The following is a 57,671-nucleotide window of genomic DNA, read 5'->3' as shown; positions in this document are numbered from 1 at the left end:
ACAGGCCCGGCTCGGAGGTTTCTACCTTCACGATCACCAGGTTGGCCCCGCCGGGTGCCGTAGTAATCGCCTTCACATTGGTAATCGTGACTGACGCTGCTCCCTTCGCATACTGGGGCATTTCATAGCGCTCGGCCCGCGCTTTGGGGCTATCGAACAGGGATAGCAGTCCTGCTGCGGAACCAGCGGCCAGCATTTTCATCGCATTGCGGCGGCTGTTGTCCCGGGAGTTTTCGTTCTTCGTCATATGTACAGGTTTAGTATTTATTTTAATGCAAATGCAATGTAATTCCCGCCTATTTTCTGCCCGCGGCCGCCGCCGGCAGCGATCACCACGTACTGCCTGCCATTAATCTGGTACGAAATCGGTGTGGCGAAACCGCCAGCGGGCAACTGGTACTCCCAAACCGTTTTGCCGGTTTTCCGGTCGAATGCACGGATCTTTTCATCCTTGGTTCCGGCAATGAAAACAAGCCCGCCTGCGGTCACCAGCGGCCCTCCGTAACTGTCGGTACCCGTAATAGGGATGCCTTTTTTAGTTAATTCGGGATATTCGCCCAGCGGTACACGCCAGAGGTATTCACCGGTGTTGAGGTCAATGGCATTCAATGTGCCCCACGGTGGCTTGATACCCGGATAACCGTTCTGATCCGTAAAGCGACGCCAGGTTTTGCTCACGTAGGCAGGCACGTACGGGAAGCCGCCTTTGGAAGCAGGCTTTGCCTGATCAGCCAGTTTGACCGGTGCTTTACTTTCTCCTTCTTTGTTCAAAAGAAAGTTGATAAGCGCATCGTGCTCTTTATCAGACAAATGCCCGAACGAAGGCATTCTTCCGCTTCCTGTTTTCAGAATGCTCTTGATGGCGGAGGCATTCAGTTTTTTACCGATGTCGATCAGCGGAGGTAATTCAGGGCCGCTGCCCTTCCGGTCCTGGCCGTGACATGCCGCGCAATTGGCGATGTACAGTGCATTTCCAGGCGAGCGGGGTGCTTCGTTTTTCTTTTGGCTGGCTTCTGCCATGATCAGCTCCCAGGGTTCTTCATTCACATTCTGGTAAAATATGCCTTCGGGGTCTACGGCATTACCTCCCCATTCCGCGCCTCCGCTGTACCCGAAAAGCAAGGTTCCCGCCGTGTTGGGGGGCGTGAATTTGTGATCCGTTCTGATCTTTTCGTAGCGCTCCTTCACATACGCATGCGCCTCGGGTGAAATATCTGTGATATCGGTTTCTGTGTAGACCTGCCGGGAAAGCGGGGCGGGTTTCAATGGGAATTTCTGGGTCGGATACGGATATTCGCCTGGGAGACCGTTCACCGGCACTTTCCGCTCCTCAACAGGGAATATCGACTCGCCGCTGTCACGGTCGAGCACGAACACCAGGCCGTCTTTCGTGGATTGGACCACCACGTCTGTCTTCTTTCCATTGTGGAGAATAGTTGTAAGATTCGGCGGACTCGGATGGTCGCGGTCCCAGAGATCGTGGTGGATCGTCTGGTAATGCCATTTCCGCTTGCCGGTCTGGGCGTCGAGCGCCATAATACAGTTCGCAAACAGGTTACTGCCCTTCCGGTCGCCGCCGTAGAAATCCGATGCCGGGGAACCCGTACCGAAATAAACCACGCCCCGCGTTTCGTCCAGGCTCATGCCACTCCAGTTATTGGCGGCACCGATCTTTTTGTAGGCATCTTTTGGCCAGGTCTCATAGCCAAATTCACCTGGTTGCGGGATCGTATGAAAAACCCATTTGAGGTTCCCCGTCACTACATCGAATGCCCGGACGTGCCCCGGTGCTGCGTCCCCCGATTCGGATACCGCTGATCCGAGTATGAAGGTGTTTTTGAATACAATTCCAGGACTCGTCGCATTGACGGATAATTTGCTGACGTCGTGGTCCAAGTTAGTCTGCAAACCGGTGTGAATATCTACCCGCCCTTCCTGGCCAAAACTCTTCACGATTTTGCCGGTAACCGCATTCACGGCGTACAGGCTGGATCCTACCGTGTACAGTATACGCTTGTCGCTTCCACTCTCCCAATACACCACCCCCCGGTTAGAGTTGAGGCGATCGTCCTTGAATGGCTCGAATTTCCAGATTTGCTCTCCGGTGCCTGCTTTCAATGCAAAAAGCTTTAATTCGGGCGTGGTACCATACAAAACACCGTTCACAACAATGGGTTGGCATTGAATGGCGCGGTTGCGCTGCCGGCCGGGATTGGCCGGGTCCGGCTTTTCGGATGCATCGTACATCCAGGCTACTTCCAGGTCTTTGACATTGTCGAGGTTGATCTGATTCAATGCCGAATACCGGTTACCTGCTTTATTACCCCCGTAATTGGGCCAGTCAGTGTCCCGCCCGCTTTGTTCGCCGGTCAACCCGGTACCGAGCATCATCGCCACGCACAGCGCGCCCGCGGACAAGCCGATGCTTCTTTTCAGCAGCACCGACCGCAAAAACCGCTCGCTTTTCATCAATCTATCGTTTCGGTTTTGGTTTCTCTTTATTGGATCGACAGTTCATCCAATGTAAAGGCTCTGTCCTGCGAGGCAGTCTGCTCCCGGATGGCCTTCACATCCGCAGGGCGCACCGGCGGTGAATTGGTAAACTCGTGCCGCACATAGCTCAGTACCGAAGCGATCCATTGGTCGTCATTATCCTTCATGGATGGCATTTCCGTCGGGTAGGTGTCGCCATCAATTGGCCCGGAGAGGCCGTGCAGCAGGATGCGGACCGCGGCATTGGTATTGTTCCGGTTCAGCCGGCGCGAACCGGTCAGCTGTGGGGCCGTTTTACTCATAAGCCCTTTACCGTCTGCCCCATGGCAGGTTGCACACAGGGATTTGTAGATCACCGACCCATTCATGACCAGTTCACGGTCGGCCGCATCCAGACGTCCTAGCCGCATCCCGAACTTCTTGGCATCTTCATTTTTATCGATGCTTCTCGGCGCCCGGGCAATTACTTCCGTGCCCGAAGAGGCAGAAACGATTTGTGCGGCCAGTGCTTTTGCTTCGCCTGATGGGCTGAATGCCAGCGAAAATACCAGCTGCATGCGTACATCCGGCGAAGGATCGGTTTTCATTGCAGCAAGGGATGCCACCAGGCTCTGATCATTTTTCAGGTAAGGTTCCGTCATGCGCACCGCTGCTTTACGCACTTCCGCGTCGCTGTCTTTCAATGCACTCAGTAGCACTTCCTCGTTCAATCCACCAAGTCCTTCCAATGTCCACAATGCGTGCAAACGCGCCAGGGCCGGCGAAGCGGGAATGGCTTCGTTCTGCTGACCGGTTGCAATGGCTTTCAATATAGGAATCACCGATTTATCGTTGCGTACGATCAGCTCCTTTTGCGCATTGTCGCGCCACCAGCCATTGGGATGTGCCAGGTAGCCAACCAGTTTTTTCGAAGGTTCGTCGAGCATTTTGGGTGCCGCACCGCGTTCCATCCCGTCGTAAACCAGGCGATAGATCCGTCCGTGCTGGATATTTTTGTCCAAACCCAGCCGTTGAATCTGCGGACGCAGGTAGCTTTTCGGCCCCGTCCAGTTTCCTTCCTGGATGATCCCCCGGTTCATATCCACAATGTACAGGCAGCCGTCAGGTCCCGTATACATATTGACGGCACGGAAGTTCATATCAGTCGAAGTAATGAATTCCGATTTGTCATAAGCATTTTCGAGGGTGATCTTGCCGTTTTTGTTGATCACTTTGGCACGGCGGATCAGTCGACCGACCGGCTCGCTGATGAGCAGGTCGCCTTGCAGATCCCGCGGCAGCTTATCTCCCCGGAAGATTACCTGCCCGCAACTGGCCGTGAAGTGGTTCAATGTCGTATCGGCACGTAACCTTTTCAGCCCGCCTTCCACATCCGGCGTTTTGATAATAGGCCATACCTCATTGAATTCCTCCTTGTATTGGTCGTTGAACTCCATACGGCCATACACCGGGTTCAGCTGAAATCCCAGTGCTGGTACTTCGCCACCGGCCGACGAGAAGTACAGCCTTCCGTAGTTGTCATGCGTCAAGCCCCATTGCCCGTTCGATCCGCTCGGAATGGAGTCGGGTTTGAGGATACCGCCTGTATAACGGAACCGGACGGGGTCCACGGCCATGTAAATCCAGTTATCGACATTCCAGTTCAGGCCCGAACGCTGGTGTTCGAGGTTCCCGGGCGACTTTTTACCCGGAGTGTAAACAGGCCGCTTTTCATCGGCCATACCGTCCTTGTTCGTGTCTTTGTAAGCATAAATATCATAGGTATCGGTCTCATTCACGAGCAACTCGTGCCCTACACACAAGAGCATTCTGGGCAACAGCATCTTGTCTATAAAAACCGAGCTTTTATCCATTTTGCCGTCATTGTTCGTGTCTTCCAGCAGCATCACCCGGCTCGTTTGGGCATGTTCGTCAGTGCCTTCCACATCCTGCATATAGGTGTTGAGCTCAGCCACATACATACGCGCGTTGCCGTCCCATGCCACCGCAACCGGTTCATGGATCATCGGTTCGCTGGCGACCAGTTCGAGGTGGTAACCCTTCGGCAGTTTGAAGGTTTTGATGCTTTGCTCCGGCGTGAGATACGCGGGGGATGGGTTTTCGGTGAACACGGGAATCGCCGCCACAGATTCGTCGGTTGTACGTAATGCACTGGTTTTGGAAGTATTCTGTCGCGATACCTGGCAGGTCACGAGTGTCGCTGCCAGGATGCCGGCTATCCAGATTTTTTTGTTCATGGGTTTAGGAGATAAGGGTTACAGGCTAAATGTGTAGGTTTGGCCTTTTTCTGTTTTGAAATCGTAAAGTGCTGTTTCGGGTAGTTTCGTCGCTGTAATTTTAGCTTCGGGCGAGATCAATGGTTTTGGAATATTTTCGAGCTGATAAAATGGATTTGTATTAACCACTCCCGGCTGTACTTGTGCAATACCACTGCCTTTCAATGCATTAGGCAATCTCAACCGGCAGTTTCCGCCCAGATTGGATTTTACAACGAGTTTAGCCAACTTACCATCTTTCCATTCCATTGAAACAATCTCGAAACCACCCCGTGCACGCAGGCCCTGAATGCTGCCGTTTTTCCAGCTATCCGGCAACGCGGGCAGCAGATGAATAGCACCGTCGTGGCTCTGCATCAGCATTTCGGCAATACCGGCGGTACAGCCGAAGTTCCCGTCGATCTGGAATGGCGGGTGCGCGTCGAACAGGTTGGTATAGGTACCGCCTCCGCCATTTTTACCTGGTGCATTCACCGGCGAAAGCTGGTCGGTAATCAGTTTATAAGCCCGGTTGCCATCGAGCAGGCGCGCCCACCAGTTGACTTTCCAACCCATCGACCAGCCAGTAGAAACGTCTCCGCGATGTTCGAGCGAAGTGCGGGCAGCACTGAACAGCTCCGGGGTGCGGTAGGCAGACAACTGATGCGACGGATATAGTCCGTACAAATGCGAAATATGACGGTGCTTGTCTTCCGGGCTGTCCAGATCTTCCAGCCATTCCTGCAATTGCCCGAATTTCCCGACCTGCATCGGGGGCAACTGCGCACGTTTGGCTCGGAGGACCTTCACAAAATCCGCGTCTGTACCTAATGCTCCCGCCGCTTTGATGGCACAGGTAAAAATGTCGTAGACGATCTGATTGTCCATGGTATTTCCCGCCCCAATGGTTGTTTTGGGACGAATGGAGGGAGCATTTTCCGGCGACATGCCCGGTACGACCACCAACCAGTTGTGTTCCGGCTCCGGTACCAGGAAATCCACGAAAAACTGGGCTGAACCTTTCAATGCAGGGTATACCGACTGCAAGTAGGCTTTATCGCCCGAATAGGCATATTTTTCCCACAAATGCGTACTCAACCAGGCTCCGCCCATGGGCCACATGGCATAGAATATCGGATCGACAGGGCCGGTAATGCGCCACAAATCTGTGTTGTGATGCGCCAGCCAACCTTTTGCACCATACATGACCCGGGCAGTTTCCCTGCCTGTGACCGACAATTCCTTTACCATTTGCACCAGCGGCTCGTGCATTTCGGTCAGGTTGGTGACCTCCGCCGGCCAGTAGTTCATTTCCGTGTTGATATTGATGGTATACTTACTGCCCCAGGGTGGGTTCATCAGGTTGTTCCAGATACCTTGCAGGTTGGCGGGCTGCCCCACCGGCATTCCGTTGCCACCTGGCTGTGAAGCGGATATGAGCAGGTAGCGTCCGAATTGGAAATACAGCGATACCAGCTGCGGGTCATTACCGGCGGCAAACCCGACAATACGTTCGTCGGTTGGTAACCGGGCTGCCGCGCTGGTTCCCAGATCCAGTTTTACGCGGTTGAAATAGTGCTGATAAGCCGCAATATGACTTTTGAGAATAGTATCAAATGATTTAGCGGATGCCTTGGAGAGATACTGATCCGCCTTCGCCTGTGCATTGGCTGTCAACGTCTTATAATCCACAAAATTCGTCGCGATGGAAATGTATATGGTGGCAGCGTCCGCTTTTTCCACAGTTACGAGCGTATCGCCCTCGCTCAAACGCCCGCCTTCGGGTATTACGCGTACATGTGTATGAAACGCGACTTGTCCTTTAATTCCCTCCTTATCGCCGCTTACACCCGCAAAAATCAACCTTCCTCCCTTCTCTGTTCTCCTTTCTCCCTTTTGCGGGCTGCTCAGCGAGGATTGAAATGTCAGTTTCCCCGGCTTATCGGCAGTCAGGCGGATCACGACGATCTGGTCGGGAACCGAGGCGATAACCTGCCGGGTGTATGTGACGTCGCCCACGGTATAGGAAGTAGTCGTGACCGCCTTTTCAAGGTCCAGCTCGCGATGATAGCCGGTAAACTGTTCGTGCCCCGGAAACCTGATATGAAGATCGCCCACTGGCTGATACATCATCCCGTTGGTTGTCTTGGATTCGATTTTAGCCGCCGCGAGTGCAGACGCTTCATCATTTTTTCCTTCGAAAATCAGTTTTCTAACGGTGGGTAACGCAGCCAGCGCGTCGGGGTTGTCGTTCCGGTTCGGGCCGCCTGCCCAAACAGTCGATTCATTCAGTTTCAAAATTTCCTGTTCCGGATTTCCGTAGACCATTGCGCCCAGCCGGCCGTTACCGACTGGCAGGGCGTCGGTCCAGGTATCTCCGGCGGGTTGCCGGTACCACAGTTTCAGAGAGCCGGGTGTCTGGGCAAAAATAGAATGGGTCGATGCAAAAAATGTAAGGCTTAGGAATAGGCGTTTCATGAAAAAATTTATTGTTCTGGATCCTATGCGTTAAGAGGACACAAACAAGGGTTTTTAATGCTCTGGGTTATTAAAGTTTGGTTACCCAAGTGACCTGCAAAGCGCAATTACCGGGGTCGGATCTTTTCGAACCGTCCGGCAAATTAGGAGGTGAGGATTAACGAGGGGATTAACAAAACATTAACCGGATTGGATTTAGGCAACTAATCCGCCTAATCCGGCTATTTTTTTCGAGATAATGGCCCGGTCCGCTTTCGAACGGGCCAGTGACAGGGAAATGCCGAAATGTTTGAGCGCCCTGGCGTTGTCGACGTCCCGGTACAATTCCCCTAGTAATGAATGATACAGATGATTGTCCGCCAGATCGAGTTTTTCGGCTTCACGGATGGCTTCCGGTTTGCCGTGGACTTTGGACAATGCATAAGTCCGGTTCAATGCGGCGATCGGGGAATATTCGATGATCAGGAGCCGGTTATAAAGGCCAAGTATCTGCCGCCACTTTTCCTCGGTATCGGCTTTGATCGTGTGCCAATAACCGATCACCGCTTCGACGTGGTATTTCGAAATTTCATCGCCTATTGAGGACAGATTCAGAAAATAGATGCCCTGACGGATCAGTTCTTCATCCCAGAGCGATTCGTTCTGGTCCTGGTACAGTACCGTTTCGCCGTGCGCATCGACCCGGGCTTCGAACCGTGAGGCGTGGAAACACATCAATGCGAGCAGGGCAAACACCGGTGGCGTGTTTGTCTTCTCGTTTTCGATCAGGAGTTTGGTAAACCACATCGCCTCGATGCAAACGTCCTTTCGCAGCGTGACATCCTTGCCCGCTGCATAATAGCCCTCATTAAAAAGCAAATATAAAGTCCGCAATACGGCATCCAGGCGGCTTTCGAGTTCGTTGTCACCCGGAAATTCCATCCTCACCTGATGCGCCCGCAATCGCTCCCTGGCCCGGAAAAGCCGTTTATTAATCGTCTCTTTATTAGTCAGGAAGGCGGCTGCTATTTCATTGATCCCAAAACCGCAAAGCACATTCAGCGAGAGGCCTATCTGTGCTTCCACCGGAATGGACGGATGGCAGATCGCAAACATCATCTGCAACTGGCTGTCGGTAATGTTCTGTGCGGAAAGGTCAATGTCAATCTCTTCGGAGTCCTCTGAAAGATAGGTTACCTGCCCGCTTACTTTTTCTTTGAAAACCTTATCGCGGCGCAGGTAATCCCTCGCTTTGTTGCGGGCCACGGTATACAGCCACGCAACCGGGTTGTCGGGCGCACCTTTGATCCCCCAGGTTTCGGCCGCCAATAAAAAGGTGTCGCTTGCAATATCCTGCGCGATTTCGATGTGTTCGAGGCCGAATGTTTTACTGAGTACCGCTGTAATTTTCCGGTACTCGGTCCTGAACAAATGCGGGATCAATTCCTGGTGCTCCATGCCGACAAATTAAAAAAGCCTTTGCGCGAAACAAAGGCCTTGAAACGAATGATCATCCAACAATTTACATTGCATCGATTGGCCTCACTTCCACATTTCCCCCCATTAAGAGTACGGGACACCCCTTCGCCATTTCCGCTGCCTCTTCGAGGGACTCCGCCCTCACCATCGTATAACCGCCGATCGATTCCTTGATTTCCGTAAAAGGGCCGTCCGTAACGATCTTATCGGATTTAACGACTTTTCCGACGTAGCTCAGGCGGTTCCCCCGGTCGACGAGCTTACCCTGAGCGGCGATCCCGCCTATCCAGTCCATCCATTTCTGCATGGATACCTGCATTTCTTCGGGGGAGCGATCGGCCATTACTGCGGGATTTGTTCTAAAAATGAACATGAAGTCTTTCATTGTATAAAAGTTTATGTGTTTAAAGTCGATTGACGAACGGACATTCAGATGTTGGACAAAAGTTGGAGATTTTTTTTACAAATTTCAAAACCCGCTCCTATTTACTTGCTGGTACGATTGTTGAGATAACCCTGGCCATCTGTTTATCTATCATTATAACCTATGGCTGTTGCACACCCGCGGTCACGCAAACACCGAACCGCCAAAATCCTCGTCGCCGTGCTGGTCCTCATCGTGACGCTGCGCCTGGTCCTGCCCTATGTGGTCCTGCATTTCGCAAACCGTAGCCTGGAAAATATGAACGGCTATTATGGGCATATCAGGGACATCGATCTGGCCATCATCCGCGGTGCATACAAGATCGACAGCATTTATATTAACAAGGAAGATACGGTCACACACAAACAGACGCCTTTTTTCGCCTCGCGCGTGGTAGATCTCTCCATAGAATGGAAAGCTTTATTCAAAGGTTCGATCGCCGGTGAACTTGTTTTCCAGCGTCCCTATCTGCTTTTTACCAAAGATAAGGTGGAGCCGAAGGAAGTGGTGAAGGACTCGGCCGACTTTCGACGGATCCTCGACAAGTTCATGCCCCTGAACATTAACCGCTGCGAGCTTCGAAATGGAGTGATCCAGTACAAAGATTTCGGTTCAAGCCCCAATGTGGACATTGCGATGAACAACCTTCACCTGCTGGCACAGAATCTCCGGAACAGTTACGATTCCTCCGCCGTATTACCGGCGTCGATCCACGCTACAGCTGATGTTTATGAAGGCAAGCTGCGCTTCGACGCCAAGCTGAACCCGCTGGCCGACGCGCCTACTTTTGATATGAGCGCGGAACTCAACAACACCAATCTTGTAAAGCTGAACGATTTCTTTCAAGCCTATGCCAAAGTCGACGTCAACAAAGGCCGTTTTGGGCTTTACACCGAGGTGGCTGCCAAGGATGAGGAATTCACGGGTTATGTAAAACCGTTGATCAAAGACCTGGATGTTCTGGGCAAGGAGGACAGGAAGGATAACCTGTTGCGAAAATTATGGGAAGCGACTGCCGGCGGGGCTGGCAAACTTTTCGAAAACAGGTCCAAAGACCAGGTAGCCACAAAAATCTCCTTCAAAGGCCGGCTCGACGACCCCAAAACGAATGTATGGCTGGCGATCACCAATATTCTGCAAAATGCATTCATCCACGCCCTTCAACCTTCTATCGACAACGAGATAAGCCTGGCGTCGGTGGAAGAAGAGAAGAAGGAAAAGAAGACCTTTTTGCAAAAAATCTTTTCCAAAGACGATGACAAAAAGGAGAAGAAAAAGGATCGATAGTTAGGTTTGTGCGTCGGGATCGCCGTTGGGCAAACCTGAAAATGTCGCTTTTTTATGTTTATGGAGCCGTTGTGCTGCGTCGATGGAATGTGACGTATGAATATCGCTCTCCTCATCGCACATCTCGGCGATCTTCCGATAGAATTTACGCAGAACGTCCAGTTCGACTTCGCTCAGGTCTTCAATATCGACCATCCGGTTACTGGCATACCGGTTCGCTGCAATGAGTTCGTTCAGTTTGAGCTGAATGGCTTTCGAGTCCTTGTTTTGTGATTTCTGGATCAGAAATACCATCAGGAATGTGACGATGGTCGTCCCGGTATTGATAACCAGCTGCCAGGTATCCGAATAGCCAAATAATGGCCCGGTAATTCCCCAGATGATGATGATTCCGGCCGCTACACCGAATGCCATGGAGCTACCGGTCCAGGCGGTGATTTTGCCGGCCAGACGTTCGAAAAAATTGACTTTTCCCCTTTCCATAAAAATGTAATGTTGAAGCAGGCAATGTCCGATTTTTATGCGATCTATGCTATTTTTTCATTTGGTTTTCAAACAAAAACACACCGTTCTTGTTAGCGATCACGACATCCGGCTTGCGGTCGCCATTCATGTCGTGAATGGTAATATTCAGTCCTGCCCCTGAATCGTTGTCTATCTGATGCTCTTTAAAATATGGCTCTTTGCCGGGTGTGATTTCAAACCAAAGCAAAATGGCAGGGTCGCTGTCGCCCGGGTCGCGCCCGTGGTGCGCCAGGAAACGCTTCCCGGTAATATATTCCTTTTTACCGTCGCCATCGAGGTCAGCCATGACCGACGAATGGGTTTGAGCTGTGGTATTGCTGATCAAATGCGTTTTAAAATTGATTTTGCCGTCAGCGTCTTTGATCTGCTCGTACCACCAGATGCCCAGTGCATGCGCCGAAGCGCTGATCACATCGTTTTTGCCATCCGCATTCACGTCAAGTACCTGCATATGTGAACAGGGCTCGCCCAGATTGGCCTTCTGAAACTCCCAATCCCCTGATTTATTGTCCTTTTTCCCTTTAAACCAGCCTTCCCGCACCACCACATCATTAATCCCATCCGCATCGACATCGCCATAGCCGATTCCATGTGAGAAGTTTTCCGTTCCCGGGACGTTTTCCCTGCTGAGCGGGAAACGCTGCCAGTTTGCTTCTCCCTTTCTTACCGGCGCTTTGAGCCAGATGATCTGCTTTTTTGCCGGATCTCCGCAAAGAATGTCCAGGCGGCCGTCGCCATCAATATCCACAAATCCCGGAGATTCGTTGGAAACGCCTACCGAATCGGCGATGACATGTTTTGGCCATTCTCCTGCCTTGTTGCGCGGGTTTTCAAACCAAAAAGCGGCCTTTCCGGGGAAATCGACGATCACTACATCCTCCCACCCATCCAGATTCACATCCATGCCCAGGTTCAGAAAAGAGTTGCTGTATTCTTTCCGCGGGTCGAAGACGCGTGACGGTGCCAGTTCGTGCTTCTTCCAGGATGGGGCTTCAAACCAGTAGTAGCCCGCCACGATGTCGGACCTGCCGTCCCTGTTCAGGTCTGCGACCGCGACGCCTTCCGAGATGAAGTCGCCGGTCAGTTTGGTCTTTTTGAAGTCGGCTGAGGGCTGCGCACACAGTGATTCTATACAGGAGCAGACCACGAGCAGTGCATATGCCACGGTCCAGGGACCAGACGAGCGTCCAGCCCGGCGTCCAGACCAGGGCTTAAGCCCTGGGTTAATGGGTTCCATGGTTCGTTTGGGGTTGTTCTGCCTTTCCTACCCGTTTGTTGAGGTCGTTCAGGAGCTTTTTGGATTCTTCTGTTCCGATGGCTTCCGTACGCTGGATCATGTAGGGCAGTATCTTCGGTAACTTGGACTTCTCGGCCAGTTGCAATGCGCGCTTTGCATCTACTGCTGCCAGCGGCTCGGCTGCGTACCAAACCATCAGCGGCAGGTTGTGATCGTCCTTGTCCTCCTCTTTCTGTACCAATGCATCGACGACGTCCCAGCGCTGCGACGGGTCCAGACGTAACATTCCGGAGGCCAGGTACACGCGTACCAGTTTGGAGTGGTCCTTCTGTGCCATTTCCGCAAACCGTTTCAGGGTTTCAGGTGCAACGGATTTGTCCTCCGTCAGCAACTGGATGGCCCAGCTCCGGATGTACTCGCTGTCGTTACCCAGCAGTTCGGTCAATTCCTTTTCTGTCAAGCCATCGGTTACGTGCAATGTCCATAATGCACGCAGCTTACGGGTTTCATCCGGATTTTTGGCCAGTATTTCTTTCAAAGCCTTGTGTACTTTCTTGTTAGGGCCACGCTCCTGCAAGATCGTGCGGGCCTGGCGTACATACCATTCGTTCGTGTTAAGCTGGTGGTTCACCAGTTCCATGTCCGAAGCTTTGGAAAGATCCACCTGCACCCATTTGTCGTTTTCATGGCTGATCTTGAAAATCCGCCCCATGGTTTTGTTGTGTACATCGGGGTTTGGACTATGACATTGGTTTTTGTCGTACCAGTCGATCGCCCACACGGAGCCACTGGCATCGTACTTGAAATTCAGCCATTGCGACCAGGAGTCGTTCATCGCCATGAAGTCGTTTTTGTGGGTGGCCTCGTACCCCGAACCGGAGCGGGTCAGATGGTCTATATTCAAACGGGCTCCATTGATATTGTTCATAAAAATATCATTGCGGTATTCTTTCGGCCAGCTGTTACCGAGATAGATCATCGCTCCCGCGTGTGCATGACCACCTCCGGCAGATGCCGAACGGAAGTTCCCTGCATGTGGCCCGCGCTCTCCTACCCAATGCACGTGATCCGCGATCGTCTTGATGTCGTCATAGGTATACGGATTGAAATGCTTACCCGCCTGGCGCTGGTAACGTGCGCCCTGTATTACGTGGTACATATGCGGGATCACGCATACGGTTATAAATGGGTGCCCGTAGTCGTTGAAATCGATCCCCCAGGGGTTACTCGATCCTTCGGCAAAGACTTCAAACTTGTGCGTGGTCGGATGGTAACGCCACACACCGGCATTGATCTTGGTCCGTTCCGAATCCGGCGCACCGGGCTTACCTACGTTGGAATGGGTAAATACACCATGTGTACCGTAAAGCCAGCCATCGGGTCCCCAGCGCAGGTTGTTGAGTACCTCGTGGGTGTCTTCCAGCCCCCAGCCATCCAGCAATTTCTGTGGCGGTCCGGCAGGTTTATCGTTTTTGAAATCAGCCGGAATAAACAGCAGATAAGGCGCAGCTCCAAGCCACACACCGCCCATCCCGACTTCAATTCCGCTGACAAGGTTCAGTCCTTCCGCGAATACCTTCCGTTTATCGAGCGTACCGTCGCCGTTCGTGTCTTCAAAGATCAGGATCTTATCCCTGCCCTGACCTTCCGCGGCGCGTACCGGATAGGTATGGCCTTCCACAACCCAAAGTCTTCCCCGCGAATCGATCGTGAAGCTGATCGGACGGATGACGTCCGGTTCGCCCGCCGCAAGCGAGATTTTGAATCCCTTCGGCGGTGTCATCGCTTTGGCGGCTTCCGTTCCCGATAGTCCTGCATTCAAAACAGGATCCAGGGGAGGGAGAATGATAATATCCTTTTGTTTTAGTTCATTAGGAAACTCCGGCCGGCTTGGGTACAACCGGAAGTCGTCAAAGTTAATGTGTCCCCATTTGTCATTTGGAATGTAGGGGATCTGTGAAATGCCAGTCTCATTATCAACGATACGGATAAAAATCTCCCTGTTCTGGTACGGTTGCAGGTCTACAACCGCAGGCTGGAGGTTCGCCCTGCCCTGACCAGTAATGTGGTAAATGACTTTGTTATCGTCCGCCGTAACGATTTCCACGCGGGTATCCTGCAATGCGCCACCTGAAACCCGGAATGCCGCGAATGGCTGTGTTACTTTAAATGGGACCGAGGTCAGTGTCCCCGTTTGCTTGTAATTAACCGTACCGCCACTGCTCAGAAAATATTTGCCTTCATAGCCGATGCTCATTTCCTTTTCATGCACAGGCGACGGATCGGAGCTGAAAAGCGGTTGGGCGAATGCGTCTCCCGTCGCAGTCCAGTTTTTGAGGTCGCCGGTTTCAAACCCGAAGTTCAATGGCTGACCATCTTTCATGGGGATCTGTCCCGCCACCGTTTCATTGGAAATAACCCCTTCCACGACTTCAAAACTACCCACCATACCTGCCGCGCGGTGGCCCGGAACCGAGCAGAAATAAGTATCGCTTTGTTCCGCCCTAAATGTAATGCTGGTGCTTGTCCCCTTCTCGATGATGACCTTGCTTTTGATGCCCAGCTTTTCCAGGGCGATATCGTGGGTCATCAGCTCTCCGTTCGTGATCGTAATCCGGACGCGGTCGCCCTTGTTGGCCTTCAACGTCGGGTTGCGGGCGCCGTCTTTCGCAAAGAAGCCTAGCATCGTGGCTTCCAGGGCATAGTCACGGTCAAATTTCTCTGCATCCTGTCCCTTCGGTTGCTGTGCATTCACCCTTGTCACTGTCGCCAGCGCGAGCATCAAGGCGATGAAAAAGCGGGATAACTTCATCATATTCTTTATTAGTGTTTAGGAAATTCCTTTTCAAAAGTTGAGGGAAAAAGGAAACATGAATGAGATTTATACTTATGCATTTTTCAAGCGGCGCCCATTGCTCGTGTTTTAGTGACATTTATTTTCAACTTGAAAAAATTCACTTTTTATTTGAAAAAATTCACGCGTTTAAGCTAGTTGTCATCATTCAACTTCCCTGTGAATTTAAAATCCAAATTCAGCCAAATCGATATAGCAAGCGATTTCGAAATGGCGCGGGGTTATCCGGCATAATTCATGACTTCCCTGCCTGCAAATCGTTTTCCTCTGTTCTCAGTTCAACTATCCGTTTGATCAGGTCCAGTGGCATGGGCTTTCCAAGCGGAAAGTGGACAGACCCTTTGGTCCCTTTGTAACCAGCCAGCTCCTGCCCGAACTGCGCGGCTACCCTGCCGGTTACCGGGTACAAAGCGATGTGTTTTTTCCAACCGGCGAAATAAATCAGATAAGTGCCGTTGCGATTGAACGTGGGCATGCCATACGAAATGGTTTCTGTGGCGTCAGGGGCTGCACTTTGGATCGTCGCGCGTATTTCCTGCAATACCTGCTGTATTTCTTTGGGAAAAGCAGCGATGTATTCGTCCACGGATCCCGGTTTTTGATCTGTCATCTTACAGGTTATAAAGTAGAGCCAGAAATTACATAAATTTTCCGATGACACCGTGAATCTTGTGTCCTCCGTGCGAGCTACGCAATAAATGTGCAGGCTACTCAACAAGCTGTGCCATAAGCAATTTACAAAACTAGCTTTGTCACATCATTCTATTCTGCATGTATCATGAAATGGATTTTACTTCTTTCGTCTCTCGTCGCATGGCTTGCACACCCCTATCTCACGGTTTTTAATAATGCCGGTGTTGTACTCACGCAAACAGCGACTACGGGCGCCCACATCACTCTGACTTCCCGCGGGCAGCACGTAATCCGGATCATCAGTCCGTTCCCGGAGCCCGTATGGTCAGCAAGATTCCGTAAACTCTGAAAAAGTCCTGCATATTTGCGTAAGTTTAAATAAGTTACTAATCCCTGTCGTCACTTTTTCAGATTCACGTCATGATACGCAGCCATGTGTTTATTTACCTGCCTTATTTTATCCTCACCGCATTGGCGCTCACAGGTGCAAGCGTGTACGGTCAGGACTGCGAGGTCCGGGGAGAAATCAAAGGGATCGGCAAAACGCCCATCCAATTTCTCTATAAGCAGGAAGGTCATACTCAAAGAGATACCGTGTATGCGATCGAAGATCGTTTTACCTACCAGCCCCGGCCCAGCGACGACGGCACATTCGATATCTTCATCAGCTATCCCCGCTGGGCAGGGGCCTGGTACGAAAAGGCCCATCTCACGGTTTCGGGCTCCGTTGAAAAGCCCTATCTGCTAACCATCACCGGCGGCCCGGAAAATGACGCCGCGACACGCTATAATCAGGCGATCCGCTGGCCGTACAACGAAAAAATACAGCAATCTGCGCCTGAGGGCAGGGCAAAGCTATGGAAGGAACAGCAGGAAAAGACTTTGCAGTTTGTACGGGAAAATCCAGCCGCGAAAATCAGCGCTGAACTATTGCAGAGCCTTACATTCGAAGAAGATATTCCAATTACCGACCTGGAAAGGCTCTATGCCGAACTGACACCGGAAGTTCGGAAAAGTGCACAGGGCAAAGATGCTGCGCAGCGGATCGAAATCACGAAAAACCAGCCTGCCAAAGGTAAACCCGCACCCGGTTTCAAACTGCCGTCGTCGTCGGGCAGCACTGTTTCACTGGCGGATTTTAAAGGAAAATACGTATTGCTGGATTTCTGGGGGCATTGGTGCGGCCCCTGCATTAAAGCCATGCCGGGCCTGCGCGCTATGCACGAAAAATATAAGCAAAATCTGACGATCATCGGCGTCGCTGCCGAACACGACGACGACCGCCAGGTGTGGCTAAACACTATCCAAAAACACCAGGCCAAATGGGTACACGTTTCTGAATTCGAAGGCGATAAAGGCAAGGTGAATACTACCTACAATATTTACCAGTTTCCGACCTATTTCCTGCTCGACAAAAAGGGTACGGTATTGGGCAAAGCCAATGATCTTGCTGGTGTCGAAACTTTGCTGTCGGGGCTGAGTGACCTTTGAAGCAAACTGATACCCTATTCTTTTGTTCAACCGCGTTTATGGCAAGTCGCCCGGAATCAGGCACTTTTTATGTCCAAAGCTAAACTAACCTTTCTTAGGCTAGGGCTGGTAACCGGGATCGACCTCTGTGCCTGGAAGCACGGAGGCCAAACAGAAACACCGGCAGTGCCAAATCGCCCCAACATCATCGTGATCCTTGCCGACGACATGCACCGGTTCCAGCCTGGTAGCGTCTTTCAATTTTAAGCGTTCCAGCGGTCACCGGGAGCTGTTCAACGAACATTTCGGGGCACGCTACGCGAGGCAGGGCAACTGGAAACTCGTTTCCGCTGCGGCCGACTCCACCTGGCAATTGTACGACCTTGCTGTGGACCGTTCCCGAAACCCGCAACGTAGCAGATGCGCATCCCGACAAAGTAAAACACCTGGCAGACCTCTGCACCAATGGGCCAACACCCACCAGGTATTTCCGAAACCCGGCAAACCGGCATCAAAATAGTTACTCAGCGACCCTGGCTGCCACCTGCATTGGTAACCATGCCACTCGTCGTAAAGCTGGTGCCCGCGGTACCGGCAGTGTAAGTCCCGGATGTAAATAATCCATTGAAACCGGTCGTGCCGGCAGTGCTACCACCGGTATACACCAGGTAAGTCCGCCCCTGTTTCAGGTTCGAGCTGGAAAACAACATCGTGTTGTAGGCGCGGGGAATCGTGAAGGTCATCACCTCCTTGTCGTCAGATGAGCGGATATGCATCAGCTGGTTTGCGGAACCTGCTCCCAGGATCACGGAAGGTTGTGTGCTGACATTCGCCGTCGGAGTACTGGTTGTACCTCCCATTCCGATCAGAATCCCGCCGGTGATCCTGAATGTATTGCGGTCGCAATCGAACCCTTCTTCCGGGCCTCCGGCTGCAACGGAAATGATGCGGCCTCCGGTGATCGTTATCGGTCCGTTGGAGTCAATACCGTCGTTGGAAGTGCTGCTAACATAGATACTACCACCATTGATATAAATGAAGCTGCCCGCATTCAGCCCGTCGTCTGCTGTTTTGATGGTGAAATCACCATTATTGATGGTCAGAATGCTTTTGCTTTCAATCCCTTCCCCGGCGGATGAGGTAATATTGAAAATACCGCCGTTGATGGTCACATAAGGATCGATGCTGGTATCGGTGTCGTAGTTGGCGGTGATCGCTTTGTCCGCCACACTTACTTTAAAATTACCGCCATTGATTACTATGAAGCCTTCCTCGCATTGAATGCCGTCGCCTGCCGTCGTAATGTCGAGTGTGCCGCCGTCGGCGATAAACGCGTCGTTGGTATGAATGCCGTCGGATACTGCGCCAGTTACCGTGAGCGAGCCGCCGATCACCCGCACATAGTCGTCACTGCATATCGCGTGTTTATAATTGCCTTTTAACACCAGGCTCCCGGTTCCGCTGAATATCATCTGCCCTTCACTGAATAGCGTGGCTTTCATGTCCTCGTCACCGCTGGCGGCATACGTCGACCCGTCGGTAAGGGAGTTGGTAGTGTTATTGCTTAAAACAATGAATGCCCGCTTTTCCGACTGGATATTGATCGCCGGGCCGTCGTTATTCGTAATACTGACCCCGTTGAGCGTCAATTTGAATTTTTTGTCGCTGTAAATCTTGACAGAACCGCTCGTTGTGGTGCCCGACAGGACATATTCCACTTCCGCCGCCGTCGCATTGATCACCACATCACCATTCGATTCCGTGACGGTCACGCCTTTTCCGCTCAGCGGATTGGTGATGCTGACCGTCGTTCCAAACTGAATGGAGATTACCGAAGAGAAGGCCGAATTGGCCAGCAGATCATCCTCATCCGCGGCGGTACCTGTATTGCCTTCGGGTGCCGTCGACGCGAAGCCAACGCTATCGATGTTAACGGAGTTGTCGGCATTGGTTTTACCGGGATCTACTTCCTTGTCCTCTTTCGAACAGGCGACGCACAGGGCAATCACTACGGAAGTAAGGAACAGCAGAATAAGTTGTTTGAGTCGGAGGTTCATTCTGAGTTGAATTGGTGCGCAGATTTTTTACTTATGGCTCAATACGCACCCCTGCCCGCGCATGACGCATGGGCGTTCAAAAACTTTCAGGTTCCGCGCTCCGGTCAGAAAATGAGCTTGTAACCCCTTCCGCGGATGTTGATGATCTGCACCCGGGGATCTTCCCGAAGGTGCCTTCGTAATTTTGTAATGAAAACGTCGAGGCTGCGCCCGTTAAAAAACGAATCGTCACCCCAAAGTTCATTCAGGACCTCGCTGCGTTCGAGCACCTGGTTCCGTTGCTGGTAGAGTTTCCGCAATAGCTCGGCCTCCCGGTGCGACAGCGCTACCTCCCGGCCCTCCATCGCCAGTTTCTGCTTAGCAGGATCAAGGGAGTACTTCCCGATCCTGAGCATTTCGGGCAAGTGCGGACTTCCGGCACCGGCACGTAGCAACGCATTGATCCGGACAATAAGTTCATCCAGACTGAAAGGTTTTTTGAGATAATCATTCCCTCCGAGTTCGAAGCCCCGAACCACATCCGCGGTCTGCGAACGGGCGGTCAGGAACATAATCGGGATATGCGGGTTTTCCCGGCGGATGTGTTCGGCCATGGTGAATCCATCCATATCGGGCATCATCACATCCGCAACAACGATGTCGGGCTGATGCTGCCGGAACTGCTCCAGACCTTCCACCCCATTTCCGGCATAGAGTACATTAAACCCGCGAAAAGCGAGACTATCCTTTACGATCATGCCCAGTGCGGGCTCGTCTTCGATCAACAGTACGGTTGGCATGATGTTAAAATTTTAGTATAAATGCGCTTCCCTTCCCCGGTTCGCTCGTCACGCTGATGCTGCCTCCATGCTTTTCTACGACTTGCCTGGCATAGGCGAGCCCCAGTCCAAATCCCTTGACCTGATGCAGGTCGCCGGTGGGGACGCGGAAAAAGCGGTCAAAAACAGACTCCTGGTAAGCTTTGGGAATGCCTATCCCATTGTCCGAAACCGTCAGTTGCCACCCTTTCTGCTCCCGACGGAAGTCAAAAGATATCGTTACGCGATCATGTGAGTACTTGATCGCATTGTCGATCAGGTTGTTGAGCACATTTCCGAAATGCATTCGGTCAACGTGCACGGTGGTTCCAAACGGAATGTGCATATTAAAAATCACCTTCTTTGCCGACTTGACCCGGTGATTGGCCGCCAGATCGCCTATCATTTCAGCGAGACCGACCGCCTCGGTATGGCATTCCATCTCTCCTTTCTCCTCCACTGCCAGGTTCAGTACCTTTTCCACGAGGTCCGACAGCCGTTGCAGATTATTTTGCGAAATATTAAGGTATTCCTGCGTCTTGTGCGGATCGTCGAGTGCGCCAAAATGCTGCAATGCTTCCACTGCCGCGGTCACCGTCGCAATCGGCGTTTTGAGCTCATGGGTCATGTTGTTGATGAATTCGTTCTTGATATCCGAAAGCTTCTTCTGCCGGAGGATTGTCCGCAGCATAAATACGAAGGAGCCCGTCGTGAGCAGGAGCAGCACCAGTGAGCAGCCCAGCAGCCAGCCCATGCGCTGCAGCATATAGGGAACCGGCGTATCGAATGTAGCTTGTACAAACAAATGCCGGACGGGGTTAATGGGCAGCGGGACCGTGGAGAAGGTACCGTTTTGATCATGCATGCTGCCGCTATTGTCAAAGATCATCACATTGCCTGTGTTGCTTTTCGGCCGGATCGTCAGTGTATCCAGCCTGAACTCCGCCACAATCCCCCTTCCGTACAATTCTGCACGGTAGGCCGAATCCAGCCTGTCCAAACGGATTTTATCACCCTCCTTCCATCCCTGGACAAGCAAATGAGAAATGCGCCGCGCAAGGGTATCCGCCGGGGTGGGTTGTATGCTGTCGTTTGTAATTTTGTAGAAAAACCGCGACCCTGCTGTGCCATTCACCCCCAATCGTTTCATGACTACGTGTGTCTCCCGGCGATCGCTCGTTCCCTCCCCCAAAAACACCCGCGCCTTACTGATCTGATGGCCTTCCACGACCAGGAATAATGCATCCTGCACATTCTGCACAAATTGCTGCTGGTTAAGCTGGTAGGTAGTCCATAGCCAATAGCCCTGAAATGCATTGATCGCAACAATGCAGACAGTAATCAGCCAGAAAACAGATCGGATACGGCGGTTCATAACACAGCAAATCTAAGCTTCCCAAAGGATGATCCGCTGCGGGTTAACACTATTTAACACTAAATAGCATGAATTAATGGGTTCCCGGAAAGGCTACTGAACCTGAGACAGTTCGGGCACTTCCTTCCTGTGAAAAATCCTGACCCCAGCCAATTCCGCTACGAACCGGTAATGCTCCCGCACGTATTCGCGGACCACGGGCACCTTGTCGTGCGGTAAAAACTGGTGGCCGCGTTCGGAATAGTCGCGGATCATCGCCTCCACAAAAATCTTAGGCTTATTCTCCTCCATGTCTTCCAGGAAATCATCCGTCCAGGCGGAAATAAGGGGCGAATTCATGGAGAAATGAAATGTATGGACATCGCGGTACCCCATCGCTCTCTGGGCACTTACGTGCAGGCCATCGCGCCACCCCCATACCACAATCCGGTCTTCCGGGCTGGTATGACGGACGATATGGCTCACTATTTTCCTGTCCACATCCACCCACGGATCGTAGCCCACGTCCTGATCCAGGTATTTCAGGTTTACAGCGGTTTGCAGTACGCTACCCAGGAGCAAAAAAGCGACGGCCAGTTTTTGAACGACCGGCCTGCTTACGGAAATCATAAGTCCGTTAAAAATCAACAGCGGGACAATGAGGAACAGTTTGTAGTGCTCAAAGTTATTTCCCGACTGCAACACCGCATACACGCTCAGGATCAGCAGCATGAACGAAAACAGGAACAAAATCCATTGCCCTTTGACCTCTGTTTTCCACTTTTCAAATGCCAGTACCGGCAATACGACGGCCATAGCTGTCAATACGAGCAGGTAAATACCCGAGCTGGTCGCGTAAAACAGGAAAGGTACGACCCGCCATGGGCTGAAGCGCTCGGCCATAGGCATCGATGAAAACTGCGTTGTAAAGGAGTAATAGTAATAATTCCAGAAATAGTTATTCCAGAAAACATCCAGTTTGCCGAGCATCCCATAGTAAATATTCACCCAAACCGTAGGCAATAAGCAACCTGCGAACAATGCGAACATGTTACGCCAGTCCCTGCGCCCAGCCATAACCGCCAACAGAAATACACCGGTGAGCAATCCCATGGGCGCGTTCTGAAATTTTGCATACACCAGACTTCCCAGCAAAACTCCCGTCCCCGCAGCGACACGCGCATTGTCCCAACGCCTATATACGTACAGAAAAAACAATGCAACACCCGCGGTCACCATCAGGATACTCACGTGCTCCGAATTGTAAGCGGCGAAAATATGGCATATCGTAGCCAGAAAAGCGGTAAGGCTCCACGTGATGATCAGGCTCGTGTTTCTCCCTGCAAAAAGCTTGCAGATCAGGTAGAGCAGCCACGTAGTTCCCATCCAGAGCAGCAATCCGATGATCTCAGCGCTGCTGTAACTAACGGGCATTCCGGCCCAGGAGCCCGCCACCAACGGGAATACCGTCAATGGCCTGGCATCGGTATAATTCAATAATGTCCAAAGCTTGTCGGGGTAGTGATTGATGGCTATTACCGCGCTCAGCCATGTGCTGGTATCGATATCGTATTCCCGTTCGCGCAGATAGGGAAACCGGAATACGCATAGCATCGTGAGCATCGCGGCGATCAGGGCGGCGGCTTGTTTACCAGCAATTTCCTGCGGAAATTTTTTAATATACAACCTCGACAGCCACAGGCTTGCGAGGAAAATCAGCAGGAACAGCGCAGCTTTAAAGTAAAAGCTATAAATCATATTGAAGAGGGTTATGAATGTTGGCCATTCTTAAATTAAATACCTGACTACCATTGGTGCGTCATTCGATCAGCGGATGGAAACAGGGAACGGGATAGAGAGTTTGATGAAGAAGGGGCAGAAGATTTATACACCCGCTACCCCAAGATACCGATATACGGCCAGCAACCAACAAAAATGTAACCTTTCTTAGTTTTCGGTTCCAGGCATAGAACTGAGTCTATCTTTCTTTGAATTTTAACAAGAAATCCATTAACGCTATTTAACATTAAATAGCAGTACCTTACAAATCGTCACCTGACCTTTGATCCGTCAAATCAAAACATAAGTGACTATCATGAAAACACATCTTTTCATTCTACTGCTGCTTACCATGGCTGTAAAAGCCTATCCGCAATCTTCCGGCCGGATCACGTATGAAGTAGTACGAAAGGTTGATCCCTCGGGAATGCGTATCGTCATCAATGGCGAACAGGTCAAACCCGGCGACCCCAACTTTCCTTCCGATATTCCCGATACCCGGACATTTGGACAGAAAGTACTATTTGCCGGAAACTACGCCCGCGAAAACCGTGACGAGCAGAATATGATGATGCGGACCATTGTGCAGGGACCCGGCGCGGGAGGTGCCCCGCAAAGTACAAATCTGGGAAGACCATTCGAGGAACAAACCATCATTGATTTCCAGGCACAGAAAATCCTGACGTTTCTGACTGTCGGCAAAGAGAAAGATGCACTTACTTACAAAACGGAAGTGCCTATTGAACGGGTGAGTGACTGGCAAATGACCGATCAGACCCGCAAGATCGCCGGCTATCTGTGCCGGAAGGCGACGGTGAGCTATCGCAATGAACCATATGCGGTATGGTTCACCACGGACCTGCCGCTCCGGTATGCACCTGTCCCTGCATTAACGCCCGAAAAAGGAGTCGCACTGCTGGTAGAAGGCAGCCGCGAACAATACAAAGCCACGAAAGTCAGCCTCGAAGTCATCGACCCGAAACTGGTCGAACCCGGAACGCAGGCTGAAACGGTCACAAAAGAGCGCCTGGCAGATATCCGTCAAAAAGCAATGGCCGATTTTCAACAAAAAATGATGACCGGTGAAGGTAATTAACCTCTTTTGGCTACTGCTCTTTTGCACGACGCTTACGGTTTCGGGCCAGAAAACAAGCGGCACAGGAGAGATTACCGGTGTCGTGCTGGATTCGGCCACCCACAAACCCATGCGGACCGCCTCGGCGTCCTTACTAGCCGCACGCGACTCGGCTTACATTACGGCCACCATTACGGACGGCGACGGCCGCTTCCGGCTGCGTAACATCCCGCCGGGGAACTACCGGCTGCTGGTCACGTTTATCGGCTACCGTAATCTATCGAAAAGCATTCAGGTTCCTGCAGGAAGTCCGGCGGACGCGGGGATGCTATGGATGTCGGAACAGGGCAATCAGTTGGGCGAAGTCGTAATCAGGCAGGAAAGTGCGCCCGTCACGATCAAAGCCGACACGCTGGAATTCAATGCCGGCTCGTTCAAGACACAGCCCAATGCCCAGGTGGAAGAACTGCTGCGAAAACTGCCTGGCGTGGAAGTAGCCCGGGACGGGTCAATCAAGGCAAACGGGCAGGCTGTCAGCAAGGTCCTGGTCGACGGCAAGCCTTTTTTTGGAAATGACCCGAAAATGGCGACCCGCAACCTCCCTGCCGACATTATCGATAAGGTACAACTTTATGACCAGTCGTCCGACCAATCCCAGTTCTCGGGAATGGACGACGGTAACCGTGAACGAACGATCAACCTGACGATAAGAAAAGACAAGGGCAAAGGATACTTCGGCCAGAATGCCCTGGGTGCAGGTCCCAGCCCCGGGGCGCAGGCTGCACGGTACCAGGCCCGGCTGAATGTCAACCGCTTCAATAACCGCAATGGCGGCCCGGTCAGGCAAATTTCAGCCATCGGGCAGGCCAACAACCTGAACCAGCAGAACTTTACCATGCAGGATGCCAGCGCCCCCGGTGCCGGAGGGCCCGTGATCGTCGGGGAAGGAGGCAACGCGCAGGAAGATGCCCAGACGCCGTCGGCCATTACCGAAGTGCGGGCGGGCGGTTTCAACTACCGCAATGAGAGTGCAACTATGCGCTGGGGGAAACGGACTGAAATGGCCGCCAGCTACTTCGTCGGACAGAGCGTCACCACTACCGACCAGGCCAGTCATCGCGAAAACATCCTACCCGGACAATCGTTTCTAACCGACCAGATTTATTTTTCAAAGAATTCCATGACCACCCATCGGCTGAACGGCCGGTTTGACCTGCCGCTCGATTCCATGACCAGCCTGCGCGTGACGCCAAATATCAGTTTACAATATAAGGATGAACTGGCCCGCTGGCGAAGCGGCTCTTATCGATCCACGGGAGATTCGCTCAATAATGGCGCTACCAGCAACGATCGGGACGGGCACAGTATCAATGGCTACAACAATCTGCTGCTCATGCGAAAGTTCACTAAAGAAGGCAGGACATTCTCGGCCCACCTCAATACGATCCTGGCAGATGGGAAAACCACCGCTTACAACCGTTCTTTCAATACCTATTACGACGCAACAAGAGATGACAGCCTGCTCGACCAGCGCAATCTCCAAAACAGCTACTCGCTTCAGAACAACCTGACGCTTTCTTTCACCGAGCCATTATCGCTGACGCAAAAATTCGAATTCCGCTACGCATACAGCAATACCTTCAACAAACTTGCCCGGCTCACCGCCGACAGGGATGAGGAAAAGGGAGGTTACGATTTGCCCAACGAGGAATTGAGCAATGATTTCAGTAACACATTCGAAACCCACCGGCTGGGCTCGTCTTTCCAAACCCGTCGCCTCCGTTATAGCTGGACCCTGGGCATGGACCTCCAACGATCGGCTCTTCGTGCGGACGATCGTTCCGGAAGTGAACTTTCCACCCGGGCATTCTGGTACCTGATGCCCAATGCGCTTTTCACTTACACTTTCCAGGGTAACCGGAACCTGCGGCTGCAATACCGCACACGCACCAGTCCACCCGGCGCTACGCAACTCCAGCCGGTTGCCGACAACTCGAATCCGATGAATATCAGAACAGGTAATCCTGCATTGAAGCCCGAATATTACCATACGCTGACGTTGACCTATCATGGAGCGGCGCAATCGGGAGGCAACAATCTGTTTGCGTTTGCCAATCTCAATCAGAGCGATAACCGCATCAGCACATCCACCAGCACCGGCCCGGGCGGAGCACAACTCATTCAGCCGGTCAACACGGCGGGATACTGGTCGATCAACGGAGTCGTTTCGCTGAGCCGCAAACTAGTACCTGTGAAGCTGACGATCGGGTTAACGACACAGGCCAGCGTCACCCGGAGCATTGGACTGATCAATACGCGGAGCAATGTCTCGCGAAACACCGTCATCGGGCAGGGTATCCGCTTCCAGTCGGATTACAACGGCAAAATCGATTACGGTTTGAGCGCCCGGATCAATTACCAGCAAGCACGGTATTCCCTCCTGCCCCGGCAAAACGCGAACTATTGGTCGCAGTACGCTACCGCCGATGTGCATTGGCAGCTGCCGGGCCATTTCGTATTGAATACTGACCTCACCTACACCGGCACTTCGGGCCGTGCGGAAGGCTACAATCAGCAGTTTGTATTATGGAATGCATTTTTAGCCAAACAGTTTCTGAAAAGCAGGCAGGCCGAGGTGCGGCTTCAGGTCTTCGATCTCCTCAATCAAAACCGCAGCCTGGTGCGCAACACGTCCGATTCTTATATCGAAGACGTTCGCAGCAAAGTACTGCGCCGCTACTTCCTGATCAGCGTGGTATACAATCTGCGCAAATTCGGCGTCTAAGCTTGCCTTGGAGTACAACCAAACAAAAAGCGTGTCAAAGATCTCTTTGACACGCTTCCAACTACTGTTCGTTTATCGGCTTATTATTCTTTCTTAGATCATTTCGAGCACCACTGTCGCCCATACGCCTCAGCGCCAGCAGAATGAAAACCCCCATCCCCGGCCCACATGCTTACATCTACTGCGTATATGAGTAAAGTGATTAAAATTGTAAAATTACTTATGTAAAAGTATCACAAAAATTCAGGTATTAGTATAAAACTAATTTGATATTTTCTGAAAAATACAGCGAGTAAGGATTTTGCTGCAAAAACCTGATTCTCAGAGTAAGTAAAACAAAAAGCGCATCCGGGAAACCCTGATACGCTTCGATACTTAACTTGCTATTGCTTATCTATTAACATACGAAGTATGCCGCATTTATGCCCGTCCCTCTACCGGGAATAACGCGCGTCCTTCCGGGTCGTATCTGTCCTGCTCACATCGGCCACAGCTATTGTTTCGCATCCAGGTGACAGCAGGTTACGGCCCTGCGAGTAACGCCAGAATCATCAACACGAGCAGCGCGATGGCCTTTACCCATCCGCTGGCATTGGATGTATAATTGTACAGTTTCTTTATCATGCGAGGCAAATCAAAGTACGTATGCCTATACACGGCCTGTTTGTCGTATTATTGACAGCTAGCTTGCCCTGTCAACAATAACGGCTGAGTCCGACGCATCAAAGCTTGCGAATTTGCCGGAAATTTGTTGTACACTTTTTACCTTTTATTTGTAGAAATATATCTATATTCCGAACATTCAATCGCTCACTTGAGATCTTTCGGAAGTTGTCCGTACTTACGTTTGAATGCGGCGGTGAAATGCTGGGGGTTTTTATAACCTGATAATGCAGCTATTTCTGCAATGGTGATGTTGTGGGAGGTGTCCAGAATACGTCTCCTGGCCTCATCGAGACGGATATCGCTGATATAGCCAAAAACAGTTGTTCCAAAAAGCTCTTTAAAGCCCTCCTGCAATTTTGTCCGGTTCATCCCGGCGACTTTCGCCAGCTCGTCGATCGAATAAGGATCGTAAACGCGGTTGATTAACAGGTGCTTTACCTCGTGAAGCTTGTCTGCGTCTGCCCTCTTTAACACCTTTCTGCCTTTTTGCGAGGCATTGATCTGATCGATCTGCATGGTGAGCAATTCAGCCACTTTAGCTTCCACAAAAACCTTCTTAAGCGCACCATGATACGGGCAGTCCCGGACCTCGGCCAGCACCCGTTTCATGCCCGGAGTAATGGGAAATGCGCGGTTACCCATAATGGCGGGATGGTTCGCCTCGATATCCCTGCCAAATTCCCGGAGTACTTCCAGGTCGTTCCGAAAAAGCCCCCGCAGAAAATCCAGTGACAGCTCAATCTCGACACTATACGATAGCGGCTTTTTAAGATAATGCAGGTTTCCTTTCAATGCAGGGTAAAAAAGCAGGGCATGCGATCCGCCATAAATCTCCGTTTCAATCTCAAATTTCGCGTTCGGAAAGTACAGACAACCGGTTGTCGAAAGCTCGAAGTGCATTTGCAGATAAGGGAAGTCGCTTTCAAGGATTTGAACCAGATCGTTTTCCAGCGCTCCCTCGATCATGGAAAAGATCATGCCGGGGCAGTATATACGGTGAATTTTGGAGTGAATGCCACCATATTCAAACTCATGATGTGCTTCACGGATACCGCCCCGATCCTCCACCTCGTACCCGCTCGCATATTCCCGGACGTGATTCAGCTCGGCAAAGTCCTCGGATTTAAATACAATTTTCATCAAACTCCTGTTTTTGGCGGCATTAATACTGCTTTTCGCGTTAACCCGGCCCGAAGGTTCCGAAGTACATTTGCGCTTATTTTTAAACAGTCTTAATTAAGTAAAATTAAAACACAAATTGAAACCTTTCCTCTTCCTGTTACGATTTTTTCTGCTTGTGGTGCTAATCACACCAGTAACTTCCTATGCACAAGAAAGTTATAAAATACAGGGAGTAGTTAAGGATGGCCAGGGGGCGGCGCTGGCCGGCGCTTCCGTTGGCATTGCAACGTTTAATATTTTTGTCGTCACCGACGAACAGGGACATTTTTCACTGTCCGCCCCGCTCCGTGAATCGTATGCAATCACAGCTCAACATATAGGTTTCAAAAAACAGACCCGCACCATTTCAACCAAAAATCTCCGGAACAATCCACTGACATTCACCTTGCAGGAGGACCAGACACAGCTCTCGGAAGTCCAGGTTACCGGCCGGACTGAAACGCAGGAGGCCAGGCTGCAACCCATTAAGGCAGAGGTGATCAATACCAAAGCGGTGCAAGAGCAGCCGTCCACACTGGTGGAACTTATGAACCGCTCCGCCGGCATCCGCATCCGTCAAACCGGCGGGCTGGGTTCCAATGCGGGCCTGATGATGAATGGTTTCCAGGACCGCGCGATCAAGAATTTCAAAGACGGTATCCCGATGGATTACCTGGGCGCAGGCTACAATATCGGCCTCGTACCTGTGAACATGCTTGAACGCGTGGAGGTGTACAAGGGCGTACTGCCTACGGGCCTGGGCGCCGACGCCCTGGGCGGGGCGGTGAACCTGGTGACGAAAAAATCGCTGTACCGCTATGCCGAGGCTTCCTATGAAATTGCTTCCTTCAATACCCACCGGGTTTCATTGAATGGGCTGTACAGTGACACTACGCGGCATTTCTTTGTAGGGGCGGATGCGTTCCTGAACCGGTCGGATAACAATTACAAGGTCGACGTAATGGTTATCGATCATGAAACCGCTGCCCGAAGCGAAGCCCGGGTGAGGCTGTTCCATAATCAATTCACCAACTATTATGCCGAAGCATATGGCGGACTCACCGGCCTGCGCTGGGCCGACGAACTACGTGTGGGCCTGACGTGGTTCCGCATTAACCGCCAGAATCAGTATGGCTCGTCGATGTCACAGCCTTTTGGCGCTGCGGTGAGCCGGCAATACGCTCTGATCCCTACCCTGCGCTACCGTAAGGCCTTCAACCGGCTAAGCCTCGACCAGTTCCTGACGGCCAGTAACATTCACGTGGAGCAGGTAGATACCGCCCGGGGTACCTACGACTGGTACGGCCACTTCATTCCGAGCCCCTCGCGCCTGGGCGAAGTAACCGTCAACGGCAGCCTGTCGGACATCACATTTTCTTATTTTACGTCCCGCACCAATGTCGGGTACCAGATCAACGACGCCCATAAAGCCGAACTAAATATCGTATCGACCAACATCGGGCGGGATGGCCGGGACCCGATGGGCCTGAAACTTCCGGCAAGCGGCCAGGATATTCTCTCCCTTCCCGCCAAGTACTACAAATTTGTAGGCGCCGCGGGGCTGCAATCCGTTTTTTGGAATGAAAAACTGACCAACAACCTCATTGCCAAGTATTACTACTATAACACTTCCACCATTAATGTCGATGTTTACGGGACGGCCTTGGGTGAGCATCGCTATGCTTCCAATAGCAGTTTCGGGATCGCAGAAGCTTTGAAAATCGCCCTGACGCCCGGAACGTTCTTCCGCATATCAGCAGAAGCGGCCACGCGTCTGCCCGAGCAGGATGAAATGTTCGGCGACGGCAACTTCCACCGCTCCAACTTCCTGCTCAAACCGGAGAAGAGCGTCAACATCAATGCCGGTTTCCGTACTGAAAAGCGGAATACGTACAATCTGGAAGTCAATGCGTTTTACCGTAAAACCCGCGACCTGATCCTGAAAGTCCCCATCGACTTCCTTTTTACGCAGAATCAGAATGTCAGCAATGTGAAGGGAATCGGCCTGGAAACCGATCTCACGGTGTTCCTCACGCGCTGGCTGCGCGCGAACGGGAATTTCACCTACCAGGACTTCCGGCTGTTTGACACCGGCAACCGGTTGACGGAAAAAGCCCGACTCCGCAACACCCCCTATTTTTTCGCGAACCTGGGCCTGAACGGCAACCTCGACCGGATAGTCGGCAAAGGGAAGCTCCAACTCTACTATTATTTCACGTTTGTCCGCGAATACTACCTCGACTACGTACCGAAATCGCTCGAACCGGATGGCTTTCTGGGACTTTGGGGAAAGGCCAAATTCGACGCGCCCAATATCATCCCGAGCCAGGCTTTACATTCCGCGGGATTCACTTTCAATCCTGTCAATGAGCGCTTTGCGATCGGTTTCCAGGCTAAAAACATTTTCAATACCAACGTCTATGACAACTTCCGGATCCAGAATGCCGGCCGCAGTTTCCATCTGAAAGTCAATTATACCCTCAAATAAATTTATCCATTTTACAATCCATATTCATGAAAACATCTTTGATTAAATCACTCCTTTTCTGCCTCGCCCTGGCAGCCTTTGCCGGCTGCTCATCCGATGATAACAGCGACCCGACGCCCACTCCGGAGACCAAAGAGAAATTTGTGCTCATGACTTCGATCGACCGTTTCGGAGCAGGCTACTTCACTGCCCTGGACGGATTGCCGTCCGGAACCATTCAAAACACCAACTCCAAATCACTGCAGGTCGCAGATGCTTTTGGCTTCCGTTCATTTGGGAAATGGTTTTTCAACCGGTCCAATGCAGCGGGCGACGGAGGCCTGCAGAAATACTCCCTCAATGCAGACGGCAGTCTGAAAGACGAGGGTTTTATCGCCGGCGCATCACAATACCTGGTGGTGAATGAGACCACCGGCTATTACCTCGATGAAACACGTGCGCTGCTGAAACTGCAAAAATTTAACCCTACGACCATGTTGCGCACCGGGGAGGTGGATCTTTCTGCCGTTCAGAAACAAGGTGTGGAATACCAGGCTGTGGGTAAACATACCATTGCAGCGAAAGAAGGAAAACTGTTCGTAGGCATTTCCTACGGCACCAAAGTGGCAGCAGGTTATGGAGACGAGGTGTTCAACGCCATCGAGTTTGCGGTGGTCGACATCGCTACCGACAAATATGAGAAATCAATTAAATATGACGGATTGAAAGGGGTAGGCTGGGGTTCATCAGGCAATAAAATGTGGTCGATCGGCGACGATGGTGCATTGTACCTGTACAGCACGGGACTCGGAATTACTGCGTTCTCCAACACGGCCATCATCCGCATCAAAAAAGGTGAAACGGATTTTGACAAGTCGTGGGTTTTCTCCACCAAAGAATGGCAGTCGGCCAATTCCCTGGCTATCGCACTGATCAAAGGCGGAAAACTGTACTTCGAAATGGCCTCGGAACCATTGAAAGCGGATTATTCGAACCTGAGTAAAGCGCCTATCTTCGACTACTACACCTATGATTTCACGACCAGGCAGGTTACCAAGTTGGAGGGACTACCCCGGCACGAATATGCTTACGCCAATGATCAGGCTATTACCGAGATCGACGGCAAAGTGTTTTTGTGGGTTAAAAACGCAACTCAGAAAATCGACGGCTACTATGTATTGGACGGCACCAAGGCAACTCAGGCATTTAATGTGGCGCTGGACGGCGCGGTACAGGGCTTTGTAAAGCTGGCTGAATAATCCTAAACCCCAATCCCATGAGTTCCGTAAAGCAAATCAAAACCTGGTTCCTGGTCCACAAATGGACGAGCCTGATCTGTACCGCCTTCCTGCTGATGCTGTGCCTCACGGGCCTGCCGCTGATCTTCCACGAGGAAATTGAAGAGCTGGAGGGCAAACCGAAGCTGGCGAAACAGGTCGCGGAAGGTACGCCGCCGGCCGGGCTGGATAAGTTGGCAGAATCCGCAAAAGCCAAGTATCCGGACAAGGTAATCCGCTTCGTTTACTGGGACGAACACGAGCCGAATACCACCACATTCAGCTTATCCGATTCTATCGACGCTCCGCCCGACAATTTCACGACGGTGATCGTCGATGACCACACGGCGGAAGTCCTGGACACGCCCAACTTTCAGGAAGGCTTCATGTATGTCATGCTGCAATTGCACATAGACATGTTCATGGGGATTGGCGGGAAGCTTTTTCTCGGGCTCATGGGGCTGCTGTTTGTAGCAGCCATCGTTTCGGGCATTATGCTTTACGGGCCAATCATGAAACGGTTCGATTTCGGAATGGTCCGCACCGAACGTTCGACCCGACTGAAGTGGCTCGACCTGCATAACCTGCTGGGTGTTGTCACAATCGTGTGGGGTACGGTGGTGGGATTAACCGGGGTCATCAACACGGCCTCCGAAATCGTGCTCGGGTTATGGCAGATAGGCCAGCTGTCCGAAATGACCGCTCCTTATAAAAATGCCAGGCCACTCACCGGCAAACTAAGCTCACTGGATGAAGCGGTTGCCTTGGCGAAGCAAAAAGCGCCTGAAATGGAACCGTCGATCATTACCTACCCGGGAACCATGTTTACCAGCAAACACCACTATGCCGTATTCATGAAGGGCAATACACCGCTCACCAAGCGGCTCATCAAACCGGCGCTGATCGATGCAAAAAACGGCACACTGACGGACATGCGTGACATGCCCTGGTATGTGAATATGCTTTTTGTGTCCCAACCCCTGCATTTCGGAGATTACGGCGGGTTACCGCTGAAAATCATCTGGGCCCTGTTCGACATCGCGACGATCGTGATCCTGGGCAGCGGGCTTTACCTCTGGTTTGCCCGGAACAAAGCCACGAAGGCACATATCAACCGGCTAACGAAAAACGAAACGGAGATCCTGACCGTCATTGCGCAAAAAGAGAATGCATAACCGGCCATTTAAACACATTCAATAATGAAAAATAACTTCTGGGAGGTTTGGGGCATGCCCGTCATCATCGGCATCTGCTCCGCCGTGGGTCTCCTTTCCGCATTGACAGGCGACAACCTCTGGGATGTCGCTTCCTGGCTCACGCTGGGGTTTCCGGTGGCAGTTAGCTTTTGGTTTTTGCGGAAAACGAGGGTTAAATCTTAAAATTTAATGCCACTAATGCACCACTGCGGTACATTAGTGGCATACAAAAACTAAAACCGAACCTTCCGCATCACCCACTTCCAGGTCAGAACCAGCCCCGTGACGCTTGCCAAAGTCCCGCCTATCATCAACAAAATCACCACAATATCCCACAGCGGCCTTTTGGAAACCAGCCACCGAAAATCCAGGCTGTGCAGCCCGTGATATAGCCAACGCTCCAGCCGGCTCAGGTCCTGGTGTTTCAGAACTACCTGCCCGGTTTGCAAATCCACATAATACCAGGGTTCATCCTCCGACGCCATTTTGACCCGCAGCACCGGCAACCGCTTATCTGCATTTCGGGAATAATAGTAATCATCATAATCCCGAAGTACAACCGCTTCCTTCAGATCTACCGCAGGATTCATTTCCTTCACTTTCTCGACAAACCCTTCCGTTCCGAATTGCTGAAACGGCAATGCCGACGCGTCACTGGCCGCCAGCACACGCACGTGCAGATCATCCTCATAGGCAAGGTAATAGGGCTTGCCATCCCATTGCATTACATGCAGCTCCTTGGCATCAATTACGGGTCGAAACTTTGCGAAAGCTGCCGCAGGCGAAACCGTAAACTTCCGCGTGTCAAGCACACCTCCCGCCCATTGCTCCGACTCCTCTGCCCCGAGCCTCGTGAAGGGCGCCCAGTCCCAGGGCGTCATGGACAGCAACCCGCTGAACACCCAGGTAAAAACGAACAACCCAAACACGAAACCGGTATAATGATGCCAGCGAAACCATTTCCTTTTATACGGACTGAATGCCAGCCCGCGGTTCCGTTTGTAACGGACAAAACCCATTACAATCCCGGCAATGCACATGAAGGAGCCAAGCGACGAGGTCCATACGATGATGTCATTCCAAAGCGGCCGGTTACGGAGCAATACCGTCGGATAGATCCAATGCGGAATAGGCCCTAACCAGGCCAGAAATCGCTGCCGGGCATTCACCAGCTGTACTACTTCACCCGTCTGCGCGGATACGTACACATAGGTGTCCGCATCATCACCCATCTGAATGCGGTACACGGGCGTCGTGTACCCCTGTGAGCGCGCGGCCGCCATCCATTGATCGATGTCTGTAAGCAGCTCAACACTTCGTGTTTTGTTCAAATGGGTGAAATCAAAAGCCAGTCGGACGGCCAGCCCCGGATCGGCTCCTTTGAATAATGTTCCGTCGTCAGCGAAAACAGCTTTATACTCACCCCGGATCGTAGTCAGGCGGAAAACCGGTCTGTCGAGCATCATCCCGATCCGCACCGAGCGCAGCGTATCCCGGACACCCGCGTGTTCCAATGCTTCCAAGACGGTTAGCGTCGCCTTTTCCAAACGCGGCGATGGCAGGCGCTGCAACTTTTCGTACTGGCGCATGGTTGGGTATTTCACGTACATCATGGCGAAACCCGACAGGAACCAGATCACAAACAGCAAACTCAATGCAAAACCCAGGTAGCGATGCAGAAGCAAGGTTAGTTTGATTAGTCTCTTCATTTTTTGTTTGCCACGAAGACCCGAACATTCACAAATGAAAATACCATCCATTCGTGGTATAAAACCCTACAAACTATACTTCAAACTAACCAGAAAATTCCGCGTGGCACCCGGCGAAAACTGGTTCGCGTAAATCGCATTGGCATAGTAGCGTTCATTGAAAAGATTATTGATATTCAATCGCATCCCTATCCGGCCCACCCGGTATCCTACCGCCAGATCAGCCACCGTATAGGCCGGCATCACATAAGTATTTGCGCTGTTTGTAAATGTCTCATCCATGTAATTGACACCTGCCCCAATGCTGGCACCTTTCAAAGCACCCTTTTGTGCCTCATAATTCAGCCACACATTCACCATGTTTTCAGGCGCAAAAGCGACTTGTTTTCCGGCGACTGGATTGATCTCCGGGCCGTCATGAGCCAGGTATTGCGCTTTGGAATAGGTATAACCCGCCGTCAGGTCCAGACCGGGGGCGAGATTTCCATTAATCTCAAACTCAATCCCCTTCGACTCCGCCGAACCGATGCGTTTGTAAATGCCGCCCGGCAACGCTTCCAGCTGATTGTTTTTACGCATGTAGTAGAATGCCAGGTTGGCCGCCCACCGTCCATTCATTTCCAGACGGCTGCCTACTTCTCCCTGATAGCCTGTTTCCGGATCGAACGTCTCGCCATTCGGTGCTACGCGGCGGGCAGGTTTGAAGTAGGTCGAGTATGAGCCGTATACCGACAGTGCTTCCAATGGCTGGTACACCAGCCCGGCGCGATAAGTCAATGCCGATTTTGAGATTTTGGATTCCGCCCCTTTCCCGGTGACGTTCCGGTCAGCATCGATCTGGTCTGTATAGTAAGTGCCGCGAAAAATATCGTACCGCAAGCCTAGAAGACCTTTCAGTTGATCGCTGATCTTGATCCAGTCCTGCACGTAAATGCCGTGTACATTTTCCATTGTCGCACGGTAATAGGTAGCCCTGACATCGATGTAGCCCTGGTTCAGGATCGGGTTACGGACTGAGACCGTTGCATTCTTGCCAGGCCCGAACACATCGCCGTTGTAGGTTTTACGGTCGAGGATGCTCAGCGAATAACCAGCCAGCAACTTGTGCAAAATGCCTTTGGTATCGAAGGCGTAAGTCAGTTCCAGCTGATTTTGCAATGGCTTGGTGAGGTGGTTGAAATAAAACGGAAACGAACGGTTGAGCGAATCGAGCGTAGCATTGAAACTCAGTTCCTCGGTCGAGAAATAATTGATATTATCGTCGTAATACGACAGCTGGTCCGAGATCGTCAAACCCGAGTTGAACTTGTGTACATATTTCAGCTGGTAATCATAGCGGGTATGTTTCAGAAAATCGGCCGGGTCGTTGTAACGCGTGTCGCGATCCATTCCGGGTGCAAGTTTGCCGCCTTCCAGCACCGGCAACCCGGTATCGGTGTCGTAAATATCCTTATTGGCGCCGATCGTCAGGTAAATCAGGTCCCGTTCGGTAGGCGTATATTCCAATGCAAGGTAACCGTTGTTGGTATTGGAGCCGGAATGGCGGTAACCATCGGTATCCGACACCCCGAAATCAACGCGATAGCGCAGTTTGCCGCTGATGGGCCCGCCCGTACCCGCACGGATCCGCCGGGTATTGAAAGTGCCATAAGCCGCCGAGAAGTCTGCTTTAAAGTCGGCACTCGGCCTTTTTCGAGCGATATTGATGATCCCTCCTAATGCCGAATGCCCGAAAAGCACCGAAGCAGGACCTTTAAGCACCTCCACGCTTTCCACATTGGCCAGGTTGGTGCTCGGCGCGCTCGTCGAAATGTTATGCCGCTCATCGCGCACGCCATCGACCATCAATACAAAATTGGAAAAACCACGGATCGTAAAATGCTGGAAACCGCCATAGGTATTGTTCGCCCGAACGCCGGTGGTGTTCTTCATCGCTTCCTGCAAATCATCGATCCCGCGTTGCTCGATCGTACGCGCCGACACTGAGGAGGTCGTCAGCGGCATGTCCCGGACCGGCACATCGATCTTGTTGACGGCAGAAAACGCATTGCGTCCGACGCCGGAGACTGTCACTTCCGACAAATGGTGAGTCCGTTCCACGCTGTCGGACAACGTAGCCGGCTTGGTTTGTGCAAATGCACGGTCATCTGGCGCAGCGGTCAACACGACGGCCGTTAATGCCCATAAAGCGGTTTTCCTTGCGCTGCCATTCCGCGGGCAGCAGGGAGTAAAACTGAACATACTTTTAACTGAGTTGGTTAGAAATGAGTTAAAAGCCCGTCAATCACTTTTCGGATGGCTTTTTCAGAGGGAGGAAGGACGAAAGGGAGGAGGTAATGGGGCACGATTATCCCACAGCATACGCCATATTCCGGTCCTGACTCAGCCTCACCTCGCGAAAGCATCGTCAACATCCAAAAAGGCAGGTCTCCTGACTTGTAACATCTACACCGTCCTTCCCGGGGGAATATAATTTTGAATGATTGAATAATCGTGTCATTCAGTCATTCAAAATTGCCCCAGTGGACTTCTCTTTGGCATAGACTATCCCGTTACTTACAGTTGCGCGACAGTTCGTGATTTGCACACGATTCCCTATTAATTCACTGATTGTGAAACCTTTTTGGTTGGAAAAATAAATTAAAGAACTTGTTTGGGGCGCAAAGTTACGATTTAATGATAGTTTGCGGCGTTGAATGCTGAGATAACACCTACAAACATTTTAAAAAGCTTTTGTCATGGAAAGACACGTCGAAACACGCCTGCGGCATTGGGTATATGTGGATCAGGTCAAATTTTTCGGCCCGGGGCGCTATGAACTGCTGGAACGGATCGGTGAAACCGGTTCCATCGCACAGGCTGCCAAAGACATGGGCTTGTCCTATAAAAAAGCCTGGGCGATGATCGACGCGCTGAACACACTCGGCAAAGACCAGTATGTAGTAACCCAGAAAGGTGGTACCAAAGGTGGCGGTACCGTGCTCACCGAAACCGCGAAGAAGGTCATGAAAGCCTACAAAAGACTGAACGACAAATTGCTGGCTGCACTGGCCGAAGAACCAGAGCTTTTATCACTCGTCTGACGCACCTCGTCAATTTTTTTCCGCACAATACGATGGAGTTTTTATATTTGCGATATGTACGTTCATACATATCGCAAATAATGAGAAAATCTTTTGTACCCTTAGCTCTTATTCTTCATTTCTCCCTATCCTCCATTGCCCAGCAGGCCCACGAAACACCCCACACAACGGACCGTACTTTCCAGCTTGGCGAGGTGCGTGTATCGGGCATCCAAATGGGGGACAGCATTGCTTCCCGCCTTTCCTATGAGACCATTGAAAAATTCAACCGGAACGACCTTTCCAATGCATTGAACATCCTGCCCGGGGTAAGCATCGCCAATGTCGGGCCGAGGAATGAGTCGGTTGTATACGTACGCGGGTTCGACCTGCGCCAGGTGCCTGTGTACATGGATGGCGTACCCGTATATGTGCCATACGATGGTTACGTGGATATGGGGCGTTTCACGACTTTCGACCTCGCGAGTGTGAACGTTTCCAAAGGTTTTACCTCCATCCTCTATGGAGCCAATACCATGGGCGGGGCGGTCAACCTTGTGTCGCGTAAGCCGGTGAGCAAGTTGGAGATCAATGGGCGCGCCGGCGTTTTCAGCGGCGACGGCTATCGCTGGAATGTGAATGCGGGCTCACGGCTGGGCCAATTCTTTTACCAGGTCGGAGCATCACAACTTAAACAAAACACCTACCCTCTTTCCGGCGATTTCAAACCGCGTAAATACCAGCAAACCGACGATCGCGCAAATGCCTACCGCGATGATCTGAAATTCAGTGTCAAAGCTGGTTATACACCTAATGCAACAGATGAGTACGTGATCGGCTACGTCAACCAGCACGGCGAAAAAGGAACACCGCCTTACGTGGGTGATGATTCCAGGATTACTACGCGCTTCTGGAAATGGCCAAAATGGAACAAGCAGAGCCTCTATTTCATCTCCAATACCGCTGTTGGAGAAAAAAACAAGGTCAAAACGAGGCTGTACTACGACACTTTCGTGAATTCGCTGTTCAGCTACGACGATACCACCTACACCGCCCAAACCAAAGGTTACGCATTCCAGAGTTACTACGATGATTACACTCTGGGTGGCAATGCGGAGTTCGAATCGCGGGCCTGGGCGAATAATGTGTTCAAATTCAATGTGCAGTACAAACGTGACGTCCACCGCGAGCACGACCTCGACGAGCCGGTACAATCCTACACCGACAACACGCTCTCTATCGGAATCGAAAACACCTACCAGATCATTCCATCGCTTTCGGTAGTACCCGGCATCAATTTCAACGCACGGAATGCAGGAGAAGCGCAGGAATACAATGCAACCACCAGGGAGCTTACCGATTTTACGGATAGTAAAAACAATGCCGTGAATGCACAGATCGGCCTTTTCTGGGACATCAACGCTCATCACGCCGTGCGCGGGTCCGTAGCGCGCAAGACCCGTTTTGCCACGATCAAGGACCGCTACTCCTATCGCATGGGACAGGCTATCCCGAATCCCGACCTGCACGCCGAAGTCGCGTTGAACTACGACCTCAGCTATTCAGGTAAAGTCGGGGAGAAACTCGCATTACAGGCCAGCCTTTTCCAGAGCAACATCGACGACATCATCCAGCAGGTCGATCATGTGCAGCCGAATAAATTCCAGCTGCAAAATGCCGGCAAAGCGCGCTTTTACGGAGCCGAGGCCGGTTTTGATTACCAGATAATTAACGGACTGAAACTGGGGTCGAACTATTCTTTTATCAAACGCAAGAACAAAACGAACCCGGCGATCCTGTTTACGAATGTACCGGAGCACAAGCTAATTACCTATGCTGATTTCTCATTTCTGAAAGTGTTGAACGTCCTTGCCAGCCTCGAACACAACGGCAGCCGCAACAGTACCAGTTACGGCACCAAAGCCGGCGCCTACACGCTCGTGAATGCGAAAGCTTCGTTGAAATTGTACAAATTCATCTCCGTGGAAGGTGGCATCAACAATATTTTTGACAGGAATTACAGCCTGGTCGAAGGTTTTCCGGAGGCAGGCAGGAATTTCTTTGTGAACCTGGTTTTCAATTATTTCTGATTAATGTCAAGACTTCGGGAGATTAAAGCCATGCATCAAAACAGACCAGGCTGGGCAGCAACCGGCCTGATCGCTTCTTTTTGTTTGTTTTGCAGCCTGATTTCCGCCACCCGGGCTCCCGAGCCCTACGCCTTGAAATACCCGGCTAACTTCGGTTCACGCTTTACCATACCGACGGATAACCCCGTCACAAAAGAAGGTGTATACCTGGGCAGGATGCTGTTTTACGAGAAAAAGCTTTCAGCCAACAACAAGTTATCCTGCGAAAGCTGTCACGAGCAACAACTGGCCTTTACCGATGGGCGGCCTGCAAGCATGGGCGTCGATGGCAGCTTTACGCCACGTAGCTCCATGTCGCTGACGAACCTGCTCTGGGTCCGCAATTTTTTCTGGGACGGGCGTTCGCAAAGCCTGGAAGAGCAGGCCGCGTTCCCGCTCACCGACGCCCACGAAATGGGTCAGCCGCTGCATGTATCCGTGGCAAAACTTAGCCAAACAGCGCACTACCCCGCATTGTTCGAAAGCGCATTCGGCAGCCGCATAATTACCGAAAAGAACATCCTGAAAGCATTGGCGCAGTTTGAAAGAATCCTTATTTCCGCGGATTCGCCATACGACCATTACCTGGCAGGAGCCTATCGGCCTACCGCCTCCGAAGTGCGCGGAATGCAACTTTTCGAGAATGCTCCTAACCCCAAAAAAGGCATCCGCGGAGCTAACTGCGGCCATTGCCACGGCGGTCCGAAAACTTTCAAAGAACTCTTTCATAATAATGGTCTCGACAACATATTTGCTGACGCAGGACGCGAAAAAGTCACCGGCCAGCCGATGGACAGGGGCCGGTTCCGCGTGCCTACCTTACGTAACATCATGCTCACAGCTCCGTACATGCACGACGGCCGTTTCAAAACCATCCGCGAAGTGCTCGATCATTACAGCGACCACATCCGCAACGGCAGTACACTGAGCAGTTTTTTGCAGGATATTTCCAATGAAGAAGGTGGTGAAACGCTTGCATTGCACGAAACCGAAAAAACCGACATCATTGCCTTCCTCGGTATGCTCACCGATTCTGCTTTCGTTACTAGCCCTGCATTTTCAAACCCGCATTCCATTTCAAAAACCGAATAACATGCAAAGAATCACGAAATTACCTTACGATACCATTTGGCTGATCCTGTTGCTGTGCGCTCTTCGCATGACGGCTCTGGGGCAAACCACTGCTACCCTGACCATTTCCGGGGAAGTAACTACGCCGCTCGAACTGAAAGTACAGGACCTGGCCGCAATGAAGCAGGTAAGTGCCAGAGTGAAGGACCGCGACGGAAAGGAACACGAGCTCAAAGGCGTCGCACTGATCGAATTGCTTGAAAAAGCCGGCGTAACGACCGGCCCAAAACTGCGAGGAGAAAATCTGGCAAAATACGCATTGATCACCGCCGCCGACGGTTACGAAGTACTCTATGCCCTGGCCGAACTGGATCCCGAATTCACAGATCAGGTGATCCTGCTGGCGACCGAGAAAGACGGACAGCCATTGCCTGCGGGCGAAGGGCCGTTCCGCATTGTCACACCCAGGGATAAAAAGCCGGCCCGCTGGATCCGAGAAGTGCGATCCATTAAAATTGCATTTGCTAAAAACTGATTTTCAGCGCCAGACAGAAAGGGCTTCGCCGCATTAACGCGCTGGCGTTCTTTCTGTTTTGGCATAATTGAAATAGCGGTAGGCACCTAAAATCGACATTTCAGCAGATAACCTGTACTTACCCCACGGATAAGCTGCCTCCGTTGTCACAACCTGTTTCCGGGAAATGCCGTTCTCCTTTTTTCCCTTTTTCAAGAGCTCGGTCACGGCTCTGCCATCCATTCCAACCGGTTTTGCCAAACCATAAATAGCAAGAACGGTCGGCGCGATATCGACATTCGAAGTAGGTAATTCCGTTGTCTCACCATTCTTAAAATCCGGACCCGCAGCCAGCAAAGCGATATTGATCTCATATGGGCTGGATCCGCCATGCCCGGCCACACCACCCGAAAAATCGGTTCCCGCGTACCCATTTTCATTTTTGCCGTCGTTCCAGTTGGGTGCCACCACAATGTCGCCCGAACGTTTGGGATGGTCGTAGTGGATCGCGTCGAAGGAAAGCGTCCCCTTCACCTGGCCCTGCATATCGCCCTTTTTCTTTGCTTTCGTAAACACAGCGCCCGCCCATTCCTGTTGGTGCAATGCGGCCACGATGTTCCTGATCACATCCACATTATGATTTTTCACATAAATCGCGCCTTCCGCCACTATCACGTCGTCCGATTCCTTGTCTTTCTTAAACCCTTCTTTGATCAGAAAATCCGAAAGTCCGGGCTTGGTGGTGTGTGTTACGAAACCGTGATCGGTAGAAATAATGATGTTGTAACGCTCAGTGAGGCCCTTTGCCTGCAATGCGTCGATAATCCTGCCAAACTGCCCGTCGACATACTGAATGGACTCTACCGCCTGCGATGATCCGATGCCATGCTCGTGCGCGGTGCCGTCGGGATCCGAAAACCAAATTGCGCTCACCAGCGGGCCGTTTTCATCCAGTCCGTATTTCAGCAACGCATCCGTGATCCATTTATGTTTGCCAAATTCTTCATCCGCACCCTGTGATACTAGTCCTATCTCGTTCATAACCTGACTTTTAAAAGATTCAGGCAAAATCAGTTCCGGGTTTACCACTGCTCCATTCACGCTGTGGTTTTGCAGAAAGGCCTGCCCGGTCGTTCCCGAGCTGAACACCATCATTTTCTCACCCGCGTCCGCCAATAGCTCCCCGAGCGATTTTGCGGTAAGTAATGGCCCGGAAGTAGCCGCAGGAATTTTGCTCAAATCGACGTAGCCAGTCCCGATCGCCTTATTCGCTGCCACTTCGGGAATGTAGATCGAATTGCCGAGCAATCCATGTGTGCCCGGATATGAGCCGGTCGCATAAGATGTTGAATTGACCCGCGTTACGGTTGGAAAAACGCTGTGATGATGTTTGCCCCAGGCCGCTTTTTGTTTGAATGCAAACAGGTTCGGCATTTGCTCCGCAGTGATATAGTCAGGGCGGAGGCCGTCAAAAAAGACGATCAATGTCCTTTTTTTGGATTGATCAATCGCTTTGCCTGTATGCCGGGCATGTACGAAACAAATGGATAGCAACAAAAGAGAAGAAAGCAGGAACGGTAAACGCAGTTTCATCTGTGCGGTGGTTTAGCGGATTTCGGAAACAGTAATCTGCCGGGAGGCGCGTTTGATGCCGTAGAGCAGTTGCTTGCCTGAGACAGACCGGTCGATCGCGATGCCCTGTCCTTCGATCGGCGCGGGTAATGTACGTATATATTCAAGCGTGTAACCCGAACGGGGCAATTTCAACGCATATACCTCCGCACGGTCGTGCCCGGTGCAGTACAGGAGCCCGTCGGCACCCCAGGCTCCGCCGGAATTGCTTTTGGGCGTAAAAAGGTCGATCAGATTTTTAGGAAATACCCAGGCTTCCACCTGCCGCCACTCCAAATCATACTTCACGAGTGACGTCCACCGTACATCCCTTCCCTCGCTCGATTCCTTCCCCGCATAATGCGCGAAACCGATGAACCAGTGACCGTCCTTCTGATCCAGCCAGGTCAGCGAGCCATGCTGCGCGATGCCAAAGCTGTGGGTATCCACGTGCGTCAATGTCTTCACATCAAAAATCTCCACCGAACTCGTCATCGGAATTTCGGGATAATTGGAATTCGCGCAATACAACTTTCCTTGGATCACTACCCCGCTGTTCAGATGAACAATCCCTTCCTTGGTCCCATCCCATGCGGCAACCTGTTTGCCGTCGGCTTTGGTATGCTTTGTAATGGTGCTGTTATTGATTACATAAAAGAACTGCGCATCCACCGCGACAGCCTGCTTGGCTTCTTTCACCTCGAAATCCCTCAGGGGCGTAAGCGTCTGCGCCAGGGAGGGGCGCAATGTCAGCAAAAGGAACGATAAGAGGCAGAACAACAGGAGTTTGAGCAGAGACATGGGGTTTCAGGAGTTTTTCAATGCTAAAAGTAGGAAAATAGGGTGTTTTCTACTTTACCGGAATGTTATCCGGAGTTTGGACATTGAAACTTGCCGTTTGAAAATCGGTGGTTCCCTGACTTGGCATAGCGATCTCCGGTTCGCTATCTTTGTAAAAATCAAAACATTACTCACAAATGGAAACGATGCTTACAGGCCAGGTAGAAAAGGGAAAAATAAAAGAAGCTCAAAAGGCACTTTACCGAAAACTGGTTGAAGACCAACGGGCTGTTGAAAAATATTTTCACGGCGAATACACACTGCAACAGTTACATGCAAAAGGAATTAAATTTTTTAAACCCATATGAAATCGTCACCGATGATTACGATCGCTATTGGTTCTTAACCGAGTCCGGCGTTTGTTATACCGCTTCTTTTGTGAAATCGTCCGGCTATTTTGACCATTACCCTCAGTTGGATCATCAACTCGCCACTTTTGCCTTTAAGCCATATGAAGTGAAAAATTCAATCTCTTTTGAAGATATTCAAAAAACCGTCGGCCATTGTAGCAAGGCAAGAATCAGAGACACAATCATCTGGTTACTTCTCGAGTCTTTCAGAGCATATCCGGAAAAATCAATTATCGTTATTTGTGAATCCTGCGACGAGCTAGCTGAGTGCCGACAGCGATTATTCGACAGGTGGATCAGAAATGCAAGCGTCCTTATTCCACATTCCATCTCTAAATACGATAGCACCTTTGCTGGCGAAGGTTACGGTTCAATCTTCATCCACAACCACAACCCACATCACGAATTGATCCGGGATGCATTTGTGGGCATCTCCGACTCTGACAAATAACCCTTACAATTGGCCTAAAATACCTAAAAGCCAGTATTGCAAATACAACACATTGAATTGTATTTGCCATGCATTCCCAAACCCGCAGTACCAGCCTGAACGACCTTTATTTCGCAAGCCTGATCATGGCCTTGTTTTTTGCACCAGCCAACCAGTTTGTGCGCGCGCAAAGCATTGATCTCAAAAATACCGTACTCGTTGTTTCCCCTTCCGTGCCTTCCCCGATGAAGGAAACCGCTCCTGCTGTTCTGACAGAAGAAATCTTCAAACGTACCGGCGTTACGGTCAAAAGCACAATGGCCTGGCCCAAGGCTAATACCACTGTAATAGCACTTGCACACGCTTCGGACAACACGGTAGCAGGCCATAACCTGCCTGCATCGGCGACTCAGCTAAAAAAAGAAGGCTTCCGCGTCGTTACCGAACAATCGGGCGCCTATAAAACCATCTGGATCATCGGTGCCGACGCGCGTGGCGTGCTTTTCGGAACGGGCTGGTTGCTGAGAAATTTGCGGATGGACAAGAATGTACTACAACTCGACAAGCCAGCCGACATTACTACTTCTCCCGCCTACCCCATTCGCGGGCACCAGCTTGGGTATCGCACGACGGCGAATACCTACGACGCGTGGACCGTCGCCCAATTTGATCAGTATATACGCGAACTGGCAGTTTTCGGCAGCAATGCTGTGGAAGGTATCCCGTTCCATGAAGACGAATCCCCGAGTCCGCATTTCAAGATACCGGCCGCGGATATGCGGATCAAAATGAGCGAGATATGCCGGAAGTACGACATGGATTACTGGGTTTGGACACCCGCTACTTTCGACCTAAAAAACCAGGCAAAACGAAAGGCGGAGATCGAAATGCACGAGGATTTTTACAAAAAATGCCCGCGTCTCGATCATATTTTTTTCCCCGGTGGCGACCCCGGCGACAACCATCCCTCAGACGTGCTGCCTTTCCTCAAAGAACTGCAAACCAAACTGGTACAATACCACCCCAATGCAAAAATGTGGATCTCGCTACAAGGTTTCGACACCGAGCAGATCGACTATTTTTACAAATATCTTGAAACTGAAAAACCTGCCTGGCTGCAAGGAGTAGTATCCGGGCCGGGCAGCCCGCCAACGGCCGAAACCCGCTACCGCCTGCCGAAGCAATACCAGCACCGTCAGTATCCCGACATTACGCATTCCGTCCGCTGCGAATTCCCGGTCGAAAAGTTTGATCAGGCCTACGCATTGACTCTCGGCCGCGAGTCGGTCAACCCCAGGCCAGTCGCATTTGCCAAAATCCACGCCAAGTACGCCCCGTTCACTGACGGCTTCGTCTCGTATTCTGATGGAAGTCATGACGATGTAAACAAAGTGCTGTGGAGCATGCGCGGCTGGGATCCGCAAATGGATGTCCATGACATTATGAAAGAATACAGTGCCTTTTTCTTCAACTATTCGATCGCGTCAACGATCGCAAGCGGCATCGAAGCATTGGAACAAAACTGGAAGGGCCCGTTAGCCGAGAATGGAGGCGTGGAAATGACGTATTTACATTGGAAAGTGCTTGAAAATACGGAGGTAGGACTGAAAGATAACTGGCGCTGGCAAATGCTGCTATTGAGGGCATATTACGATCACTACACGCGCCTCCGGCTGATCCACGAGCAAAAACTGGAAAGAGAGGCCAATGCAATTCTTGCCAATGCTAATGAGAAGAACCTCTATCAGGTAATGGATTCCGCATCTATGGTCTTGACCCGGCCGAATCCAAGCCTCATTGCGAAAGACGTCCGTAAGTGGGTTGAAAGACTGAGTGATGCATTATACAGTTCAATCGGTTTCCAAACGAGTACCGAAAAGCACAAGCCCCGCAACCCGGAGCGCGGCGTTGTGATGGATTTTATTGATTACCCACTCAACAACCGATGGTGGCTGGCCGACGAATTTGAAAAAATCAAAAAAATGGACGATCCGGAAAAGCAGCTGGCAAGATTAAAAACGATCGCATTCTGGGAAAACCCGGGTCCGGGTAGTTATTACGACGATATTTCGAGCGTCAGCAAAGGTCCGCGGGTCAAAACCATTTCAGAAGATGCGACGGATGTGGCCTGGTGGGACAATGGCAAGAGCAGAAAACGGTTGTCGTTCCAGCTTTTCCAGCGCGAGCCGCAGTTAGATTATGACAACCTCGACCCGCACGCACGCTACACCATACGTGTGGCAGGTTCAGGTGAAGCGCTCCTGCGCGTAGATGGCAAGCGCCTTTCTCCATTGACCTATAACAAAGAACCGGATACTTTCAAAGAATGGATCGTCCCGCTTTCCCTGACACAGGACGGTAAAATCTCCGTCACATTCGATGGCCCGGAAGAATCGGACCTCAACTGGCGCAAACAATCCAAGATTTCGGATATCTGGCTTTTGAAAGCAATGACTGAGTAGAGTTAATGAATGATTGAGTAGTCTATAATAGAGGGATCTACGTCGAGGTACTCATTAACCAGGCTATCCCAACGGGGTTAATTGACTCACTCCCCATTCCACGGCGCCTCGTTCAGTCATTGGCTCATTAAAAACCGCTCGCGGACCAAAAAACATGCCCCGAGCAATCCGGCGTCCCCGCCCAGCTGCGATGTGACGAGCCGGGTGTCGTTATTGACAAGGCTGAGCGAGTATTTGTTAATGGCTGTTTTGATGGGGAGACCGATATATTCACCGGTCGCGAGAAGGCTTCCGCCGAGAATGACGAGTTCGGGATTGAAGACATTGATGAGCGAAGCAATACCGCGTCCGAGGTTTTCACCCAGCTCGGCAAGGAGTTCGATGGCAAGGACGTCATCGGCAATGGCTGCGTCGATGATGTCGTCCATGGTGATCTGGTCGGGGTCGGGAATTCTGGCACTGATTGCAGATGAAGAGCCGTCTCGCAGTTTATCGCGGAACATCCTTTCCAATGCCCAACCGGCTGCCTGCGTTTCCAAACAACCTTTTTTGCCGCAGCGACAGATGTACTCATTGTTGAAAACCGGCATGTGTCCGAATTCCCCCGCATAGCCCGATTTCCCATAGTACAGTTTGCCGTCCATCAGGATACCGACTGCAATACCATAATCGAGGTTCAGGAAAAGCACATCCTTTTCATTTTCCACCGCCCCCATGCAGAACTCGCCATAAGCCATCGCGCGGGAATCGTTTTCCAGGAAAACCGGAAAGCCGATCTTTTCCTCTACAATCTCGCTCAATGGGCGGTCATCGAAATGGAAATAGCTGTAACTGTGACCTGTGCGGTAATTAACACGTCCTGACAGGTTAATACCCACCCCGCGGATGCGGTCTTTGGGAATGGAAAGTCCGTTGATAAAGGTTAGAATGTGATCACAAAGCTGGTCCCTTGATCCGAGTGTGTTGCTCAGTTCATAATCGATCCTGCCGGACTTGACAACCAACGCCTTATCCAGGTCTGAAAGGCCGATCGTAATATGGCTTTGCTTCACATCCACGCCGATGAAATAGGCGGCATCGGCCGCCACCCCATAGAGATTTGGTCTCCGGCCGCCGGACGACTCGATCTTTCCGAAATCCCGGACCAGCCCTTCGTTTCTCAGCTCATTCACCAGCACCGTCACCTTGGGAATACTGATATTGAGCTGCTTACCCAACTCGGGCAATGTCATGCTGCCATGATTGGCCAGATACCCCAGAATGATCCTGGCCGGATCTTTGGTTTTGTAGTTAGCGGCAACGCGAAGGGGTCTGCTCATAGGGTGTTTAAAACATTGGGCGGCTAAATTAAGGACATATTTACTTTGTTCTATATCCGTTTAATCCAAAAAACAGGATAAAAACATAGCATACGACCGGTAACATGAAGGCAATCTCCCAATTGTAGTGATCGATAAGCCAGCCTTGCAGGAACGACACCACTGCCCCACCCACAATGGCCGTTGACAGCCAGCCGGATGCCCGGGTCGCATATTTTTCCAGGCCGGTTACCGACAATGAAAAAATTGTCGCGAACATAATGGAGTTACACAAACCCACCGCGATCATGCTCCATACCGCCAGGGAGCCTGCACTGTTTACTGAAAGGATGATCAGGAAAACGGCTGCGGCGGCGCAAACGCTGAGCACTTTCGACGGTCGCACCACTTTGAGGATACCGGCCCCAGCAAACCGGCCTACCAGCATGCTGCCCCAGTAAAACGCGACAAAAGTATTGGCTTCATTCTCGCTGATACCCGCCGTATCCGCAATGTAGTTGGTCAGGAAAGAGCCAATCGAAACCTCGGCACCCACGTAGCAGAACAATGCAATGACCCCGAAACGCAGATTCCGGAAACTAAAAATACCTGTTGGTTCATCCTTTCTCTCAATTTCCCGGGTGACCGGCACTGGTAATTTCAGCTGACTCACTACCGCTGCAATCACGATAAGCAAGGCCGTAATGGCCAGGTAGGGCATCCGCACTGCATCACTCGACTTTAAAACCTGATCCGCACGTGAAAGAATATACCATGAGCCGAGCAGCGGCGCAACTGTGGTACCCAACGACCCCACCGCCTGGATCAGATTAAAACGCGAGGAAGCCGTCTTCGCCGGACCCAGCATCGTGATGTAGGGATTGGCAGCCACCTGCAATAGCACAATACCGATCGCGAGGATGAACAATGCGGCCAGGAAAAGGTAATACTGATGCAGTAGAGACGCCGGAAAGAACAGAAACGTCCCCACCGCAGCAATCGCAAATCCCGCGACCATGCTTTGCTTGAAGCCTATCCGTCCCACGATCACCCCCGCCGGAATGGACATGACGCCATAGGTAAAGAAGAAGTAGAACTGTACCAGCGCAGATTGTGTGTAGGTGAGCTGAAAACTGTTCTTAAAAAACGGCACGAGCGTGTCGTTCAGGCAGGTGATCAGCCCCATCATGAAATACAGTACAGCCAGCGTAGCGAGTGCAGGCCGAAAATTCTGGCCTATCGAAATGCCCGCAGGCTGGTCGGATGCAACGGGTACGTGTGCCATGGTCAGACAATTACGGATATTTTGGCCTGGATCGCTTCGAGTGTCTTCCAGCATTGGAACAAACCCCGAGGCACATGGAAACATCCTTTCCATTTCCCACCTTTCAGCGTCAGTAACGGATCGCCCTGGCGATTGAGGTACCCGAACCACTCACCATGCGCAGGGTCCGGGAAATGGCCCCAGGTGTAATCATGAATGCGTTCGAACCAATGCGAGCAGCGCTCGTCGCCTGTATGCAGATAGCCTTTGAGGAGGGTGATAAGTGTTTCAATATGCACCCACCAGAGCTTCTGGTCCCATTCGAGCTGTTGGGGAGGGTTGCCTTTCACATCCATAAAATAGAAAATCCCGCCATATTCATGATCCCAGCCATATTCGATCAGCTGAATGGCAATGTCCACAGCCCTTTGAATTAACTGCTGATCCGAAGACCGTTTGGCCAGATCCATCATGAACCACATCGATTCCAGGCCGTGGCCCGGGTTCACAAGCCGCCCTTCAAACGAATCTGAAAACGAGCCGTCCGGACTGATGTTTTCCAATATCACGCCCAATTCGGGACGATAAAATTTGTTCATGACCGTCGCAATACCCCGGTCGATGACTTCACTCACCAGCGCAGGATCGAGGAGTGATTCAATTTCCAGCACCAGATTACAAAGGATCATTGGCAGCGCAAAACTTTCCAGCGGCCTCGCACCCGGCACGGCCTTGCTGTAAATACCTTTGGGACTATCCTGTCTTTTGAGAATATTCTGAAAAGTGTCTATCGCGATGGTTTTGAAACTTTCATCGCCGGTTGCTTTATAGAGCTGGCCGAACGCCATGGTCGCGAAGCAATCTGAAAAGATACTGTGCGGCTGCATGAGCGGGTTACCGGAACGGTCCAGGGAAAAATACCAGTCGCCCCGACCGTTCCGCCCGTGCGCCTGCAAAAATTTCGCACCCGAAAGTGCCATGTCCAGCCATTCCTGCCGTTGTTCCACCTGGTTGTAAAGCATGGCAAAACACCAGACCTGCCGGCATTGCAGCCACACGAACTTATCGGTATCAAACACTTTCCCCTCTCTGTCGAGACAGGTAAAAAAACCACCCGATTCAAGATCGGGTGAGTTTTTCATCCAGAAAGGAATTACATCGTTCAGCAGCGTATGCCGGTACTGGCCAAGATACTTTTCGGGTTGCATGAAAGGTAGGTTAAGGTTCAGGAATAGTCCCTGATCGTTGATTTGGATATAGGTTGTTTAGGATAATGCGATGCTTTTACCACCCTTTTTGCGGCTGATGTCGGCTGCATGGATGAAACTGAAAATTTCCAGCGTTTCGGCGGCGGCTACCGGCGGCTTACCCGATCCGAAGAATGCGATGATCTCTTTCACGAGCGGCTCGTAGGTCGAGAATGGCCCGAGCTGCGCAATGCCTTTCTCGCCGAATGCGGTTCCGGCAATGTTGGCGGCTCCCTTGCGAATGCCGCGTACCGTGCCGATCCGGCCATCGTTCCACACGCCCACCACGACGTCGGTGCCTTCCTGATGCGTGCGCGAAACGGATTTGCACCCCGGCCCCATCACCGTGAAGAGCATTTCGACACCGTGGATAGCATACCAGGCAAGATCGCTGTGGTGTGGTTCCATTTCCGCCGGCGTGTACACATCCGCGCCCGTCACCGCACCTATCGACCCACCCACGACTTTCTGCACACTGGCATCGAAACGCAATGCGGATGAGGTAAAAACAGGTGTATTGTATTCGGCAGCCGCTTTGAAAATAGCTTTGACACCATCCAGCGACGCAGCGATTGGTTTGTCTATAAAAACACGCTTTCCCGCCTTAAAAACGGGCAAGGCCTGTTCGAAATGCGGCCGGCCATCATTAGATTCGAGCAGTACCACATCCACCTTGTTCAGCAAAGCATCGATCGAATCTACGATCTCCACCTCCATTCCTTTTACTTTGGCAGTAACATCGGGCCGCATCTTCAGTGCCGATTCGATATCCTCGCTTCCCTTCGCATACGCAGCCACGACTTTGTATCCGTTCATATCAGGGCTACCGGCGTTGATCATCCGTGTAAACACCTCGCTATGGCTGGTATCCAACCCGATCACGCCTACCCTTTTGCCGTTTGCGACATTAAAATCTTTTCCGAAGGACAACGTGGGTCCCGCAACAGCCAGCCCCGTCGCCGACAAGGCTGAGCTGTAAATAAAATTTCTGCGGTTCATCTTAAAGGTTAAGGGTTAAAATCGTTTTCAAAATACATCCAGTCGATATGGAACAGCGGCCCCTTCACCTGCCCGTTTCTGAAAACCAGGTACAGATCGTGCATTCCGTTACCATTTACCGGGAGCAGGACCTCTTTCCAGTCGGTTTTGGGATCCGCCACTTTCCCGGCGGGAATGTCTGCCTTTCCAAGCAGCTGCCCGTCTTTCGAGCCCCTACGCAGTTCGATTGTGCCCCCAGTGCCCTGCTCCTGCACACGCAGACGGATATTTTTGATATGGGTTAAATCGATATTGTTGAAACGGGTGTACTTGCCATCGGTGATATTAGCGATGTACGATACATACCCAGTGTTCTGGGTAGCGATGACCACACCTACGTTGCCTTCCTGGTAATCTTCCATCTGAATCAGCGGGTTGCGCAGCACAATGTGGCTCGCGCTTTTCAACGGACCGATTCCGTTAGCGCCTTTATCGGTGTAAGCAGCCTGTAACACGTAAGCGCCCTCATTGCCCTTCCCGATGTGTTCGCCAAGTTTCATCTGGTTCGTCAATGGCGTACGAACAGCCTTTTTACCCAATGAAAGAATATATCCTGCGATCTCCCTGGCATCCTTTTCAGGCAGGTCTGCATGCGGCGGCATCGGGTACGATCCCCAGTTGCCACTACCGCCGGTGATGATCTTGCGCGCAAGCATATCCGTGGCTCCTGCTTTACCATCATATTTTTTTGATATCTCCTTCAAAGCCGGGCCGATCGACTTCGTGTCCATGGTATGGCAAGCTTTGCAATCCAGCGAAGCATATAATTGGGCTGTCGCGACATATTGCAGATCCTCGCCTTCAGAGCCGGATAATGCTCCGGCCAGGTCTTTTCCAAATGCCAGGTAATTAAAACCGGCATGGATTTTCGAAGGATCGATCTTTCCGTCCTCTTTGTCGGTTACTTTGATCTGATAGTCAAAAGGCGCATTGTCCCAATAAAAACTACGGTTTGCCTTCGTCGCGATCGTTACATCCGGCGGTGTGTTGCCAATCTTGAACTCGGTTGTAGTCGTGCCTTTTCCGCCATGTTGGTCCGAAACAGTGAGCACCACATTATAAATACCGGATTTGGTAAATGTGTGTTTCACTTCCTCACCGGCCAGTTTTTTCGAACCGATCTTCCATTCATACGTCAGCTTGTCACCCGGATCGTAATCTTGAGACCCTTTGGCTGAAAGTGTCGCAGTAAATGGGGCCGGGCCGATGGTTTTGCCCGTCAAAACGGCGGCGATCGGATTACGGTTTCCTTCTGCGTACTCCACGCGGATAATGCCGGAATCGGTGTTCCGGGCAAACCAGTTGGTACCATAAGCCAGCAAATAAATGGCCCCGTCGGGCGCTATCTGCATGTCGATGGGCGCCACTACTTTCAGCTGGGGCAGGAACGGCTCCATACTTACATAGTTGCCGTTGCTGTCCATCGTCACCGCCATGATCCATTTCCGGATCCATTCAAAGATAAACAGCTTGCCGTTATAGTACTGGGGCAGCTTATAAGGCGCATTCGGGTAAAGATCGCTGTAATAAACCGGGCCGGCCATCGCGCTTGCTCCGCCCTTGCCTACCAGCGGATATTTTTTGGAAGGCCCTTTGCCATACCAGATGAATGCGGGCTGGGCAGGCGGCAACTCCCGCAGCCCCGAATTGTGCGGCGAATCGTTGATCGGCTTTTTCGGATCTTTCCCAGGCCCTTCTTTCTTGGTGGCAAAATCATAATCCGGAAATACCTCATTATCTCCCAGGAAATATGGATATCCAAAGAAACCGGGTTTCCGTGCCTGATTGATCTCGTCATAACTCATCTTACCCTCACTGCCCGGCACTTCGGTATCCGGACCGACGTCACCCCAGTAGAGGTATTTCGTTTTCGGGTCAACGGAGATACGGAAGGGATTACGGACGCCCATCGCATAGATTTCAGGTTTACCCATGGAGCCGTCCCTGGGAAAAAGGTTTCCATCGGGAATGCTGTAAGTACCGTCCGCTTCGGGTTTGATCCGGAGTATTTTACCCCGATAGTCGTTACTGTTGGCGGTAGCAGCCTGATCGTCCGAAAGCTCCCGGCCCGGACGCTCGTCGATGGGTGTATGTCCTTCAATCTCTTCTGCGTTTGTATTATCGCCGATCGACAGATACAGCAAACCATCCGCAAATGTGATATAACCAGCAGAATGGCAGCAGTACTTACGCTGCGTGGGCACTTCGAGGAGTACTTTTTTCGAGGACTGGTCCAAAGTCTTTCCTTTGAGCTCAAAGCGGGCCAGGTGGCTGATGCTCTTGTCACCCCCTACCCCGTAATAAAAATAGAGCCAATGGTTATTCTTGAAATCAGGGTCAGCGGCTACCCCCAGCAGCCCATCCTCAATACCACTGAAAACATTGAACTGCGCAATGGTTGAAAGCTCTTTCGTCGTATTGCTAAAATAGCGTACAGCACCTTTCCGTTCGGCGATGACCATGTCGTAATTCGGCAGAATGGCCATTTCCATAGGCTCGTCGAGACCGGACACCAGCTTAGTATAGGTAAACCGGCTCGAATCCGGCCCTTCTGACGCCATTTTCACGTCCGTCACGTCCAGCGCCACCGGATTCGGATTGTCAACAGCCCGGAACAGCGGTGTGTCGTGCCTCGATACCGAAGCCAGGCACAACACACCGGCCGCCCATAGCCCCGCGATAGATTTGATTTTTTTCACACGATAAACTTAATAATTTATTTTATTTAATATAGCGTTATGTTTATTTTAATTTTGAATGACTGAATGATTGAATACATCACCCTGAGAGTTGCTAAATATAGCGGTGAACAGTGCCTTCAACCCAAGCGGAACGGCAGTCGCCGCATCCAGATTAATTCAACCACTCATTCACTCATTCAGTCATTCAGTCATTCAGTCATTCAGTCATTCAGTCATTCAGTCATTCCAGACTACTCAATCATTGCCTAATAATTAGCATTCTGCTTGATAGATCCGCCGGAGCGATCGATCTCTACTTGCGGGATCGGGAACACTTCGTTCTTTCCGGCTGTAAAATTGGCTCCTTTACCATTTGACAGGGGTTTAGCAGAATAGGATTTCATCGTCTGAACCAGCGTATTCCAGCGCATCAGGTCGTAAAGACGGTGGTATTCCATCGCCAGCTCGACGCGACGCTCGTGGCGCACGGCCTTGCGCAGGTCTTCGGTCACCTTCACATCGGAAAGCGGTTTTTCAGCCACTTTCAACATGCGGGAAGTCGCTTCCACATCTTTACGCGATGAATTGGAAGCACGCTTACGCACCTGGTTGATATAATTTGCAGCCTCCGCTTTATCCCCGCCGCTCTCAATCAGCGCCTCCGCATACATCAGCAGCACATCGGCGTACCGGATCGGGTGATACGTCCAGGCGTCGTTCCCCCAACCCTGCCCCCGCCTCGACTCGGGCAGATATACTTTGCGGTTGTGATAGCCAGTATTGGGATAGGTGGAAAAGTCGAGCACTTCTTTCGTCCCATTAAGCTTTGGAAAAACATCCCCGGATTGCAATACCGTTGACAGCAATCTCGGATCCCCCTCTTCAAACTCATTGACAAGGTCTTGCGTAGGCAAATCAAAACCCCAGCCGCCCGTGGCGCCACGCGGTGAGCAATAAACGTTAGTCGTACTACCGTAAATCGGGATAGCCGGATCGTCGCCCATGATGATCGAGAAGACGGCCTCCTTGGTTTTGTAGCCATTTTCAAGGAAGATCTCCTGAAACTGCGGATGCAATGCAAATGCGCCGGAATCGATCACCTTTTTGGCAGCGTCTCGTGCTTTGGCGAACAATGCAGGATCATCTTTTGCAAAAAACATATAAACCCGCGCCAGCAACGCCCAGGTAGCCTCCCTGGTAGCCCTGCCCAGTTCCGCAGGCTGTAAGCTGGCAGCAGAAAGCATGGCCGGATCATTGGCAACGGCGGTCAGCTCCGATTCTACAAACTGAAATACCTCCTTACTGCTTGCGCGGTTCAGCTTCGTACGGTCGTCGACGGTCAGCGTTTGGGTTACCAGCGGCACCCCGCCGAAAACTTCCGCGAGTTCGAAATAAAAGAACGCCCTTAAAAACCGGATCTCTGCCAGATAGCGACTCTTTAAAGTAGCGTCCAACGGCGCACCACCCGCGTCGATCAGCGCGGCTTCCGGCAATTTTTCCAGCGCCACATTGCAATTGCCGACCGCGGCATAACGGGCCGACCAGTAACCTGTCAGCGTTTCGTTGGACGAAATAGATCTCCCGAAACCCAGATCGGTCACAAACGGACGATCGCCTGCATCGGAGCCACCTTTATCGGCATCGTCTGTCGCCATGTTACCCAGCTCAGCACGTGCGGCTTCGTAGCCCCAGAAATTGCCTGTAAATCCGCGATAACAGGTTACCAGCGATTTAAATGCCGCGTCGGGCGATTTATAGAATGTTTCATCCGTGAGGTTGCCCGGTGGAGTGCGGTCCAGGAACTCATCGGAACACGACGTTCCGCCGAGCACAAGGTATGACGCGAGCAGGATGGCTGATAGCTTTTTCATATACATTTCCTTTGAGGATCAGTGATAAAATGAATGACTTAGAATTTTGCATTGACACCAAACAACCAGGTACGCGCCTGTGGGAAGTACCCTTGGTCGATACCCGTCAGCTTGGGATCGGTAGAGCCCATTTCAGGATCCAGGCCGCTGTATTTGGTCACAGTGAAGAGGTTTTGCGCGCCTACATAAAACCGCACCTGCTTGATTTTCGCTTTTTCAAGCAACCCGCCAGGCAGACTGTAACCCAACTGAATGTTCTTCATGCGCAGGTATGAACCGTCTTCTACAAAATACTGCGACACATTGGTGTTCAATCCCGCGTTCTGAGAGATCTTGTAATGCGTATTGGTACTTCCCGGGCCATTC

General features: G+C 51.5%; 43 protein-coding genes and 1 riboswitch (2 of these 44 running past the window's edge). Of the genes, 17 read left to right on the top strand and 26 right to left on the bottom strand.

Features of this window, described 5'->3' with window-relative positions:
* The 6 genes from BP71_RS22515 to BP71_RS22490 all read right to left on the bottom strand — a co-directional run.
* Positions 1–247, bottom strand: the 5' end (the start) of a protein-coding gene (locus BP71_RS22515) for an enolase C-terminal domain-like protein (RefSeq protein WP_496383414.1). The gene continues 1,118 nt to the left of window position 1, outside the view; the window shows 247 of its 1,365 coding nt (coding positions 1–247); its start codon is at positions 245–247; its stop codon lies off the left edge, out of view.
* Between the two features lie 17 nt (positions 248–264).
* On the bottom strand, positions 265–2,469 hold the full coding sequence (locus BP71_RS22510) for an outer membrane protein assembly factor BamB family protein (RefSeq protein WP_496383412.1): 2,205 nt from the start codon (positions 2,467–2,469) through the stop codon (positions 265–267).
* Positions 2,470–2,498: 29 nt separating this feature from the next.
* Positions 2,499–4,730, bottom strand: coding sequence for a DUF7133 domain-containing protein (locus tag BP71_RS22505; RefSeq protein WP_496383410.1), 2,232 nt, complete (start codon positions 4,728–4,730; stop codon positions 2,499–2,501).
* A gap of 18 nt (positions 4,731–4,748) precedes the next feature.
* Complete coding sequence (locus BP71_RS22500) at positions 4,749–7,226, bottom strand: glycoside hydrolase family 95 protein (protein WP_496383408.1); 2,478 nt, start codon at positions 7,224–7,226, stop codon at positions 4,749–4,751.
* Between the two features lie 195 nt (positions 7,227–7,421).
* Positions 7,422–8,663 (bottom strand): RNA polymerase sigma factor, encoded by a 1,242-nt coding sequence (locus BP71_RS22495; protein ID WP_496383406.1) that lies wholly within the window; start codon positions 8,661–8,663, stop codon positions 7,422–7,424.
* A gap of 64 nt (positions 8,664–8,727) precedes the next feature.
* Positions 8,728–9,069, bottom strand: a complete 342-nt coding sequence (locus BP71_RS22490; RefSeq protein WP_496383404.1) for a YciI family protein — start codon at positions 9,067–9,069, stop codon at positions 8,728–8,730.
* Between the two features lie 162 nt (positions 9,070–9,231).
* On the opposite strand from BP71_RS22490, the gene BP71_RS22485 reads away from it, so the two are divergent.
* The gene (locus BP71_RS22485) at positions 9,232–10,395 is read left to right on the top strand and encodes a DUF748 domain-containing protein (protein ID WP_496383402.1); all 1,164 of its coding nucleotides are present in this window, start codon (positions 9,232–9,234) and stop codon (positions 10,393–10,395) included.
* Here BP71_RS22485 and BP71_RS22480 read toward each other — a convergent pair whose 3' ends face one another.
* From BP71_RS22480 to BP71_RS22465, 4 genes are all read right to left on the bottom strand, one after another.
* Positions 10,396–10,878: a low affinity iron permease family protein gene (locus BP71_RS22480; protein ID WP_496383400.1), complete on the bottom strand. Its 483-nt coding sequence runs from the start codon at positions 10,876–10,878 to the stop codon at positions 10,396–10,398.
* A 49-nt stretch (positions 10,879–10,927) separates the two neighbouring features.
* Positions 10,928–12,157, bottom strand: a complete 1,230-nt coding sequence (locus BP71_RS22475; RefSeq protein ID WP_496383398.1) for an FG-GAP repeat domain-containing protein — start codon at positions 12,155–12,157, stop codon at positions 10,928–10,930.
* Positions 12,144–14,939 (bottom strand): PVC-type heme-binding CxxCH protein, encoded by a 2,796-nt coding sequence (locus tag BP71_RS22470; RefSeq protein ID WP_496384270.1) that lies wholly within the window; start codon positions 14,937–14,939, stop codon positions 12,144–12,146. The genes BP71_RS22475 and BP71_RS22470 overlap by 14 nt, the downstream gene beginning before the upstream one ends.
* Before the next feature lie 307 nt (positions 14,940–15,246).
* On the bottom strand, positions 15,247–15,621 hold the full coding sequence (locus tag BP71_RS22465; protein ID WP_496383396.1) for an iron chaperone: 375 nt from the start codon (positions 15,619–15,621) through the stop codon (positions 15,247–15,249).
* A gap of 168 nt (positions 15,622–15,789) precedes the next feature.
* Here BP71_RS22465 and BP71_RS22460 point away from each other — a divergent pair, with 168 nt between their 5' ends.
* From BP71_RS22460 to BP71_RS22450, 3 genes are all read left to right on the top strand, one after another.
* Positions 15,790–15,993 (top strand): hypothetical protein, encoded by a 204-nt coding sequence (locus BP71_RS22460; protein ID WP_496383394.1) that lies wholly within the window; start codon positions 15,790–15,792, stop codon positions 15,991–15,993.
* A 71-nt stretch (positions 15,994–16,064) separates the two neighbouring features.
* Entirely contained in the window at positions 16,065–17,135 is a 1,071-nt protein-coding gene (locus BP71_RS22455; RefSeq protein WP_496383392.1) for a TlpA family protein disulfide reductase, read from the top strand.
* 196 nt (positions 17,136–17,331) lie between these two features.
* Positions 17,332–17,634 carry a hypothetical protein gene (locus BP71_RS22450; protein WP_496383390.1) on the top strand — a complete coding sequence of 101 codons (303 nt, stop codon included), beginning with the start codon at positions 17,332–17,334 and terminating at the stop codon, positions 17,632–17,634.
* Positions 17,635–17,638: 4 nt separating this feature from the next.
* On the opposite strand, the gene BP71_RS22445 is transcribed toward BP71_RS22450, so the two are convergent.
* The 4 genes from BP71_RS22445 to BP71_RS22430 form a co-directional block, all read right to left on the bottom strand.
* Positions 17,639–19,171 (bottom strand): carbohydrate-binding domain-containing protein, encoded by a 1,533-nt coding sequence (locus BP71_RS22445; RefSeq protein ID WP_496383388.1) that lies wholly within the window; start codon positions 19,169–19,171, stop codon positions 17,639–17,641.
* Between the two features lie 104 nt (positions 19,172–19,275).
* Positions 19,276–19,950 (bottom strand): response regulator transcription factor, encoded by a 675-nt coding sequence (locus BP71_RS22440; RefSeq protein WP_496383386.1) that lies wholly within the window; start codon positions 19,948–19,950, stop codon positions 19,276–19,278.
* Between the two features lie 4 nt (positions 19,951–19,954).
* Positions 19,955–21,343, bottom strand: a complete 1,389-nt coding sequence (locus BP71_RS22435) for a sensor histidine kinase (protein WP_496383384.1) — start codon at positions 21,341–21,343, stop codon at positions 19,955–19,957.
* 93 nt (positions 21,344–21,436) lie between these two features.
* Positions 21,437–23,080 carry a glycosyltransferase family protein gene (locus BP71_RS22430; RefSeq protein ID WP_496383382.1) on the bottom strand — a complete coding sequence of 548 codons (1,644 nt, stop codon included), beginning with the start codon at positions 23,078–23,080 and terminating at the stop codon, positions 21,437–21,439.
* 337 nt (positions 23,081–23,417) lie between these two features.
* On the opposite strand from BP71_RS22430, the gene BP71_RS22425 reads away from it, so the two are divergent.
* A complete protein-coding gene (locus tag BP71_RS22425) occupies positions 23,418–24,197 on the top strand; it encodes a GLPGLI family protein (RefSeq protein WP_496383380.1) in 780 nt (259 codons plus the stop codon).
* A complete protein-coding gene (locus tag BP71_RS22420; protein WP_496383378.1) occupies positions 24,184–26,961 on the top strand; it encodes a TonB-dependent receptor in 2,778 nt (925 codons plus the stop codon). The genes BP71_RS22425 and BP71_RS22420 overlap by 14 nt, the downstream gene beginning before the upstream one ends.
* A gap of 810 nt (positions 26,962–27,771) precedes the next feature.
* Here BP71_RS22420 and BP71_RS22415 read toward each other — a convergent pair.
* Positions 27,772–28,767 (bottom strand): helix-turn-helix transcriptional regulator, encoded by a 996-nt coding sequence (locus BP71_RS22415; protein ID WP_496383376.1) that lies wholly within the window; start codon positions 28,765–28,767, stop codon positions 27,772–27,774.
* A gap of 118 nt (positions 28,768–28,885) precedes the next feature.
* Between BP71_RS22415 and BP71_RS22410 the strand changes: the two genes are divergently transcribed.
* Genes BP71_RS22410 through BP71_RS22395 form a run of 4 tightly spaced genes read left to right on the top strand, consistent with a single transcriptional unit; the run spans position 28,886 to position 33,911 of the window.
* Positions 28,886–31,276, top strand: coding sequence for a TonB-dependent receptor (locus BP71_RS22410; protein WP_496383374.1), 2,391 nt, complete (start codon positions 28,886–28,888; stop codon positions 31,274–31,276).
* A gap of 26 nt (positions 31,277–31,302) precedes the next feature.
* On the top strand, positions 31,303–32,514 hold the full coding sequence (locus BP71_RS22405) for a DUF4374 domain-containing protein (protein ID WP_496383372.1): 1,212 nt from the start codon (positions 31,303–31,305) through the stop codon (positions 32,512–32,514).
* A 17-nt stretch (positions 32,515–32,531) separates the two neighbouring features.
* Positions 32,532–33,707, top strand: coding sequence for a PepSY-associated TM helix domain-containing protein (locus BP71_RS22400; RefSeq protein WP_496383370.1), 1,176 nt, complete (start codon positions 32,532–32,534; stop codon positions 33,705–33,707).
* Between the two features lie 24 nt (positions 33,708–33,731).
* Complete coding sequence (locus tag BP71_RS22395; RefSeq protein WP_496383368.1) at positions 33,732–33,911, top strand: hypothetical protein; 180 nt, start codon at positions 33,732–33,734, stop codon at positions 33,909–33,911.
* A gap of 50 nt (positions 33,912–33,961) precedes the next feature.
* Here BP71_RS22395 and BP71_RS22390 read toward each other — a convergent pair whose 3' ends face one another.
* Together BP71_RS22390 and BP71_RS22385 are read right to left on the bottom strand one after the other, a co-directional pair.
* Positions 33,962–35,437, bottom strand: coding sequence for a PepSY domain-containing protein (locus tag BP71_RS22390; RefSeq protein WP_496383366.1), 1,476 nt, complete (start codon positions 35,435–35,437; stop codon positions 33,962–33,964).
* 66 nt (positions 35,438–35,503) lie between these two features.
* Positions 35,504–37,678, bottom strand: a complete 2,175-nt coding sequence (locus BP71_RS22385) for a TonB-dependent receptor (RefSeq protein ID WP_496383364.1) — start codon at positions 37,676–37,678, stop codon at positions 35,504–35,506.
* A gap of 163 nt (positions 37,679–37,841) precedes the next feature.
* Positions 37,842–38,075: riboswitch (cobalamin riboswitch) on the bottom strand.
* 100 nt (positions 38,076–38,175) lie between these two features.
* Between BP71_RS22385 and BP71_RS22380 the strand changes: the two genes are divergently transcribed.
* The 4 genes from BP71_RS22380 to BP71_RS22365 all read left to right on the top strand — a co-directional run bounded on the left by BP71_RS22380 (position 38,176) and on the right by BP71_RS22365 (position 42,234).
* Positions 38,176–38,520, top strand: coding sequence for a winged helix-turn-helix domain-containing protein (locus BP71_RS22380; protein WP_496383362.1), 345 nt, complete (start codon positions 38,176–38,178; stop codon positions 38,518–38,520).
* Positions 38,521–38,600: 80 nt separating this feature from the next.
* A complete protein-coding gene (locus BP71_RS22375; RefSeq protein WP_496383360.1) occupies positions 38,601–40,589 on the top strand; it encodes a TonB-dependent receptor plug domain-containing protein in 1,989 nt (662 codons plus the stop codon).
* Between the two features lie 3 nt (positions 40,590–40,592).
* Positions 40,593–41,720 (top strand): cytochrome-c peroxidase, encoded by a 1,128-nt coding sequence (locus tag BP71_RS22370; RefSeq protein WP_496383358.1) that lies wholly within the window; start codon positions 40,593–40,595, stop codon positions 41,718–41,720.
* A gap of 1 nt (position 41,721) precedes the next feature.
* Complete coding sequence (locus tag BP71_RS22365) at positions 41,722–42,234, top strand: molybdopterin-dependent oxidoreductase (RefSeq protein ID WP_496383357.1); 513 nt, start codon at positions 41,722–41,724, stop codon at positions 42,232–42,234.
* A gap of 33 nt (positions 42,235–42,267) precedes the next feature.
* Here BP71_RS22365 and BP71_RS22360 read toward each other — a convergent pair whose 3' ends face one another.
* The gene (locus BP71_RS22360) at positions 42,268–43,806 is read right to left on the bottom strand and encodes an alkaline phosphatase family protein (protein WP_496383355.1); all 1,539 of its coding nucleotides are present in this window, start codon (positions 43,804–43,806) and stop codon (positions 42,268–42,270) included.
* A 12-nt stretch (positions 43,807–43,818) separates the two neighbouring features.
* On the bottom strand, positions 43,819–44,625 hold the full coding sequence (locus BP71_RS22355; protein ID WP_496383353.1) for a hypothetical protein: 807 nt from the start codon (positions 44,623–44,625) through the stop codon (positions 43,819–43,821).
* 176 nt (positions 44,626–44,801) lie between these two features.
* Between BP71_RS22355 and BP71_RS22350 the strand changes: the two genes are divergently transcribed.
* The 3 genes from BP71_RS22350 (at position 44,802) to BP71_RS22340 (ending at position 47,906) form a co-directional block, all read left to right on the top strand.
* A complete protein-coding gene (locus tag BP71_RS22350; protein WP_496383351.1) occupies positions 44,802–44,972 on the top strand; it encodes a hypothetical protein in 171 nt (56 codons plus the stop codon).
* Entirely contained in the window at positions 44,938–45,465 is a 528-nt protein-coding gene (locus tag BP71_RS22345) for a DUF6169 family protein (RefSeq protein ID WP_496383349.1), read from the top strand. The genes BP71_RS22350 and BP71_RS22345 overlap by 35 nt, the downstream gene beginning before the upstream one ends.
* Positions 45,466–45,533: 68 nt before the next feature.
* Entirely contained in the window at positions 45,534–47,906 is a 2,373-nt protein-coding gene (locus BP71_RS22340; protein WP_496383347.1) for a hypothetical protein, read from the top strand.
* Between the two features lie 116 nt (positions 47,907–48,022).
* Here the strand turns inward: BP71_RS22340 and BP71_RS22335 are convergent, their stop codons facing one another.
* From BP71_RS22335 to BP71_RS22305, 7 genes are all read right to left on the bottom strand, one after another.
* The gene (locus BP71_RS22335) at positions 48,023–49,225 is read right to left on the bottom strand and encodes an ROK family transcriptional regulator (RefSeq protein WP_496383345.1); all 1,203 of its coding nucleotides are present in this window, start codon (positions 49,223–49,225) and stop codon (positions 48,023–48,025) included.
* A gap of 40 nt (positions 49,226–49,265) precedes the next feature.
* Complete coding sequence (locus BP71_RS22330; protein WP_496383343.1) at positions 49,266–50,489, bottom strand: sugar MFS transporter; 1,224 nt, start codon at positions 50,487–50,489, stop codon at positions 49,266–49,268.
* Between the two features lie 2 nt (positions 50,490–50,491).
* The gene (locus BP71_RS22325; protein ID WP_496383341.1) at positions 50,492–51,676 is read right to left on the bottom strand and encodes a n-acyl-d-glucosamine 2-epimerase; all 1,185 of its coding nucleotides are present in this window, start codon (positions 51,674–51,676) and stop codon (positions 50,492–50,494) included.
* 57 nt (positions 51,677–51,733) lie between these two features.
* Positions 51,734–52,714, bottom strand: coding sequence for a Gfo/Idh/MocA family protein (locus BP71_RS22320; RefSeq protein ID WP_496383339.1), 981 nt, complete (start codon positions 52,712–52,714; stop codon positions 51,734–51,736).
* 8 nt (positions 52,715–52,722) lie between these two features.
* Positions 52,723–55,452, bottom strand: coding sequence for a PQQ-dependent sugar dehydrogenase (locus BP71_RS22315; RefSeq protein ID WP_496383337.1), 2,730 nt, complete (start codon positions 55,450–55,452; stop codon positions 52,723–52,725).
* Positions 55,453–55,700: 248 nt separating this feature from the next.
* On the bottom strand, positions 55,701–57,305 hold the full coding sequence (locus tag BP71_RS22310; RefSeq protein WP_496383335.1) for a RagB/SusD family nutrient uptake outer membrane protein: 1,605 nt from the start codon (positions 57,303–57,305) through the stop codon (positions 55,701–55,703).
* A 38-nt stretch (positions 57,306–57,343) separates the two neighbouring features.
* Positions 57,344–57,671 carry the end of a SusC/RagA family TonB-linked outer membrane protein gene (locus tag BP71_RS22305; RefSeq protein ID WP_496383334.1) on the bottom strand. Its footprint extends 3,212 nt past the window's final position, so only the last 328 of its 3,540 coding nucleotides appear in the window; its start codon lies off the right edge, out of view; its stop codon occupies positions 57,344–57,346.

Source organism: Dyadobacter ginsengisoli DSM 21015 (assembly GCF_059568735.1).
The sequence above is the reverse complement of the archived record's forward strand: the minus strand, read 5'-3'. Positions and strand labels throughout refer to the sequence as shown.

Excerpts from the sequence above, each read along its gene's own strand:
- BP71_RS22510 (WP_496383412.1), bottom strand. The coding sequence starts at position 2,469 with ATGAAAAGCGAGCGGTTTTTGCGGTCGGTGCTGCTGAAAAGAAGCATC.
- BP71_RS22505 (WP_496383410.1), bottom strand. The coding sequence starts at position 4,730 with ATGAACAAAAAAATCTGGATAGCCGGCATCCTGGCAGCGACACTCGTG.
- BP71_RS22500 (WP_496383408.1), bottom strand. The coding sequence starts at position 7,226 with ATGAAACGCCTATTCCTAAGCCTTACATTTTTTGCATCGACCCATTCT.
- BP71_RS22495 (WP_496383406.1), bottom strand. The coding sequence starts at position 8,663 with ATGGAGCACCAGGAATTGATCCCGCATTTGTTCAGGACCGAGTACCGG.
- BP71_RS22490 (WP_496383404.1), bottom strand. The coding sequence starts at position 9,069 with ATGAAAGACTTCATGTTCATTTTTAGAACAAATCCCGCAGTAATGGCC.
- BP71_RS22485 (WP_496383402.1), top strand. The coding sequence starts at position 9,232 with ATGGCTGTTGCACACCCGCGGTCACGCAAACACCGAACCGCCAAAATC.
- BP71_RS22480 (WP_496383400.1), bottom strand. The coding sequence starts at position 10,878 with ATGGAAAGGGGAAAAGTCAATTTTTTCGAACGTCTGGCCGGCAAAATC.
- BP71_RS22475 (WP_496383398.1), bottom strand. The coding sequence starts at position 12,157 with ATGGAACCCATTAACCCAGGGCTTAAGCCCTGGTCTGGACGCCGGGCT.
- BP71_RS22470 (WP_496384270.1), bottom strand. The coding sequence starts at position 14,939 with ATGCTCGCGCTGGCGACAGTGACAAGGGTGAATGCACAGCAACCGAAG.
- BP71_RS22465 (WP_496383396.1), bottom strand. The coding sequence starts at position 15,621 with ATGACAGATCAAAAACCGGGATCCGTGGACGAATACATCGCTGCTTTT.
- BP71_RS22460 (WP_496383394.1), top strand. The coding sequence starts at position 15,790 with ATGAAATGGATTTTACTTCTTTCGTCTCTCGTCGCATGGCTTGCACAC.
- BP71_RS22455 (WP_496383392.1), top strand. The coding sequence starts at position 16,065 with ATGATACGCAGCCATGTGTTTATTTACCTGCCTTATTTTATCCTCACC.
- BP71_RS22445 (WP_496383388.1), bottom strand. The coding sequence starts at position 19,171 with ATGAACCTCCGACTCAAACAACTTATTCTGCTGTTCCTTACTTCCGTA.
- BP71_RS22440 (WP_496383386.1), bottom strand. The coding sequence starts at position 19,950 with ATGCCAACCGTACTGTTGATCGAAGACGAGCCCGCACTGGGCATGATC.
- BP71_RS22435 (WP_496383384.1), bottom strand. The coding sequence starts at position 21,343 with ATGAACCGCCGTATCCGATCTGTTTTCTGGCTGATTACTGTCTGCATT.
- BP71_RS22430 (WP_496383382.1), bottom strand. The coding sequence starts at position 23,080 with ATGATTTATAGCTTTTACTTTAAAGCTGCGCTGTTCCTGCTGATTTTC.
- BP71_RS22425 (WP_496383380.1), top strand. The coding sequence starts at position 23,418 with ATGAAAACACATCTTTTCATTCTACTGCTGCTTACCATGGCTGTAAAA.
- BP71_RS22415 (WP_496383376.1), bottom strand. The coding sequence starts at position 28,767 with ATGAAAATTGTATTTAAATCCGAGGACTTTGCCGAGCTGAATCACGTC.
- BP71_RS22405 (WP_496383372.1), top strand. The coding sequence starts at position 31,303 with ATGAAAACATCTTTGATTAAATCACTCCTTTTCTGCCTCGCCCTGGCA.
- BP71_RS22400 (WP_496383370.1), top strand. The coding sequence starts at position 32,532 with ATGAGTTCCGTAAAGCAAATCAAAACCTGGTTCCTGGTCCACAAATGG.
- BP71_RS22395 (WP_496383368.1), top strand. The coding sequence starts at position 33,732 with ATGAAAAATAACTTCTGGGAGGTTTGGGGCATGCCCGTCATCATCGGC.
- BP71_RS22390 (WP_496383366.1), bottom strand. The coding sequence starts at position 35,437 with ATGAAGAGACTAATCAAACTAACCTTGCTTCTGCATCGCTACCTGGGT.
- BP71_RS22385 (WP_496383364.1), bottom strand. The coding sequence starts at position 37,678 with ATGTTCAGTTTTACTCCCTGCTGCCCGCGGAATGGCAGCGCAAGGAAA.
- BP71_RS22380 (WP_496383362.1), top strand. The coding sequence starts at position 38,176 with ATGGAAAGACACGTCGAAACACGCCTGCGGCATTGGGTATATGTGGAT.
- BP71_RS22375 (WP_496383360.1), top strand. The coding sequence starts at position 38,601 with ATGAGAAAATCTTTTGTACCCTTAGCTCTTATTCTTCATTTCTCCCTA.
- BP71_RS22370 (WP_496383358.1), top strand. The coding sequence starts at position 40,593 with ATGTCAAGACTTCGGGAGATTAAAGCCATGCATCAAAACAGACCAGGC.
- BP71_RS22365 (WP_496383357.1), top strand. The coding sequence starts at position 41,722 with ATGCAAAGAATCACGAAATTACCTTACGATACCATTTGGCTGATCCTG.
- BP71_RS22360 (WP_496383355.1), bottom strand. The coding sequence starts at position 43,806 with ATGAAACTGCGTTTACCGTTCCTGCTTTCTTCTCTTTTGTTGCTATCC.
- BP71_RS22355 (WP_496383353.1), bottom strand. The coding sequence starts at position 44,625 with ATGTCTCTGCTCAAACTCCTGTTGTTCTGCCTCTTATCGTTCCTTTTG.
- BP71_RS22350 (WP_496383351.1), top strand. The coding sequence starts at position 44,802 with ATGGAAACGATGCTTACAGGCCAGGTAGAAAAGGGAAAAATAAAAGAA.
- BP71_RS22345 (WP_496383349.1), top strand. The coding sequence starts at position 44,938 with ATGCAAAAGGAATTAAATTTTTTAAACCCATATGAAATCGTCACCGAT.
- BP71_RS22340 (WP_496383347.1), top strand. The coding sequence starts at position 45,534 with ATGCATTCCCAAACCCGCAGTACCAGCCTGAACGACCTTTATTTCGCA.
- BP71_RS22335 (WP_496383345.1), bottom strand. The coding sequence starts at position 49,225 with ATGAGCAGACCCCTTCGCGTTGCCGCTAACTACAAAACCAAAGATCCG.
- BP71_RS22330 (WP_496383343.1), bottom strand. The coding sequence starts at position 50,489 with ATGGCACACGTACCCGTTGCATCCGACCAGCCTGCGGGCATTTCGATA.
- BP71_RS22325 (WP_496383341.1), bottom strand. The coding sequence starts at position 51,676 with ATGCAACCCGAAAAGTATCTTGGCCAGTACCGGCATACGCTGCTGAAC.
- BP71_RS22320 (WP_496383339.1), bottom strand. The coding sequence starts at position 52,714 with ATGAACCGCAGAAATTTTATTTACAGCTCAGCCTTGTCGGCGACGGGG.
- BP71_RS22310 (WP_496383335.1), bottom strand. The coding sequence starts at position 57,305 with ATGAAAAAGCTATCAGCCATCCTGCTCGCGTCATACCTTGTGCTCGGC.